This window comes from Paraplanobispora siamensis, from assembly GCF_016863175.1.
In the GTDB taxonomy this organism is placed as follows: domain Bacteria; phylum Actinomycetota; class Actinomycetes; order Streptosporangiales; family Streptosporangiaceae; genus Planobispora; species Planobispora siamensis.
Map to the genome: position 1 here is coordinate 57,672 of NZ_BOOJ01000024.1, position 56,547 is coordinate 114,218.

General features: G+C 72.5%; 53 protein-coding genes (2 of these 53 running past the window's edge). 24 read left to right on the plus strand and 29 right to left on the minus strand.

Going from position 1 to position 56,547, the window contains the following annotated elements; all coding sequences use genetic code 11:
* On the plus strand, window positions 1–159 hold the final stretch of the coding sequence (locus Psi01_RS13295) for a VOC family protein (protein WP_203873123.1). It extends 330 nt beyond the left edge of the window; 159 of the gene's 489 nt are visible here — the last part of the coding sequence; its start codon lies off the left edge, out of view; it ends in the stop codon at window positions 157–159.
* Window positions 160–310: 151 nt separating this feature from the next.
* Here Psi01_RS13295 and Psi01_RS13300 read toward each other — a convergent pair whose 3' ends face one another.
* A complete protein-coding gene (locus Psi01_RS13300) occupies window positions 311–526 on the minus strand; it encodes a hypothetical protein (RefSeq protein WP_204064300.1) in 216 nt (71 codons plus the stop codon).
* Window positions 527–652: 126 nt separating this feature from the next.
* Between Psi01_RS13300 and Psi01_RS13305 the strand changes: the two genes are divergently transcribed.
* A complete protein-coding gene (locus tag Psi01_RS13305; RefSeq protein ID WP_204064301.1) occupies window positions 653–847 on the plus strand; it encodes a DUF3046 domain-containing protein in 195 nt (64 codons plus the stop codon).
* A 50-nt stretch (window positions 848–897) separates the two neighbouring features.
* Here the strand turns inward: Psi01_RS13305 and Psi01_RS13310 are convergent, their stop codons facing one another.
* On the minus strand, window positions 898–1,173 hold the full coding sequence (locus tag Psi01_RS13310; RefSeq protein WP_204064302.1) for a hypothetical protein: 276 nt from the start codon (window positions 1,171–1,173) through the stop codon (window positions 898–900).
* 284 nt (window positions 1,174–1,457) lie between these two features.
* Between Psi01_RS13310 and recA the strand changes: the two genes are divergently transcribed.
* From recA to rny, 3 genes are all read left to right on the plus strand, one after another.
* Entirely contained in the window at window positions 1,458–2,555 is a 1,098-nt protein-coding gene (gene recA / locus Psi01_RS13315) for a recombinase RecA (RefSeq protein WP_204064303.1), read from the plus strand.
* A 14-nt stretch (window positions 2,556–2,569) separates the two neighbouring features.
* Window positions 2,570–4,039: a recombination regulator RecX gene (recX, locus tag Psi01_RS43300; RefSeq protein ID WP_239127590.1), complete on the plus strand. Its 1,470-nt coding sequence runs from the start codon at window positions 2,570–2,572 to the stop codon at window positions 4,037–4,039.
* An 889-nt stretch (window positions 4,040–4,928) separates the two neighbouring features.
* On the plus strand, window positions 4,929–6,614 hold the full coding sequence (rny, locus tag Psi01_RS13325) for a ribonuclease Y (protein WP_239127592.1): 1,686 nt from the start codon (window positions 4,929–4,931) through the stop codon (window positions 6,612–6,614).
* A 141-nt stretch (window positions 6,615–6,755) separates the two neighbouring features.
* Here rny and Psi01_RS13330 read toward each other — a convergent pair whose 3' ends face one another.
* The 5 genes from Psi01_RS13330 to Psi01_RS13350 form a co-directional block, all read right to left on the minus strand.
* Window positions 6,756–8,645, minus strand: a complete 1,890-nt coding sequence (locus Psi01_RS13330) for a S9 family peptidase (RefSeq protein ID WP_204064304.1) — start codon at window positions 8,643–8,645, stop codon at window positions 6,756–6,758.
* A 274-nt stretch (window positions 8,646–8,919) separates the two neighbouring features.
* A complete protein-coding gene (locus tag Psi01_RS13335) occupies window positions 8,920–9,807 on the minus strand; it encodes an amino acid ABC transporter permease (RefSeq protein ID WP_204064305.1) in 888 nt (295 codons plus the stop codon).
* Complete coding sequence (locus Psi01_RS13340) at window positions 9,804–10,472, minus strand: amino acid ABC transporter permease (protein ID WP_204064306.1); 669 nt, start codon at window positions 10,470–10,472, stop codon at window positions 9,804–9,806. Before Psi01_RS13340 ends, Psi01_RS13335 begins: the two co-directional genes overlap by 4 nt.
* 72 nt (window positions 10,473–10,544) lie before the next feature.
* Window positions 10,545–11,429 (minus strand): glutamate ABC transporter substrate-binding protein, encoded by an 885-nt coding sequence (locus Psi01_RS13345; protein WP_204064307.1) that lies wholly within the window; start codon window positions 11,427–11,429, stop codon window positions 10,545–10,547.
* 43 nt (window positions 11,430–11,472) lie between these two features.
* Window positions 11,473–12,228: an amino acid ABC transporter ATP-binding protein gene (locus Psi01_RS13350; protein WP_204064308.1), complete on the minus strand. Its 756-nt coding sequence runs from the start codon at window positions 12,226–12,228 to the stop codon at window positions 11,473–11,475.
* 299 nt (window positions 12,229–12,527) lie between these two features.
* Between Psi01_RS13350 and miaB the strand changes: the two genes are divergently transcribed.
* The gene (gene miaB, locus Psi01_RS13355) at window positions 12,528–14,039 is read left to right on the plus strand and encodes a tRNA (N6-isopentenyl adenosine(37)-C2)-methylthiotransferase MiaB (RefSeq protein ID WP_204064309.1); all 1,512 of its coding nucleotides are present in this window, start codon (window positions 12,528–12,530) and stop codon (window positions 14,037–14,039) included.
* Window positions 14,040–14,121: 82 nt separating this feature from the next.
* On the opposite strand, the gene Psi01_RS44095 is transcribed toward miaB, so the two are convergent.
* Complete coding sequence (locus tag Psi01_RS44095) at window positions 14,122–14,247, minus strand: hypothetical protein (protein ID WP_275424523.1); 126 nt, start codon at window positions 14,245–14,247, stop codon at window positions 14,122–14,124.
* Between the two features lie 693 nt (window positions 14,248–14,940).
* Between Psi01_RS44095 and Psi01_RS13360 the strand changes: the two genes are divergently transcribed.
* Together Psi01_RS13360 and Psi01_RS13365 are read left to right on the plus strand one after the other, a co-directional pair.
* On the plus strand, window positions 14,941–15,528 hold the full coding sequence (locus Psi01_RS13360; protein WP_204064310.1) for a hypothetical protein: 588 nt from the start codon (window positions 14,941–14,943) through the stop codon (window positions 15,526–15,528).
* Between the two features lie 116 nt (window positions 15,529–15,644).
* Complete coding sequence (locus Psi01_RS13365; protein WP_204064311.1) at window positions 15,645–16,343, plus strand: class III extradiol ring-cleavage dioxygenase family protein; 699 nt, start codon at window positions 15,645–15,647, stop codon at window positions 16,341–16,343.
* On the opposite strand, the gene Psi01_RS13370 is transcribed toward Psi01_RS13365, so the two are convergent.
* A complete protein-coding gene (locus Psi01_RS13370; protein WP_204064312.1) occupies window positions 16,298–17,227 on the minus strand; it encodes a ribonuclease Z in 930 nt (309 codons plus the stop codon). The genes Psi01_RS13365 and Psi01_RS13370 overlap by 46 nt on opposite strands.
* Window positions 17,228–17,246: 19 nt before the next feature.
* Between Psi01_RS13370 and Psi01_RS13375 the strand changes: the two genes are divergently transcribed.
* The 12 genes from Psi01_RS13375 to Psi01_RS13435 all read left to right on the plus strand — a co-directional run bounded on the left by Psi01_RS13375 (window position 17,247) and on the right by Psi01_RS13435 (window position 32,795).
* Window positions 17,247–17,759 carry a methylated-DNA--[protein]-cysteine S-methyltransferase gene (locus Psi01_RS13375; RefSeq protein WP_239127594.1) on the plus strand — a complete coding sequence of 171 codons (513 nt, stop codon included), beginning with the start codon at window positions 17,247–17,249 and terminating at the stop codon, window positions 17,757–17,759.
* 57 nt (window positions 17,760–17,816) lie between these two features.
* On the plus strand, window positions 17,817–18,746 hold the full coding sequence (gene miaA / locus Psi01_RS13380; RefSeq protein ID WP_204064314.1) for a tRNA (adenosine(37)-N6)-dimethylallyltransferase MiaA: 930 nt from the start codon (window positions 17,817–17,819) through the stop codon (window positions 18,744–18,746).
* Window positions 18,747–18,861: 115 nt separating this feature from the next.
* Window positions 18,862–19,668: a diaminopimelate epimerase gene (gene dapF / locus Psi01_RS13385; RefSeq protein WP_204064315.1), complete on the plus strand. Its 807-nt coding sequence runs from the start codon at window positions 18,862–18,864 to the stop codon at window positions 19,666–19,668.
* 75 nt (window positions 19,669–19,743) lie between these two features.
* A complete protein-coding gene (locus Psi01_RS13390; RefSeq protein WP_239127596.1) occupies window positions 19,744–20,493 on the plus strand; it encodes an SCO6745 family protein in 750 nt (249 codons plus the stop codon).
* Window positions 20,494–20,544: 51 nt separating this feature from the next.
* Window positions 20,545–22,821, plus strand: coding sequence for a tetratricopeptide repeat protein (locus Psi01_RS13395; protein ID WP_204064316.1), 2,277 nt, complete (start codon window positions 20,545–20,547; stop codon window positions 22,819–22,821).
* 201 nt (window positions 22,822–23,022) lie between these two features.
* On the plus strand, window positions 23,023–23,781 hold the full coding sequence (locus Psi01_RS13400; protein ID WP_204064317.1) for an SDR family NAD(P)-dependent oxidoreductase: 759 nt from the start codon (window positions 23,023–23,025) through the stop codon (window positions 23,779–23,781).
* A 189-nt stretch (window positions 23,782–23,970) separates the two neighbouring features.
* Window positions 23,971–24,333 (plus strand): phosphomannose isomerase type II C-terminal cupin domain, encoded by a 363-nt coding sequence (locus Psi01_RS13405; RefSeq protein ID WP_239127598.1) that lies wholly within the window; start codon window positions 23,971–23,973, stop codon window positions 24,331–24,333.
* Between the two features lie 84 nt (window positions 24,334–24,417).
* A complete protein-coding gene (locus Psi01_RS13410; protein WP_204064318.1) occupies window positions 24,418–26,901 on the plus strand; it encodes a GcvT family protein in 2,484 nt (827 codons plus the stop codon).
* Between the two features lie 55 nt (window positions 26,902–26,956).
* Entirely contained in the window at window positions 26,957–28,168 is a 1,212-nt protein-coding gene (locus Psi01_RS13415; RefSeq protein ID WP_204064319.1) for a sarcosine oxidase subunit beta family protein, read from the plus strand.
* Window positions 28,169–28,215: 47 nt separating this feature from the next.
* Window positions 28,216–28,500: a sarcosine oxidase subunit delta gene (locus tag Psi01_RS13420; protein WP_204064320.1), complete on the plus strand. Its 285-nt coding sequence runs from the start codon at window positions 28,216–28,218 to the stop codon at window positions 28,498–28,500.
* A complete protein-coding gene (locus tag Psi01_RS13425) occupies window positions 28,497–31,949 on the plus strand; it encodes a 2Fe-2S iron-sulfur cluster-binding protein (RefSeq protein WP_239127601.1) in 3,453 nt (1,150 codons plus the stop codon). Before Psi01_RS13420 ends, Psi01_RS13425 begins: the two co-directional genes overlap by 4 nt.
* A gap of 153 nt (window positions 31,950–32,102) precedes the next feature.
* Entirely contained in the window at window positions 32,103–32,795 is a 693-nt protein-coding gene (locus tag Psi01_RS13435) for an HNH endonuclease family protein (protein ID WP_239127603.1), read from the plus strand.
* 17 nt (window positions 32,796–32,812) lie between these two features.
* Here the strand turns inward: Psi01_RS13435 and Psi01_RS13440 are convergent, their stop codons facing one another.
* Genes Psi01_RS13440 through Psi01_RS13450 form a run of 3 tightly spaced genes read right to left on the minus strand, consistent with a single transcriptional unit; the run spans window position 32,813 to window position 35,170 of the window.
* Window positions 32,813–33,154, minus strand: coding sequence for a PepSY domain-containing protein (locus Psi01_RS13440; protein WP_204064322.1), 342 nt, complete (start codon window positions 33,152–33,154; stop codon window positions 32,813–32,815).
* Window positions 33,155–33,212: 58 nt separating this feature from the next.
* Window positions 33,213–34,493, minus strand: a complete 1,281-nt coding sequence (locus Psi01_RS13445; RefSeq protein WP_204064323.1) for a sensor histidine kinase — start codon at window positions 34,491–34,493, stop codon at window positions 33,213–33,215.
* Window positions 34,490–35,170 carry a response regulator transcription factor gene (locus tag Psi01_RS13450; RefSeq protein WP_204064324.1) on the minus strand — a complete coding sequence of 227 codons (681 nt, stop codon included), beginning with the start codon at window positions 35,168–35,170 and terminating at the stop codon, window positions 34,490–34,492. The genes Psi01_RS13445 and Psi01_RS13450 overlap by 4 nt, the downstream gene beginning before the upstream one ends.
* A 92-nt stretch (window positions 35,171–35,262) precedes the next feature.
* Here Psi01_RS13450 and Psi01_RS13455 point away from each other — a divergent pair, with 92 nt between their 5' ends.
* Complete coding sequence (locus Psi01_RS13455; protein ID WP_204064325.1) at window positions 35,263–35,823, plus strand: hypothetical protein; 561 nt, start codon at window positions 35,263–35,265, stop codon at window positions 35,821–35,823.
* Between the two features lie 137 nt (window positions 35,824–35,960).
* On the opposite strand, the gene Psi01_RS13460 is transcribed toward Psi01_RS13455, so the two are convergent.
* The 12 genes from Psi01_RS13460 to Psi01_RS13515 all read right to left on the minus strand — a co-directional run bounded on the left by Psi01_RS13460 (window position 35,961) and on the right by Psi01_RS13515 (window position 47,363).
* Window positions 35,961–36,287 (minus strand): PepSY domain-containing protein, encoded by a 327-nt coding sequence (locus Psi01_RS13460; protein ID WP_204064326.1) that lies wholly within the window; start codon window positions 36,285–36,287, stop codon window positions 35,961–35,963.
* A gap of 178 nt (window positions 36,288–36,465) precedes the next feature.
* Entirely contained in the window at window positions 36,466–37,563 is a 1,098-nt protein-coding gene (locus Psi01_RS13465; protein ID WP_204064327.1) for a CU044_5270 family protein, read from the minus strand.
* Window positions 37,560–38,189 (minus strand): RNA polymerase sigma factor, encoded by a 630-nt coding sequence (locus tag Psi01_RS13470; protein WP_239127604.1) that lies wholly within the window; start codon window positions 38,187–38,189, stop codon window positions 37,560–37,562. Before Psi01_RS13470 ends, Psi01_RS13465 begins: the two co-directional genes overlap by 4 nt.
* 120 nt (window positions 38,190–38,309) lie before the next feature.
* Window positions 38,310–38,825 carry a hypothetical protein gene (locus Psi01_RS13475; RefSeq protein ID WP_204064328.1) on the minus strand — a complete coding sequence of 172 codons (516 nt, stop codon included), beginning with the start codon at window positions 38,823–38,825 and terminating at the stop codon, window positions 38,310–38,312.
* On the minus strand, window positions 38,822–41,047 hold the full coding sequence (locus Psi01_RS13480; RefSeq protein ID WP_204064329.1) for a hypothetical protein: 2,226 nt from the start codon (window positions 41,045–41,047) through the stop codon (window positions 38,822–38,824). Before Psi01_RS13480 ends, Psi01_RS13475 begins: the two co-directional genes overlap by 4 nt.
* Before the next feature lie 196 nt (window positions 41,048–41,243).
* Complete coding sequence (locus Psi01_RS13485; RefSeq protein ID WP_204064330.1) at window positions 41,244–41,819, minus strand: DUF1638 domain-containing protein; 576 nt, start codon at window positions 41,817–41,819, stop codon at window positions 41,244–41,246.
* A gap of 19 nt (window positions 41,820–41,838) precedes the next feature.
* Window positions 41,839–43,737, minus strand: coding sequence for an ASKHA domain-containing protein (locus Psi01_RS13490; RefSeq protein WP_204064331.1), 1,899 nt, complete (start codon window positions 43,735–43,737; stop codon window positions 41,839–41,841).
* Window positions 43,734–44,585: a dihydropteroate synthase gene (locus Psi01_RS13495; RefSeq protein WP_204064332.1), complete on the minus strand. Its 852-nt coding sequence runs from the start codon at window positions 44,583–44,585 to the stop codon at window positions 43,734–43,736. Before Psi01_RS13495 ends, Psi01_RS13490 begins: the two co-directional genes overlap by 4 nt.
* Before the next feature lie 12 nt (window positions 44,586–44,597).
* Entirely contained in the window at window positions 44,598–45,497 is a 900-nt protein-coding gene (locus Psi01_RS13500) for a methylenetetrahydrofolate reductase (RefSeq protein ID WP_239127606.1), read from the minus strand.
* Window positions 45,494–45,934: a methylenetetrahydrofolate reductase C-terminal domain-containing protein gene (locus Psi01_RS13505; protein WP_204064333.1), complete on the minus strand. Its 441-nt coding sequence runs from the start codon at window positions 45,932–45,934 to the stop codon at window positions 45,494–45,496. Before Psi01_RS13505 ends, Psi01_RS13500 begins: the two co-directional genes overlap by 4 nt.
* On the minus strand, window positions 45,931–46,602 hold the full coding sequence (locus Psi01_RS13510) for a cobalamin B12-binding domain-containing protein (protein ID WP_204064334.1): 672 nt from the start codon (window positions 46,600–46,602) through the stop codon (window positions 45,931–45,933). Before Psi01_RS13510 ends, Psi01_RS13505 begins: the two co-directional genes overlap by 4 nt.
* A complete protein-coding gene (locus Psi01_RS13515; RefSeq protein WP_204064335.1) occupies window positions 46,599–47,363 on the minus strand; it encodes an IclR family transcriptional regulator in 765 nt (254 codons plus the stop codon). Before Psi01_RS13515 ends, Psi01_RS13510 begins: the two co-directional genes overlap by 4 nt.
* Window positions 47,364–47,471: 108 nt before the next feature.
* Here Psi01_RS13515 and Psi01_RS13520 point away from each other — a divergent pair, with 108 nt between their 5' ends.
* Window positions 47,472–48,902: a trimethylamine methyltransferase family protein gene (locus Psi01_RS13520; RefSeq protein ID WP_204064336.1), complete on the plus strand. Its 1,431-nt coding sequence runs from the start codon at window positions 47,472–47,474 to the stop codon at window positions 48,900–48,902.
* Window positions 48,903–48,998: 96 nt separating this feature from the next.
* On the opposite strand, the gene Psi01_RS13525 is transcribed toward Psi01_RS13520, so the two are convergent.
* A complete protein-coding gene (locus Psi01_RS13525; RefSeq protein WP_204064337.1) occupies window positions 48,999–49,679 on the minus strand; it encodes a hypothetical protein in 681 nt (226 codons plus the stop codon).
* 151 nt (window positions 49,680–49,830) lie between these two features.
* Between Psi01_RS13525 and Psi01_RS13530 the strand changes: the two genes are divergently transcribed.
* Together Psi01_RS13530 and Psi01_RS13535 are read left to right on the plus strand one after the other, a co-directional pair.
* Complete coding sequence (locus Psi01_RS13530; protein ID WP_204064338.1) at window positions 49,831–50,757, plus strand: SPFH domain-containing protein; 927 nt, start codon at window positions 49,831–49,833, stop codon at window positions 50,755–50,757.
* Window positions 50,758–50,888: 131 nt separating this feature from the next.
* The gene (locus Psi01_RS13535; protein WP_204064339.1) at window positions 50,889–51,668 is read left to right on the plus strand and encodes a VOC family protein; all 780 of its coding nucleotides are present in this window, start codon (window positions 50,889–50,891) and stop codon (window positions 51,666–51,668) included.
* An 80-nt stretch (window positions 51,669–51,748) separates the two neighbouring features.
* On the opposite strand, the gene Psi01_RS13540 is transcribed toward Psi01_RS13535, so the two are convergent.
* The 4 genes from Psi01_RS13540 to Psi01_RS13555 form a co-directional block, all read right to left on the minus strand.
* A complete protein-coding gene (locus Psi01_RS13540; protein ID WP_204064340.1) occupies window positions 51,749–52,510 on the minus strand; it encodes an IclR family transcriptional regulator in 762 nt (253 codons plus the stop codon).
* Window positions 52,511–52,692: 182 nt separating this feature from the next.
* Window positions 52,693–53,931, minus strand: coding sequence for a (Fe-S)-binding protein (locus Psi01_RS13545; RefSeq protein WP_204064341.1), 1,239 nt, complete (start codon window positions 53,929–53,931; stop codon window positions 52,693–52,695).
* A gap of 2 nt (window positions 53,932–53,933) precedes the next feature.
* Window positions 53,934–55,394 carry an FAD-binding oxidoreductase gene (locus Psi01_RS13550; RefSeq protein WP_239127608.1) on the minus strand — a complete coding sequence of 487 codons (1,461 nt, stop codon included), beginning with the start codon at window positions 55,392–55,394 and terminating at the stop codon, window positions 53,934–53,936.
* Window positions 55,394–56,547, minus strand: partial view of an FAD-linked oxidase C-terminal domain-containing protein gene (locus tag Psi01_RS13555; protein ID WP_204064342.1) — the 3' portion only. Its footprint extends 295 nt past the window's final position; only the last 1,154 of its 1,449 coding nucleotides appear in the window; the start codon falls outside the window, past its right edge; its stop codon occupies window positions 55,394–55,396. The genes Psi01_RS13550 and Psi01_RS13555 overlap by 1 nt, the downstream gene beginning before the upstream one ends.

A 56,547-nucleotide genomic window follows, 5' to 3' on the forward strand; every position in this document is an offset into this window, starting at 1 on the left:
CCGTCGACCTGGGAGCGGCTGCGGGGCAAGCTGGAGGCCGCGGGCGTGCCGCACCAGATCGAGAGCGGAGCCTCGATCTACTTCAGGGACCCCGACGGGGTCCGCCTGGAGCTGCTCGCCGACCCGCTCGGCGAGATGTACGGCTCCCGCGTGATCTGACGGGGTCCCCGGCGTACGCATCGCGTTCGGCCCGACACCGACCCGACTTCGATCTGATTTCGACCTGGCGGGGTCCACGGCGCGGACGCCCGCCGCGACCTGACGGGACTCCCGGTTCCCGGACGTCCCCGTCACCCCCGGGGGACGTCCCTCAGCGCCGGGACGCCCGCCGGGTGCGCGGCCTGCCCTCACGGGGCAGCTGGACCTGCGCGGCGTGCCTCTCCGCGCGTTCGGCCTTCTCCTGCTGTACGGACAGGCGCAGCTCCCGGAGGAACCTGCGGCGGCGGGCGCGGCGTTCGGCCTTCTCGGCATGGGTCAGTTTCAGCGCCGAGGCGAACAGGACGACGGTCAGGGGGAGTCTCAGCATGTCCCCGAGTCTCACCCGGGGGCCGGGGACTTACCAGGCCCAATGCCGGTCCGGCGGCGGACGGGCACGCCGGCGGGCGGGGCGTGGTGTGTCAGGAGGCCGTCCCGGAGCGCCCATACTGGAGGGATGCGCCTGTCGGATTTCTGGAAGCGGATGAAGCTGCACTTCGGTGACGACTATGCCGAGTCGTGGGCACGCGACTACGTCATCGCCGATCTGGGCAGCCGGACCGTGGTGCAGGCGCTGGCCGACGGCGAGTCGGCCAAGGATGTCTGGCACGCCGTGTGCGGTGTGGCGGACGTCGCCCCCCGGCTCCGCTGAGGGGACGCGGCCGCTGTCTCCGGCCGTGCCCACGGGAGACCGGTGGCTCCTCAGGAGACCGGGGCCTCTCCCAGCAGCTTCTCGACCGATTCGGCCGCATGGCCGGGGTCGCCGGTGCCCTCCTGGCCGTCGGGCGACCACAGGAAGAGCCAGCCGCTCTTGGCCGGGGTGGCGAAGACGATCGTCTGCCTCCCGGTGTTCGGATGCCAGACCCACAGCACGGGATCGTCGCCTCCCAGCAGGCGGCTGACCATCCCCCGATCGGGCAGCTCGGCGGCCAGGGCCTCGAGATGGGCCAGGCGCTGCTGAGTGAACGTGTCGGTCAAGTCGTCTACACCTCAGGATCGTTTTAGATCCAGGATCTCTCCAGGTCAGGCCGGTGACACCGCGTTCGACGGAATGCCCGGGAATGTCGCCCCGCAGCCGGGCGGGGCGGGCCGTACGGCTTGCGCGCCTCTGGAACCCGTGATGCGATTGAGCAACGATCGAACAGTCGTTCGGCTATATTGGACATGCCATCCCTCGTGGCGTGCTCTCCGGAAAATGTCGGTGGCACCCCGTAGCTTTCTGGCAACACCGATTCGACCCGCAACCCTCCAGGGGGCTCCCAGTGGCAGCTAACGACCGCGAGAAGGCGCTCGAGACCGCGCTCGCTCAGATCGAGCGGCAGTTCGGCAAGGGCTCCGTCATGCGCCTGGGCGACGACGCCCGCGCACCCATCGAAGTGATCCCGACCGGCGCCATCGCCCTCGATGTCGCTCTCGGCATCGGTGGGTTCCCGCGCGGCCGCATCGTCGAGATCTACGGCCCGGAGTCCTCCGGTAAGACCACCGTCGCACTGCACGCGGTGGCCAGCGCCCAGCGCCAGGGCGGCATCGCCGCGTTCATCGACGCCGAGCACGCGCTCGACCCGGAATACGCCAAGAAGCTGGGCGTCGACACCGACGCGCTGCTCGTCTCCCAGCCCGACACCGGTGAGCAGGCGCTGGAGATCGCCGACATGCTGATCCGGTCCGGCGCCATCGACCTGCTCGTCATCGACTCGGTCGCGGCCCTGGTGCCCAAGGCCGAGATCGAGGGCGAGATGGGCGACAGCCACGTGGGTCTCCAGGCCCGCCTGATGTCGCAGGCGCTGCGCAAGGTCGCCGGCGCGCTCAACAACACCGGCACCACCGCGATCTTCATCAACCAGCTCCGCGAGAAGATCGGCGTCATGTTCGGCTCGCCCGAGACCACGACCGGTGGAAAGGCGCTGAAGTTCTACGCCTCGGTCCGTCTCGACGTCCGCCGCATCGAGACGCTGAAGGACGGCACCGAGCCGGTCGGCAACCGCACCCGCGTGAAGGTCGTCAAGAACAAGATGGCCCCGCCCTTCCGTCAGGCGGACTTCGACATCCTCTACGGCGTCGGCATCTCCCGCGAGGGCGGTCTGATCGACATGGGTGTCGAGCACGGCTTCGTGCGCAAGTCCGGCGCCTGGTACACCTACGAGGGCGACCAGCTCGGCCAGGGCAAGGAGAACGCGCGTAACTTCCTGCGCAACCACCCTGACATGGCCAACGAGATCGAGAAGAAGATCAAGGAGAAGCTGGGCGTCGGCCCCCGCGTCGACGCGCCCGAGGCCGCGCTGCCGGCCGCTCCGGCCGCTCCCGCCCCCTCCGGTCGTGGCTCCAAGGCGGCCGCCACCCCCAAGCCCGGTGACGTCTGATCCGGAGCTGACCGATGACGAGGGGACCCGACTCCGGTCCGGCCGACGAGGCCGGACCGCGAGACTGGGGCGCCTGGCCCGACCCGCCAAAGGCCGGGCCTGACAGCGGAAGGCGTCGATCGAAGTCTTCCGCCACCGGGCGCGAGCCCGGCCTCCCCGGCAAGGCGGACCGACGCGAGCGGCCCCGCCGCGATCCGGCGGCGGCGTGGGAGGCCTTCATCAGCGGAGCCGGTCCTGCGACCGGCCCCGGCGCCGCTCCGAAGGACGGTCCGGCCGACCGCCCCACCGGCGGCAGGCGCCGTGGCTCCGGAGGTTCCACACGACGCAGCAAGGGTGATTCCACCGGCCCCATATGGGATGGCTTCATCAGGAAACCCACCGAGGACTCCGAGAAACCGTCCGGCCCAGACCCCGAAGAGTCCGAGCCGGACTTCGGACCGGGCCAGACGAGCTTGGACCGCTGGGGCAGTCCTGATTCCGAGGTGGATGTCTCGGAGCGGGACGGTGCGTCGGAGTTCGGTCGTGATTCGGAGACGGGCACGACGGGATGGGACCGCTGGGGCAGTCCTGATTCCGAGGTGGATGTCTCGGAGCGGGACGGTGCGTCGGAGCTTGGCCGTGGCCCTGAGACGGGTGTCACGGGGCAGGGCGGCGCGTCGGCGTTCGGCCGTGATCCTGAGGCGGGTGCGACCGGGCGAGGCGGCCGGGCGGGGTTCGGCCATGATTCGGGGACGGATGTCACGAGGCAGGACGGTGCGTCGGAGCTTGGCCGTGGCCCTGAGACGGGTGTCACGGAGCAGGGCGGCGCGTCGGCGTCCGGTCGTGATCCTGAGGCGGGTGCGACCGGGCGAGGCGGCCGGGGGAGGTCCGGTCGTCGGGGTTCCCGGAAGGGCCGGGGGGCGACGTCCGGTGGGTTCCTGCCGGATGGACCGATGGAAGGTTCTCCGGCGAGTCAGGGACCGCCGGCCGATCCGCAGGCGGTCGCGCGGGCGATCTGTCTGAGGTTGCTGACCATGGCACCGCGGACGCGCGCCCAGCTCGCCGAGGCACTGCGTAAGCGCGATGTGCCCGACGACGCCGCCGAGGCCGTGCTGGAGCGCTTCTCCGAGGTCGGCCTGATCGACGATGAGGCGTTCGCGGCGGCCTGGGTGAACTCACGTCACGCCGGGCGGGGCCTCGCCCGGCGGGCCCTGGCCGCCGAGCTGCGGCGCCGCGGGGTCGAGGAGGACACGGTCAAGGAAGCGGTCGAGCAGCTCGACCCCGAGCAGGAGGCGGAGACCGCCCGCAGGCTCGTGGAGCGCAAGCTCCCCGCGACCCGCGGTCTCGACCCCACGGTGAGAACGCGCAGGCTCGCCGGAATGCTCGCCCGCAAGGGATACGGCCCGGGTCTGGCTTTCCGCGTCATTCGCGAGGCCCTCGAAAACGAGGAAACGGAAGGCTCTGCATTTCCCGACGACCCCGATTACCCGATGGATTCGATCTGACGTTCCCGGATGGGAATTCATGATGTGAGCCGTCCCCGGCCTACATCGTGATCGCCGCTGTCCGGTCATCGCCGGTGAGAGGACGACGGCGGTGAAGTGCCGGTCCGAGCCGGGTGGGAAGAGTCGGGTCTCTACGGTGCTACGGCTCTGCGGTGCTACGGCTCTGCGGCGTCACTGGTTCTCCGGCGCCACCGACTCTATGGCGGCTCTATGCCGCTACCGGCGCCACCGCGGTCCTTCGGGCTGAGCCTGCCGCTTCTCCATATTCGATCATGCTCGGGTCCTCTGGTCTGAGCATCATCGGATATGTGCTGCCGACCGGTTCGCCGGGGCGCCGATTGTTCCTCTGGCAGCTTGTTTCTCTGAACAACGCCGACTGGCCGAGCCGGAGGGCGCGGCGGAGGGGGAACGGCGGGTGCGGTGTCATTCCTCTGCGGGAGGGCACGATGTCGCCTTCCCGCAGAGGGAGCACCGAGCACAGCGGGACACGTGCCGTTGTGAGGGCCGAGCTGGAGCGGGGTGAGCGCCGTCGTGAGAACGGGGCGGAGGGCGGCCCGTGACGAGGCGGACCGGGGATCCGCGGCTGGTGGACCGGGCGAAAAGGGACCTTACCTGAAGGCAGGAGTCAGCGGGTCTTTGCTTGCTCGTTACCACTTTGACGCTTAATCTCGACGGCAGTGAGGAGTTACTCCGCGCAGCGCGGATTGTCATAACGGTGAACTACGGACGAGCAGGCTTGGCGACGCGGACGGGCGGCTGGCAGCGAAAGGAGTCGGCGCGGCGCCGGTCCGTTTATATCTGTCCTGGTGGCGACACCGCTTGGGCTTTCGTGCCGTGCGTGTGACCCTCTCGTGCTTGATGTCGGAGACGCGAGGAGGGCGGGGCGCGCATGGAGCCAGTTGTGGTCATCGTGCTGGCGGGAGCGATGGTGGTCCTTGCCGGGGTGACGATAACCGTGCTGGTCATGCTGCTGCGCCGTACCGGAGGGCTCACCGGCAGGCCGGTCGGAGCCTCTCCTGAGCACATGGCGGAGATCCAGTCCGAGCTCGAAGAGGCCAGGCGCGAGGCGATGGACACGCGCGTCAAGGCCGAGCAGGAGGCCGCGGAGATCCTCCGGCGTTCCGAGCAGCAGGCCATGGAGGTCATGCGCCGTTCCGAGCAGGACGCCGAGGCGATGCTGCGCCGTTCCGAGGCCGCCGCCGAGAGCGCCGCTCAGATGCGCAAAGAGGTCGAGGCCGAGAGCCAGGTCCTGAAGTACGAGCTCAAGGAGCTCCGTTCCGACCTGGAGCGCAGAGAGAACCGGCTGGCCGAACGCGAGCAGCGGCTCGACGAGGAGGCCAGGCGCCAGGCTGAGCGGGCCCGCAAGCTCGCCGAGACCGAGACCGAGCTGGCCGACCGCCGAGAGGATCTCGACCGGCTCTCCCAGGAGCGCAAGGCCGTCCTGGAACGGGTGGCCGGGCTCACCAGCGCGCAGGCGAAGGCCGAGCTGGTCCGGGAGATCGAGAACCAGGCCAAGCGCGAGGCCGCGCTGATCGTGAGGGAGATCGAGACCGAGGCCCGCAAGGAGGGCGAGAAGCGGGCCACCAAGATCGTTACTCTGGCGGTCCAGCGCATGGCCGCCGAGCAGACCGCCGAGTCCGTCGTCAGCGTGCTGCACCTGCCGGGCGACGAGATGAAGGGGCGCATCATCGGCCGGGAGGGCCGCAACATCCGCGCCTTCGAGTCGACCACCGGCGTCAATCTGATCATCGACGACACCCCCGAAGCGGTGCTGCTGTCGTGCTTCGACCCGGTCCGCCGTGAGACCGCCCGGCTGACGCTGGAGAAGCTCGTCCTCGACGGGCGCATCCACCCGCAGCGCATCGAGGACGCCTACGAGCGCAGCAGGGCCGAGGTCCAGGAACTGTGCGTGCGCGCGGGCGAGGACGCCCTGGTGGAACTCGGCATCACCGACATGCATCCCGAACTGATCACCCTGCTCGGCCAGCTCCGCTACCGCACCTCCTACGGGCAGAACGTGCTGGCCCACCTCGTCGAGTCCGCGCACATCGCCGGGATCATGGCCGCCGAGCTGAAGATGGACCAGGTCCTGCTCAAGCGCTGCACGCTGCTGCACGACATCGGCAAGGCCCTGACCCACGAGGTCGAGGGCAGCCACGCCCTGATCGGTGCGGAGATCGCCCGCCGGTACGGCGAGCACGAGGACGTCGTCCACGCGATCGAGGCGCACCACAACGAGGTCGAGGTCCGCACCGTCGAAGCGGTCCTGACCCAGGCCGCCGACGCGATCAGCGGCGGCCGGCCGGGCGCGCGGCGCGAGTCGCTGGAGGCCTACGTCAAGCGGCTGGAGCGCCTGGAGGAGATCGCCCAGTCCTACGAGGGCGTGGAGAAGGTCTTCGCGATGCAGGCCGGCCGCGAGATCCGGGTCATGGTCAAGCCCGACTCCGTCGACGACATCCAGGCCTCGGTGATCGCCCGCGACGTTGCCAAGCAGGTCGAGGAGGAGCTCACCTACCCCGGCCAGATCCGCATCACCGTCGTACGGGAGTCCCGCGCCACCGAGTTCGCCCGCTGACCCGCCCGATCTCGCCGTACGGCGGCGCCGGTCACCACCGCTCCGCTGCCCGCCGTACCGGCGCCGAGAGCTGAGGGCCGGTGGGCGAGGGCCTCGTGGTGCCGGCGGCGGGGGAGGTTCCACAGGTGTGGAGGATCGGGGTCAGGTGCGGAAGATTTGCTGGTAGAAGGCCAGCTCGGCGGCCAGGGCGGCGCTGCGGGTCTCGGCGCGGCGGAAGCCGTGGGATTCGCCTTCGAAGGTGAGGTAGGTGCAGGGGACGCCGCGTTCGGCGAGGGCGTCGGCGAAGGACTGGGACTGCGCGGGGGGCACCACCGGGTCGGACAGGCCTTGGAGCAGGAGCATGGGGCAGGTCACTCCGGCGACCTGACCGAGGGGTTCGCGGGAGCCGTACAGGACGGGGTCCTGAGGGCCGACGAGCCATTCGACGTAGCGGGACTCGAAGTCGTGGGTGGTCTCGACGAACGGGCCCAGAGAGCTCACGCCGTAGTAGGACACGCCCCCGGCGAACGCGTCGGACAGCGCGCAGGCCGCCATGACGGTCCAGCCGCCGGCGCTGCCGCCGCGGATCGCGATCCGCGCCGGGTCGGCGAGCCCCTCGCCGGCCAGCCACTCGGCGGCCGCGATCACGTCCTCCACGTCGACCACGCCCCACTGGCCGCGCAGCCGGTCGCGGTAGGCGCGGCCGTAGCCGGTGGAGCCCCCGTAGTTGACGTCGATCACGCCGATGCCGCGGCTGGTGAGGAACGCCTTCTCCAGATCGAGCGCCGTCATGCTGTGACCGGTCGGGCCGCCGTGGGCGAACACGACGTACGGCGGCGGGGTGTGGGCCACGGCGTCGGGGTTCGACGGCGGGTAGACGGTCGCGTGCACCTTGCGGCCGAAACGCCCCTCGATCTCCACGGACCGGGGGACCGGCAGGTAGGCGACGTCGGGCAGCTCGCCGATGTCGCGGCGCAGCCCCTCCACCCGCCCGGTCACGGTGTCCACCCGGACGATCGAGCGGGACACCGCCGGGCCGTAGCCGATCCCGGCGAGAGTGCGGCCGTCGGCGGCCAGGACCGGGGCCCAGCCGTCGTAGGGCACGTCGAGGTCGGTCAGCGTGCCGTCCTCGGCGTCGAGCAGGGCCAGCCTCAGGTCCCCCTGCCCGTGCAGGACCGCGAGCCGCCCGTCGTCGAGCACGGCGTACGGCCGGCCGCCGAGTTGCCACAGCGGCCCGGCGAACTCCTCCTCGGCCGGGTGGAGCGCCTGGGAGGAGGTGCCGTACATCCCGATCTGGTAGAGGTTCCACCAGCCCGACCAGTCGGAGACGAGATACAGGGTGCGGTCGTCGCGCCATTGCGGGGCGAGCACGGACTCGCCGGCGCCGCCCTTGACGGTCCAGGAGTGGCCGTCGGACAGGCGGGTGATCCGCAGTTCGGTGCCGTTCCACGGCATGCGGGGGTGGTTCCAGCAGATGTAGGCCAGGTGCTCGCCGTCGGGGGAGATCGTGGGGAACGCGTAGAAGTCGTTGCCGCCGACCCGCTCGCGGGGCTCGGCGCCGCCGTGCAGCGGTATGGAGACGATCGACCGGCTGACCTTGCCGTCGTGGTGCCGCTCCTGGACGCACCAGATCTGCCCGTCGTGGAAGAGCAGGTCGGCGTAGCGCAGGCCGGCGTCCAGGTCGGGCTGCGGGGTGATCGGGCGGGGTTCGGCGCCGTCGGTCAGCAGGTAGAGCCGCTGGTCGGCCAGGTTCGCGAAGACGACGCCGTGGCCGGAGCCGTCGCCGGGGACGACCACGTAGGACCGCCCGCCGTACTCGTGCACGCGGGTCCGGGCGTTCCACGGAGCCGCGAGCAGCTCCCGCCGGGAGCCGTCGGCGCTCCGGTGCACGATCGTGGTCCGGCCGCCCTCGGCGGGGCGGTCCTCGGTCCACCAGACCTCCTCGCCCAGCACGGTCGGGAAGCCCAGGTGCAGTCCCGACCGGGCGACGTCGGAAGTGGAGATGGGCGAGGGCCAGGTGCCGTACGGCACGGCATCGCGCTCTGCGGACATGGCGTAATCCTGCCCGATAACACGCCGCGTGTCGCCGGTATGACGCTCATCGTGTGCGCGGCATCCGGAAACGGCCGCCCGGCGCCGGGGAAGCGGACGTCCGGTGCCCGGGGCGGCGGGCGGAGGCCGACCGATCCGGTGTCCGGGGACGGCGGGGCGGCCGCGGTCGGACGTCCGGGAACGGCGAGGGGCGGCCACCCGATCGGGTGACCGCCCCGGGGTTCCGGTCGACGGCCGCGGATTCCGGCTGATCCTCGGCGCCGTGGCCGCCCGGTCAGTCCACGGCGGCCACGGTGTCGCCCACCGCCACCGCCCCCGGAGGGACGATCGGCCCGGCGGTCGTCTTGCGGCTGCGGCGGCTGCGCTTCTCCAGCCAGGTGGCCAGAGCGCTGAGCACCATGTTGAGCCCGACGTAGATGACTCCGATGACGATCGCCGCGGGGATGAGGGATCCGAAGTTGACCGCAGGAATGATCTTGAAGCCGTAGTTCAGCAGGTCGACGTAGGCGATGATGTAGCCGAGCGCGGTGTCCTTGAGCAGCACGACGAGCTGGCTGACGATCGCCGGCATCATCGCGGTCACCGCCTGCGGCAGGAGGACCAGCCGCATGACCTGGTTCTTGCGCAGGCCGATGGCGTAGGCCGCCTCGGACTGACCCCTGGGCACCGCCCGCACGCCCGCACGCACGACCTCGGCCAGCACCGAGCCGTTGTAGAGGGTCAGACCGGCCACCAGGGCGATCAGCGTGTAGTCGCCGCCGCCGAGCACGCTGGGAGCCAGATAGAACAGGAAGAAGATCAGCAGCAGCAGCGGGATCGCGCGGAAGGTCTCCACGACCGCCCCGGCGGGCACCCTGATCCACCGGTGGTCCGACAGCCGGGCCAGGCCGAAGACCGCACCGAAGATCAACGCGAACACGGCGCCGAGCCCGGCGGCCTTCAGCGTCCCGAGCAGGCCGGGGATGATGTACTCGGTCCAGGTGAACGGGTCGGCGAACGGCTTCCAGATCTGGCCGTCGAACTGGCCCTTCTCGGCGAACCTGGCGTAGATGACGTAGAGCACCGCCGCGACCGCGATCGCGGCGAGCAGGGTCAGGATGTTGTTGCGCAGCCGGGCGCGCGGTCCCGGCGCGTCGAACAGGACGCTGGCCTGCCCGTTCATCGGGCCACCGCCAGGCGGTTGGCCAGCCAGCCGGTGAAGAAGCCGATCGGCAGCGTCACGATCATGAACGCGATGACGATCCCGATGAAGATCGGGATGGACACGCCGGTGTCGTCGAAGGTGTCCTTCATGACGAAGGCCGACTCCGCCAGGTATCCGGCGGCGATCGCCACCGTGGTGTTCTTGATCATCGCGATCATCACGCTTCCCAGGGGGGCGATGACGGCCCGGAAGGCCTGCGGAAGAATGATCATCCTCAGGGACTGGAAGAAGGTCAGCCCGATGGCGCGGGCCGCCTCGGCCTGACCCATCGGGACGGTGTTGATGCCCGAGCGCAGCGCCTCGCAGACGAAGGTCGCCGTGTAGAGGGACAGGCCCAGCACGACCAGCCAGAAGCTGTTGGTGCTCGGCTCCTGGGAGAAGGACACGCCGAGCGTGTCACTGAGGCCGAGTGCCGCGAAGGCCAGCACCAGGGTCAGCGGGGTGTTGCGCACGACGTTGACGTATCCGGTTCCCACCGCGCGCAGGACCGGCGTCGGCGACACCCTCATGGCCACCAGGAGCGTGCCGAGGATCATGGAGAGGACCGCGCAGACCAGCGAGATCTGCACGTTCTTCAGGAAGCCCGCCAGCAGGTCCGGCGCGTATTTGATCAGATCATTCATCGTGCTCCACCAGAGGACGGCGGCGGCCGGCGGTCCACTCCTCGGGACCGCCGGCCGCCGCGTACGGCATGATCAGGCGCAGGCCTCGAACGTCGGGACGCCGGACGGGGCGGTGACGCCCTGGGTGCCGGCGAACCACTTCTCGAACAGCTTCTGCGCGGTGCCGTCCTGGTACATCTTGGTGATGGCCGCGTTGACGGCCTCACAGGTCTTGGTGTCGCCCTTCTTCAGGCCGACGCCGTACTTCTCGTCGGTGAACGGCTGGCCCAGGATCTTGAAGCCGCCGCCGGCCTGCTTGGCGAAGCCCGCCAGGATCAGGTCGTCGGTGGTGACCGCGTCCAGGTTGCTGCCCTTGAGCTTGGCCACGCACTCGGAGTAGTTGGCCGCGCCCACGAGCTGGGCGTCGAGGTCGAGCTCGCCGTCCGGCGGCGGGTCGGTGATGCGCTTGTAGGAGTTGGATCCGGCGGCCTGGCAGATGCGCTTGCCCTCCAGGTCCTGCGGCTTGGTGATCTTGGTGTCGTCGGAGCGGACCATCACGTCCTGGTGGGCCACGATGTACGGCCCGCCGAACGTCACCTTCTCCTTGCGGCTGTCGGTGATCGAGTAGGTGGCGAAGATGATGTCCACGGTGCCGTTGGCGAGGAAGGCCTCGCGGTTGGACGACGCGGACTCCTTCCACTCGATGTCGACCTCCGCGCCGCCGGCCAGCTCCTTGACGACGTACTTGGCGACGTCGACGTCGAAGCCCTCGGGCTCGGCGCCCGTCTTCAGGCCCAGGCTCGGCTGGTCCCACTTGGTGCCGACGACCAGCTTCTTGGCGCCCTTGGCCTTGTCGACGACCGTGGTGTAGGCCGCGGTGTCGCCGCCGCCCTCGCCGCCGTCGTCACCACAGGCCGCCAGGCCCATGGTGAGTGCGCTCACGGCGGCCAGCGCCGCGCCGATACGCGATACTCGCATGTTCTGTCCTCTTCTTCTCTGGGATGACCAGCCGACCGAGAGATCAGTGCGTCAGGATCTTGGAAAGGAAGTCCTTGGCGCGATCGGTCCTGGCGTTGGTGAAGAACTCGTCGGGGGTGTTCTCCTCGACGATCTGCCCCTCCGCCATGAAGACCACGCGGTTGGCCGCCCTCCGGGCGAAGCCCATCTCGTGGGTGACGACCATCATCGTCATGCCGTCACGGGCGAGACCGATCATGACGTCGAGCACCTCCTGGACCATCTCCGGGTCCAGCGCCGAGGTCGGCTCGTCGAACAGGATCATCTTGGGGTCCATGGCCAGTGCCCGGGCGATGGCGACGCGCTGCTGCTGACCACCGGAGAGCTGCGCCGGATACTTCGACGCCTGGGCCCCGATGCCGACCCGCTCCAGCAGTTCCATGCCGCGCTGTTCGGCCTGTGCCTTGGGAACGCCGCGGACCTTGGTCGGCCCGAGGGTGACGTTCTCGAGGATCGTCTTGTGGGCGAACAGGTTGAAGGACTGGAAGACCATGCCGACCTCGGACCTCAGCCCCGCCAGGGCCTTGCCCTCCTCGGGGAGGGGCTTCCCGTCGAAGAGGATGGTTCCGCCGTCGATGGTCTCCAGCCGGTTGATCGCCCGGCAGAGAGTGGACTTGCCTCCGCCCGATGGGCCGATGACGACCAGCACCTCACCGCGCGAGATGGTCAGGTTGATGTCGCGCAGCACGTGAAGGCTGCCGAAGTGCTTGTTGACGCCTTCAAGCACGACTAGAGGAGTCGAGTCCCCGTTCTCCGTCATGGATCACAACGTAATTCTGTAAAGGGCAAGTCGCGCTAACCCTGCGGTACCGATCCGATCACGGACGGCCAACGGCTGGGTCATCGCAGGTTTCAGCCCCCGGGTGGGGTGGATGACCGGCATGAAAAGGCCTGTAAAAGTGGTATATCTCCTGGATTGTCGAAGATCGCGTAGGTAGTTGGGAAAGGTCCCGGTACGGCCCCTCCGCCCCGCGGAGGGGACCCGGGCCGATCACGCTGCGTGTGCTTCGCGGGAGCCGTACCCGGAGGTCGGCGGAGCGCCTACCCTTGTGTGTTGAGATGACTGTCACCGTGGAGAGCGCCCGCACGTACGAGGTTCGTACCTACGGGTGCCAGATGAACGTGCACGACTCCGAGCGCCTGTCGGGCCTCCTCGAGGACGCGGGCTACGTCCCGGCCGCTGAGGGGGAGACGGCCGACGTGGTCGTGTTCAACACCTGTGCCGTGCGGGAGAACGCCGACAACCGCCTCTACGGCAATCTCGGCCACCTGCGCCCGGCGAAGGTGAGCAACCCCGGCATGCAGATCGCCGTGGGCGGCTGCCTCGCGCAGAAGGACCAGGGCGAGATCGTCCGCAGGGCGCCCTGGGTCGACGTGGTCTTCGGCACGCACAACATCGGCTCGCTGCCGGTCCTCCTCGAGCGCGCCCGGATCGCGCAGGAGGCCCAGGTCGAGATCAAGGAATCCCTGGAGACCTTCCCCAGCACGCTGCCGACCAAGCGCGAGTCCGCCTACGCCGCCTGGGTGTCGATCTCCGTCGGGTGCAACAACACCTGCACGTTCTGCATCGTGCCGTCGCTGCGCGGCAAGGAGAAGGACCGCCGCCCCGGCGACATCCTCAACGAGGTGCGGACCCTGGTCGGCCAGGGCGTCCTGGAGGTCACCCTCCTGGGCCAGAACGTCAACACCTACGGCGTCGAGTTCGGCGACCGGCTGGCCTTCGGCAAGCTCCTGCGGGCCTGCGGCGAGATCGACGGCCTGGAGCGCGTGCGCTTCACCAGCCCGCACCCGGCCGCCTTCACCGACGACGTCATCGCCGCCATGGCCGAGACGCCCAACGTGATGCACCAGCTGCACATGCCGCTGCAGTCGGGCTCCGACCGGATCCTCAAGGCCATGCGCCGCTCCTACCGGGCCGAGCGCTACCTCGGCATCATCGAGCGGGTCCGGGCGGCCATGCCCGACGCGGCGATCTCCACCGACATCATCGTGGGCTTCCCCGGCGAGACCGAGGAGGACTTCCAGGGCACGCTGGAGGTGGTGCGCGCCTCGCGCTTCGCCAACGCCTTCACCTTCCAGTACTCCATCCGCCCCGGCACCCCCGCCGCCACCATGGACGGGCAGATCCCCAAGGAGGTCGTGCAGGAGCGCTACGAGCGGCTCGTCGCCCTGCAGAACGACATCTCCTGGGAGGAGAACAAGAAGCAGGTCGGCCGGACCCTCGAGGTGCTGGTGGCCGAGGGCGAGGGCCGCAAGGACGAGGCGACCCACCGCCTGTCCGGCCGCGCCCCCGACAACCGCCTGGTGCACTTCTCCCCCGGGGAGCAGTACGGGGGCGAGGGGGCGCCGCGCCCGGGTGACATGGTCACCGTCGAGGTCACCTACGCCGCGCCGCACCACCTGGTCGCCGACGGGCCCGTGCTGAAGCTCCGCCGCACCCGCGCGGGCGACGCCTGGCAGGCCCGCCAGGGCGCCCCGGCGGGCAAGGGCCCGGGCGTCATGCTCGGCATGCCCTCCATCGGCCGCCCGGCCCCGCTCGCCCAGGAGACCCCGGGCTGCTCCGCCCGCTGACCCGCCCGTCCCCGGCCGGCCCGTCCGCTGTTTCCGACCGGCCGGCCCGTCCGTGCCCGGTTCCGCGATGCGGTTCAGCGGTTCAGCGGTTCATCATGTCGCGCATGACGGCGTAGCAGTAGTCGCGGCGGATGTCGCGGAACGTCGCGCACGGGTCGGGGACGCCCGGCCGCAGGCCTCCGGATCCGGACCGCGGAGCGACCGGCATGGGACGCGGGCGGGGCAGGGGCAGGCCCCAGACCTCGGGCCTGCGCGGTGCGCCGGTTTTGCGCGGTGCGCGCCGTGCGCCGGGCCCGTCGTCCCTCCCGGACCTACGGGCCGCGCCGTTGCCCCGTCCTGACGCGTCCGCTGCGGCGGGCGGCGGGTGCGGGGAGCGATCCCGAAGACCCGGGGGTACGGCGCGCGAGAGCGGTTCGCGCCCGGGAGGGCCGGGCATCCGCAGGGTCCAGCGGAGGTCGGGGGAGTCCTGCCCGGAGGGCGAGGGGACGGGCGAGCTCCAGACGGAGCCGTGCGGCACGGGCCCGTCCCCGGCGGAATCCTCTTTCGGCGCGGGACCCCGTCCGGACGAGAGGCCCCTCTCGGCGAGCAGGTCCTGCCCGGCCGCGGAATCCCTCGCGAGGGAGGGGGCCTTCCCGGCGGGAGGGTGCTCTTCGGGCGCGGCGGAGGGGGTGAACGGGGACGGTCCGGGGTGGCCGCCCGCCGCCATGAGCAGGCCCAGACCGGTGCTGATCAGGGCGCCGAATAGGACATAGGCCCTGAAATCTCCCGCTAGCCTCTTAATGGATGACAAGTCGTGATTCCTCTGTGATTGCTATGCGAGGCATTGACTGCTGTGGCTAGTGTGGTCCGACACCCTCGGAAGCTGCGGAGGTTTCCAACGAAAACCCAGGGAGTTGTCCCTATGCACGCCCCCTCCTCTTCCGGCCGTACCGAGCCGCCGGGAGAACCCGAAATCCTCACCGGTCCCGCCGGTGACCCCTCCCCCCGGCGGAAGCCCGGCCCGGCCATGGTCGTCGCCTCCGCCCTCGTCGCCGCCGCGGTGGGCGCGGGCTCCGTCTTCGCCTTCGTCCACTTCACCGGCGACGATCGCGACCCCTCACCGGCGCCGGGAGTGTCCGGCGCCCCGCAGAACCCCGGACCGGACCAGGCGGCCGACGGCCCCGCCGAGAGCGGCGACCCCGCCGTCTCCGACCCCGACAACGTCACCTCCGGAGCCGACGGCGCCGAGGGATCGGACGGATCCGACGGGTCCGGCGACGGGAACGGCGGGAACGACGGGAACCGGGAGAGCAACGGTTCGGGCACCGACCCGGCCGAATCCGGCTCCGATTCCGGCTCCGATTCCGGCTCCGGTGACAGGACCGACTCCTCGTCCTCCGGCGGCGGGGACGACGTCAAGGCGCCGCCGCTCGAAGACGGCGCCGTCGACCCCCGCGCGGACGGCGAGCCGGGCTTCGTCCCGCCCAAGGGCCCGATCGGCGGCTACTGACGCCCCGTCCCGGCGTCTGACCGATGCTCGCCGACATCTTGCCCCGGCATCTGAGCGCCGGTCGCCGACGTCCCCTCCCGGGGCCTGGCCGGCGGGAGGGGTACTAGGCTTGCGGCGTGCTTGTCGCCGCCGCCGTGTGCCCCCATCCTCCGCTGATGGCCCCCGAGCTGGCCGGTGCCGCCGCGGGCGAGCTCGACGGGCTCCGCGCGGCCTGCGCCGCCGCGGCGGGCAGCCTGGCGGAGGCGGAGCCCGACGTGCTGGCAGTGGTCGGCGGCGCGCAGGAGGGCGGCGGTTACGGGCCGGACGCCGCGGGGAGCCTGGCGCCCTGGGGGGTGGACGTGCGCTACGGCGACGGCGCCCCCGTCCTGCCGCTCTCGCTCGTGATCGGCCGCCGGATCCTCGACGGCGGCGGCCTGACCGCCTCCGGCGGGTTCCACGCGGTGCCCTTCGGCGCCTCCCCGCAGGAGTGCGCGGAGCTGGGCGCGCGCCTGGCGGGCGCGGCCGGGCGGGTGGCCGTGCTGGTCATGGCCGACGGCTCGGCCTGCCTGACCGAGAAGTCCCCGGGCTATCTCGACCCCCGCGCGCAGCCGTACAACGCGGCGATCGTCCGCGCGCTCGGCCGGGGCGAGGTCCCCGACCTCGATCCGCGGGAGGCGGAGGAGCTCGGGGTCGCCGGCCGCGCCGCGCTGCAGGTCCTCGCCGCCGCGGCGGCGGGCGGCGGGCCGCTCGACGGCGAGATCCTCTACGACGACGCCCCCTACGGGGTGGGCTACTTCGTGGCGCGCCTGGGGACGGGCACGCGCGCCAGGTCCTGAGCGAGGACGACGTCCCCGTCGAAGGCCCGGCGGGCCTCTTCGAGGAAGCGGGGCTCCTCGGCGGCGCCGTAGCGTTCGGAGACGTGGGTCAGGACCAGGCGGCGGACCCCGCACTCCGCCGCGACCCGGCCGGCCTGGGCCGCGGTGAGGTGCCCGTACGCCTCGGCCAGCTTCGCCTCCTCCGACAGGAACGTCGACTCGATCACCAGCAGGTCCACCCCCTCGGCGAGGGCGAACACTCCGTCGCAGAGCCGGGTGTCCATGACGAAGGCGGCGCTCTGGCCGGGACGGGGCTCGCTGCAGTCCTCCAGGCGGACGACCGACCCGTCGGGCGCGGTCACCGTCCCCTCGCGCTGGAGCCGGCTGATCATGGCTCCTTCGACGCCGCGCTCCCGCAGCTCCTCGGGGATCATGCGGCGGCCGTCCGGCTCGTCGACGCGGTAGCCGTACGCCTCGACGGGATGGGAGAGCGGGCGGGCGGTGAGGGTCACCGGGCCGGCGTCGAGGGTCGTGACCTCGCCGGAGACGGGGCACTCGGAGATCACCGAGGTGTCGGCGAAGACGGAGGCGTGCCGCAGGCGGCGCCAGTAGGTCTCGCCGACGGCCGGGTAGGCGGCCCGGACCGGATGGGCGACGCCGTCCCTGGCGATGCGCTGGACGATTCCGGGCACGCCGAGGCAGTGGTCGCCGTGGAAGTGGGTGACGCAGATCCAGGTGACGTCGTGGGAGCCGACGCCCGCGTGGGTCATCTGGCGCTGGGTTCCCTCACCGGGGTCGAACAGGAAGCCCTGACCATCCCATAGCAGGAGATATCCATTGTGGTTACGGTGGCGGGTAGGGACCGCGCTGGAGGTGCCGAGGACGACGAGCTCACGAAGGGACACAGGTCCAATGCTAGGAACCGTGGCGTTCGGGAGCCTGCCGACACCCCTGGGGGAGATGACGGTGGCCGTCACCGAGGACGGGGTGGCGGGCCTGGGCTGGGGCGGCAGGCGGTGGCTCGCCGAGCGGCTGGCGGAGGAGAGCCTGTCCGAGGTGGACGACCCCGCGCGCACGGCCCCGGTGCTCGCGGAGCTGGCCGACTACTACGCCGAGCGGCTGAAGGCCTTCTCCGTCCCGGTGGACTGGCGGCTGACCACGCCGATGCAGCGCAGGGTGCTCGGCACGCTGTACGAGACGGTCCCCTACGGAGAGGTCGTGACCTACGGCGAGCTGGCCGCCCGCAGCGGGACGGGGATCCCGGCCCGGGCGATCGGGTCGATCATGGGGGCCAACCCCATCCCGGTCATCGTGCCCTGCCACCGGGTGGTCGCGAGCAACGGCCTGGGCGGGTTCAGCGGGGGGACGGGCGTGGAGTCCAAGCGCTGGCTGCTGACCCTGGAGGGATACCTGCAGCCGATGCTCGACTGGGGCTGACCCGTGCTCGACCGGGGCTGACCCGGCGGGGGTCCGCGGGCTGGGAGACTGGTCGGCGTGCCTGAGCTACCCGTCATCGCCGTCGTCGGCCCCACCGCGGCCGGCAAGTCCGACCTGGCCGTGGACCTCGCCCTCGAACTGGGCGGGGAGGTCGTCAACACCGACTCCATGCAGCTGTACCGGGGCATGGACATCGGTACGGCGAAGCTGACGACGGCCGAGCGGCGCGGCGTCCCGCACCACCTGCTGGACATCTGGGACGTGCGCAGGACCGCGAGCGTGGCCGAGTACCAGGCGCTGGTCCGGCCGCTGATGGACGACCTGCGGGCCAGGGGGGTGGTGCCGATCCTGGTGGGCGGGTCGGGCCTCTACGTGCGGGCCGCGCTCGACAACCTGGAGTTCCCCGGCACGGACCCGCAGATCCGGGCCCGCCTGGAGGGCGAGCTCGACCTGCACGGCCCGGTCCCGCTGTACAAGCGGCTCCGTGAGCTCGACCCCCGGGCGGCCGAGTCGATCCTGCCCGGCAACGGCCGCAGGATCGTGCGCGCGCTGGAGGTCATCGAGCTGACCGGCCGGCCGTTCTCGGCCACGATGCCCTCCTACGACGCGGTCTACGACAGCGTGCAGCTGGGCGTGGAGGTGCCCCGGGACGTGCTCGACGAGCGGATCGCCCTGCGGGTGGAGCGCATGTGGGAGGCCGGGCTGGTCCAGGAGGTGCGCGAACTGGCCGAGCAGGGCCTGGCCGAGGGCCTCACGGCCAGCCGCGCCCTGGGCTACGCGCAGGTCCTGCGCTTCCTGTCGGGGGAGTGGACCGAGCAGCAGGCCAAGGAGGAGACGATCCGCGCGACCCGCAGGTTCGTCCGCCGCCAGGAGTCCTGGTTCCGCCGCGACCCCCGCATCACCTGGCTCCCCCAGCAGGCCCCCGACCTCCTGCGACGGGCCCTGGCCGAAATCCATAACGGGACATCTGTGAGGAGGCGCCGGTGAACCAACGGAGGAACGCCCGCAGCGAAGCGAGGCCGTGACGAGGGCGGGAACCGGATCAAGCCGGCTCCGAGCCGCGACGCGTCAGCGTCGCAATCAACACGGCCATAATTGACTTATGCGCTTCGTCAAGGGTCACGGCACCGAGAACGACTTCGTCATCATTCCCGACGTGGACGGGGAGCTGGAGCTGTCCGGCGCGCTCGTGGCCGCGTTGTGCGACCGCAGGGCCGGGATCGGCGGGGACGGGGTGCTGCGCGTGGTGCGGACCAAGCTCAGCCCGGAGGTGGCCGATCAGGCGGACGAGGCCGAGTGGTTCATGGACTACCGCAACTCCGACGGCAGCGTGGCCGAGATGTGCGGCAACGGGACGCGCGTCTTCGCCCGCTATCTCGTGGACTCCGGGCTGGCCGGGGCGGGTGAGTTCGCCGTGGCGACGCGGGGTGGGATCAAGCGGGTAAGGCTGGCGGAGACCGGTGACGTGACCGTCGACATGGGCATGCCCCGGGTGCTGGGCGAGAGCAGTACGACCGTCTCGGGCAAGGAGTACGTTGGGCTCCGCGTCGACATGGGCAACCCGCACCTGGCCTGCGTCATCGGCGACCCGGTGGCCGGGCTCGACCTGACCCGGCAGCCCGGGTTCGACCCGGCGGCCTTCCCGCACGGAGTGAACGTCGAGCTGCTCAACGCGGTCGGCCCGCGCCGGGTCGTGATGCGGGTCTTCGAGCGGGGCTCGGGCGAGACGCGCTCGTGCGGCACCGGCTCGGTCGCCTCGGCCGTGGCCGCCGCGCGCCTGGCGGGCGAGACGACCGGCACCTGGGAGGTCGAGGTCCTCGGCGGCACCGTGACCGTCACCCTCGACGAGCGGACCAGCTACCTGTCCGGTCCGGCCGTCCTCGTCGCCTCGGGCGAGGTCGACCTCTGAGGCGGGTACGGCTTGCCGAAGATTGTTCTGTGGGCAATGCTGGGTTCCTCAGATAGACCGAGAGGAAGGGTCGGCATGACGGACGCACAGGCGACGGCGGCGGCGGTCAAGGGGAGAATCGGCGTTCTCGGCGGCGGGTTCATGATCTCGCGCGAGGCCAAGGCATTGTGCGAGAGCACGGGCCTCGGTGCGCGGGCGCTGTACTTCCGCGGGCGGTGCGGGGTGCTCGGGGAGGTCGACGCGGACGTGGTCCTGGCGGCCACGGTCTTCTTCCCCGCCGAGCACGTCAGGGAGAACTGGGAGGCGGGCAGGAGCCTGCCGGTCGACAAGGCGGTCGAGCTCTACGCGGGCGCCTGCCACGACTGGGGCCGGCGCAGGCTCGGCGGGTTCGACGGGGCCGCGCGCCTGGCCGAGCTGCTGGAGCCGGTGGTGGACAACGCCGACGTGCTGGGCGCCCCGATCTTCGCCGGATGGCGGAGCGTGCCGCTGCCCGGCGACGCCCCCGCCCGGCTCGCCCAGCTGATGCACCTGGTCCGCGAGCTGCGCGGCGGCCTGCACGCGGTGGCCGTGCTGGCCGCAGGCCTGTCGCCGCTGGAGGCCACGCTCCTGGCCGCGCACGACGGCACCCCGCTCGGCCGGTCCTCGGGCGAGACCATGGCGCGCTTCTTCGAGTGGCCGGAGCCGTACCCGGCGCCAGGCCCGGAGCGGGTCGCGTTGCGGGCCGAGGCCGAGGAGCTGACCGACCGGCTGATGGCCCCCGCCTTCTCGGCGCTGGACGATCGGGAGTCCGCGGAGCTGGTGGAACTCGTGGGCCGCGCGGGGTAGGAGGGCCGGGCCGTTTGGGGCATCCTCCCCGACCTGGCAGACTGGCGTGCCATGGACGTGGACATCTGGGCCTGGGTCGGAGAGACCCAGCGGCAACTGCACGAAGCCGGGAACACCGGGCTGGCGATGGCGATCGGCGACGTGCCCGCCCAGGCCCTGGAGGGCCGTTACTCCCAGCTCGACGTGATGGCGCCGGCCATCGCGCAGCAGGCGGAGAACCTGGGGCAGCCCTGGCTCGAGTTCTACGCCCGCTACTGGCACCTGGTCGGGCGGATCGGCGACCGCGCCCAGGGCGTGGTCGCCCTCGACGACGCGCGGACCCTGGTGGAGTTCGCCGGGCGCGAGGACGTGCGCGACTGCCCGGCCGCCCCGGGCGCCGTGCTGGCGCTCGCGGTGACCCAGGCCAACACCGACGGCCCGGGCTACGCGGCCGAGCGGCTGCAGGCCCTGACCGCCGCCCAGGTGGAGGTGTCCTCCCCGGCCTTCTCCGCCTTCGCCGAGCAGCGCGTCGCCGCGCTGGTCGACGCCGGCCGGTTCGAGGAGGCCGTCGCGCACGCCGAGTCCGCGGTGGCGGAGCTGGGCGCCGCGGGCCGCGAGGCGAGCTGGGAGCTGGGGGCGGCCTCCGCCCGCGCGCTGCTCACCGCCGGCCGGTCGCAGGACGCGCTCACCGCGCTGGAGGCCGCGACCGGCTTCAAGCCCGACGACCCGGTGGCCAAGGAGCGCCGCGAGGGCGTGCTGCGCGCGCTCGTGCTCGCCACCCTCAACCGCGTGCCCGAGGCCGTGGAGGCCCTGCCCGACCTCGACGTGGTCGGCGACCACCCCCGCGACTGGGTCGAGTGGGCGCGCGCCGTGCGCCTGCTCGCCGAGTCCGCGCAGATCACCAACAGCTGGCAGCTCGGCCGGGTCCTCAAGCAGTGGATCGACTACTTCGCCGTGATGGGCGCCTACCGGGCGCGGGCCCAGCTCGCTCTCATCGCCGGTGACCTGGCCGTCAGCCGCAAGGGCGTCTGGCAGGCCCGCATGCTGGCCGACCTCGCCGAGTCCACCTCGGGCGAGCTCAAGAGCGACGCCGGGATCACCGAGCGCATCGCCGCCCTGCGCGTGGCCGCCGACAACGCGACCGTGCCGGACTCCCCCGGCCCGCGGGAGGAGCTCGTCGGCTACTTCGACGCGGCCGACGGCTTCAACGCCGACCCCGAGCGCTGGGTGGGCTGGCTGGCCCCGCTGTCCGGGCAGGACATCGAGGCCACCCGCCGCCACACGACCACGCTCGGCTTCCTCGGCTACCCGGCCAGGGGCGCCGACATCTACTGGACCATGCTGGTGGACTCCGGCGACATCGCGACCGCCGACGAGCAGGACATCTCCTACCTGACCGGCCTGCTGATCGAGGCGCGTCAGGACGAGCGGCTGGAGCAGATGGCGCAGCTGCTGCCCGAAGCCCAGCGTCACCTGGCGCTCGGCCGCCTCTACCGCGCCCGGGAGCGCTGGGAGCAGGCCGCGGCCGAGGGTGAGGCGGCCGTCGCCGCGGGCGCGGGCATCGAGGCGCGCCGCCTGTGGGCCACGGCCGTCCAGCAGAGCGACGACAACGCCAGGGGCGCGTCGATCCTGCGCGAGGTCCTCGACTCCGACGAGATCGAGGCGGAGGACGTCTGGCGGATGATCACGATGGCGACCGCCGCCGAGGACTGGGAGACCGTCCGCGCCGGAGCCGCCAAGATCGGCATGCCGCTGCAGTCGAGCGAGGGGCCGATCGAGGAGGAGATGGGCCTGGTGCGCATCATCCTGCCCGCCCCCGACGGCAGCCAGCGCTCGATCGTCGGCGTGCGCACCGGCCCGGCCACGGCGCGCCTGGCCATCCCGCAGCCTCCCGGCATGGGTTACAACGCCGGTGACGTGGTCGTCTTCGACCCGGCGCTGCTGGAGCCCATCCCGGAGAGCCCGGAGGAGCAGGAGGGCTTCATCCCGCCGTTCGCGGCGGTCAGCATGCTGCGCCCCGGCGGCTACACGAGCTGGTTCTTCGACGGCGCGGCGCCCAGCGAGGCCGACTGGACCGAGTTCAACGAGGTCATGGTCGAGCGCGGCTGGCCGATGTGGGTCTACAGCGACGACAACTACACCGTGACGCACCCGACCACGGGCGAGTCGCTTCCCGGCGTGTTCGGCTGGATCGCGATCCCGCCGGAGGTCTCCCCGGTCGAGCTGGACGCGGTGCTCGACGACGCGACCGAGCGCTGGGTGCACCCGCTGGCCTGGCTCGACCTGGCCAAGAGCGTGGACATCGAGGTCGAGCGGCACGAGCGCATCACCAAGGAGTACGGCCTCTGAACGACCGGTGAGGCACGCGGCCCCGCGGTACGGCACACGCCGCCGCGGGGCCGTCCCGTTCCGCGGCACGCGCTTTCGTTCCGCGGCGCCGTACCGGTTGGTGGGGGCTCTGCCGGCGGTACGGCCGGCCGGTCGGCTCCGGCACGGCCGACCGGCTCTAGAATCTCATTCGGTATGTTCGCCGCACACAGGGAGATCCGCATGCTCGACCGATTCCGGCTGGACGGCAAGGTCGCGATCGTCACCGGCGCCTCCTCGGGCCTGGGGGTCGCCTTCGCCCGCGGGCTGGCGGAGGCCGGAGCCGACATCGTGATCGGCGCGCGCCGCAAGGACCGGCTGGAGGAGACCAGGGCGCTGGTCGAGGAGGCCGGCCGCCGGTGCGTGGCGGTGGCCACCGACGTGACCAGGCCCGAGGACTGCCAGGCGCTGGTGGACGCGGCGGTCGCGGAGCTGGGCGCGGTGGACATCCTGATCAACAACGCCGGGGTCGGCACGGCGGTGCCCGCCCTGAAGGAGACGCCCGAGCAGTTCCGGCAGGTCGTGGAGATCAACCTGCACGGCACCTACTGGATGGCGCAGGCCTGCGCCCGGGTCATGCGGCCCGGCTCCTCGATCGTCAACATCGGCAGCATCCTCGGGGAGACCACCGCCGGCCTGCCGCAGGCGGCCTACAGCGCCTCCAAGGCGGGGGTCGTCGGCCTCACCCGCGACCTGGCCCAACAGTGGACCTCGCGGCGCGGCATCCGGGTCAACTGCCTGGAGCCGGGCTTCTTCGCCTCGGAGATGACCGAGCAGTACGCCGAGGGGTACATGGCCTGGCAGCTGGAGAACCGGGTCCTGATGAAGCGCGCCGGCGACCCGGCCGAGCTGGTGGCCGCAGCCATCTTCCTGGCCAGCGACGCCGGGTCGTACGTGACCGGCGCGGTCATCCCGGTCGACGGCGGGATCCTGCTCACCTGAGCGAGCCTGGGCGCACCTGGGTGGACCTGAGTGGACCTGAATGGGCTCAGGTGAGTCCGAGCGGCCTCCATCACAAAAGTCAGGGAATCTGACTGTCAAAGTTAATAGACTGGTTGCACGAATAATGCGCATCCGTCACGCGGGGGTGCCAGAGTCTCCGGATATCCGACGGAGACTCTGGAGGCCATCTTGCTGGAAGTCGACCGGCTCGGCGCGGTTGTGCGCGACGAGCGTCCCTGGGGTGCGTTCGACCGCTACACCCTCAACGAGCCGACCACGGTGAAGATCATCACCGTCGCCCCGGGACAGCGCCTCAGCCTGCAGCGTCACGAGCACCGCGACGAGCTGTGGGTGGCCCTCGACCCCGGCCTGGTCTTCGAGATCGACGGGGTGCGCACGGAGCCGGCCGTCGGCGACCGCGTTCTCATCCGGGCAGGTCAGACTCACCGGCTCAGCTCCTCGGGCCCGGTCGCCCGCATCATGGAGATCGCCTTCGGCTACTTCGACGAGGACGACATCGAGCGGCTCGAAGACTCCTACGGCCGCTCCTGATCCCCTCTTGTTCGGTCCCGCTTCGCACCTTATGTTCGTGAATAGTCCGGTGGTTTTTCTGCATTAGGGACACCCGGAGGGTGCATGGCGGGCCGGCCTCGTGTTGTGATCATCGGTGCCGGCATCGTGGGGTGCGCCCTCGCCGACGAGCTCACCGTCCGGGGCTGGACCGGCGTCACGGTGCTCGACCAGGGACCGCTGTTCGCCACGGGCGGCTCCAGCTCCCACGCCCCCGGCCTGGTCTTCCAGACCAACCCGTCGAAGGCGATGACCGAGTTCGCCGCCTACACGGTCGCCAAGTACCGGGAGCTGTCGCTCGACGGCCGCCCCTGCTTCAACCAGGTCGGCGGCCTGGAGGTCGCCACCACCCCCGAGCGCTGGCAGGACCTGCGCCGCAAGCACGGCTGGGCCACCTCCTGGGGGATCGAGAGCGAGCTGGCCGGCCCGGAGCGCTGCGTCGAGCTGTGGCCGCTGCTCGACCCCTCGGCGGTCCTCGGCGGCTTCCACGTCCCCTCGGACGGCCTGGCGAGCGCGGTGCGCTGCGGTGAGGCCCAGGCCCGCGCGGCGATCGGGCGGGGCGCGCGCTTCCTGCCCGGCCACCGGGTGGTCGCGCTGGAGCGACGGGGCGACCGGGTCACCGGGGTGACCGCCGAGGTGGTCGCGGACCCCCGGGCGCCCCAGCGGGTCACGATCCCGGCGGACGTCGTCGTCTGCGCGGCGGGATTCTGGGGCCCGGCGATCGGGGAGCTCGCCGGGCTGACCGTGCCGCTGCTGCCCCTGGCCCACCAGTACGCCCGCTCGGGCCCGCTGCCCGCGCTGGCCGGTGACTGCGGCGAGGAGGCGGAGGCCGTACGGCCCATCCTGCGTCACCAGGACCGTGACCTGTACTTCCGCCAGCACGTCGACAGGGTCGGCGTCGGCTCCTACGCCCACCGGCCGATGCCCGTCCGGCAGGACGAGATCGCGGCGCGGGCCACGGTCATGCCGTCGGTCCAGGAGTTCACCGCGGCCGACTTCGACCCCGCCTGGCGGGACGCGGTCGCGCTGATGCCGGCCCTGGGGGAGTCCAAGCCCGTGGAGGGCATCAACGGGATCTTCTCCTTCACCCCCGACGGCTTCCCCCTGATCGGCCCGGCGCCGGGGCTGGACGGCCTCTGGATCGCCGAGGCGGTCTGGGTGACCCACTCGGCCGGGGTCGCCAGGGCGCTGGCCGAGTGGCTGGTGGACGGCCACTCCACCGTCGACCTGCACGAGTGCGAGGTCGAACGCTTCGAGCAGGTGCAGCTGGCGCCCGCCTTCGTCGAGGAGCGCGGCCGGCAGAACTTCGTCGAGGTCTACGACGTCATCCATCCCCTGCAGCCGATGGAATCGCCCCGGCCGATGCGGACCAGCCCGTTCCATCCCCGCCAGCGCGAGCTGGGCGCCTTCTTCCTGGAGGCGGCGGGCTGGGAGCGGCCGCACTGGTTCGAGGCCAACGCGGCGCTGCTGGACGATCCGGTACGGCTGGCGCCCGACGCCGAGGAGTTCGTCGGCGCGGCGGCGCGCGACGCGTGGGCTGCCCGGTACTGGTCGCCGATCGCCGCGGCCGAGGCGTGGGCCACCCGGCAGCGCGTGGCCCTGTACGACATGACGCCGCTCAAGCGCGTCGAGGTCGAGGGGCCGGGCGCCGCGGCCTTCCTGCAGCGCATGACCACCAACAACGTGGACAGGCCGCCGGGCTCGGTCACCTACACGCTGCTGCTCGACTCCGCGGGCGGGATCAGGTCCGACCTGACCGCGGCCCGGCTGGCCGAGGACCGCTTCCAGGTGGGCGCCAACGGCAACCTCGATCTCGCCTGGCTGCGGCGTCACGCCCCGCCGGGCGTGAGCGTGCGCGACGTCACCGCCGGGACGTGCTGCGTCGGCGTCTGGGGTCCCCACGCGCGCGACCTGGTGCAGCCGCTCACCGACCTCGACCTGTCGAACGAGGGCTTCCGCTACTTCACCCTCAAGTCCGGATATGTCGGTCAGGTGCCGGTGACGATGATGCGGCTGTCCTACGTCGGCGAGCTGGGCTGGGAGATCTACACCGGCGCCGACGTCGGCCTGAAGCTGTGGGACCTGCTGTGGGAGGCGGGCCGCCGGTACGGCGTCGCCGCCGGGGGCCGGGCCGCCTTCAACAGCCTGCGGCTGGAGAAGGGCTACCGGCTGTGGGGCGTGGACATGACGCCGGAGCACCGGCCGCAGGAGGCCGGGCTGGGCTGGGCCGTGCGGATGGACAAGGACTTCGTCGGCCGTCCGGCACTGGAGGCTCTCGGCGGCGAGGTGACCCGCAGGCTGGTGCCGCTGCTCACCGAGCGGGTCGTCATGGGCAAGGAGCCGGTCTTCCACCGGGGACGCGCCGCCGGCTACGTCACCAGCGCCGCCTACGCGCACACCCTCGGCCGGGCCGTCGCCTACGCCTGGCTGCCGGCCGGCGCGGCGGAGCCGGGCACTGCCGTCGAGGTGGAGTACTTCGGCGGACGGGTGCCCGCGGAGGTGGCCGCCGAACCGCTCTTCGACCCGAAGATGACCCGGATCAAGCGATAGGACCGTTCATGGAGCGAATCGAGCGGGCTGAGCGGATCGAGCGGCGGGACCGCCGGTGAGCGCGCCGGACCACCCGGATTTCCTGTGGCGCAACCCCGAGCCGCGGCGCTCGTACGACGTGGTGATCGTCGGGGGCGGCGGGCACGGTCTGGCCACCGCCTACTACCTGGCCAGGAACCACGGGATCACGAACGTCGCCGTGCTGGAGAAGGGCTGGCTGGCGGGCGGGAACATGGCCCGCAACACCACGATCATCCGCTCGAACTACCTGTGGGACGAGAGCGCCGCGATCTACGAGCACTCCCTGAAGCTGTGGGAGGGACTGTCGGAGGAGCTCGGCTACGACCTGATGTTCAGCCAGCGGGGCGTGCTCAACCTCGCCCACAGCCTGAGCGACGTGCGGGAGGGCCGGCGCCGGGTCAACGCCAACGTGCTCAACGGGGTGGACGCCGAGTGGCTGGACGCCGACGAGGTGCGCGAGTTCTGCCCGGTCCTCGACACCGGCGGGAACACCCGGCACCCGGTGCTCGGGGCGACCCTCCAGCGCCGCGGCGGCATCGCCAAGCACGACCACGTCGCCTGGGGGTACGCCCGGGGGGCCGACGCGCTCGGGGTCGACCTGATCCAGGGCTGCGAGGTCACCGGGTTCGAGATCACCGGCGGGCGGGTGCGCGCCGTACTGACCGGCGAGGGCAGGATCGCGGCCGGGACCGTCGCGCTGGCCGCGGCCGGGCACACCAGCGTGCTGGCCGGGCGGGCGGGCATCCGGCTGCCGCTGCAGTCGCATCCGCTGCAGGCGCTGGTGTCGGAGCTGCTGGAGCCGGTGCTCGACTGCGTGGTCATGTCCAACGCGGTGCACGTCTACGTCAGTCAGGCGCACAAGGGCGAGCTGGTCATGGGGGCGGGCATCGACGCCTACAACTCCTACGGCCAGCGCGGGGCCTTCCACGTCATCGAGGAGCAGATGTCCGCCGCGCTGGAACTGTTCCCGATCTTCAGCCGGGTCCGGGTGGTGCGCACCTGGGCGGGGATCGTGGACGTCTCCCCGGACGCCTCGCCGATCATCGGGACGACGCCGGTGGACGGGCTGCTGATCAACTCGGGCTGGGGGACGGGCGGGTTCAAGGCGACGCCCGGTTCGGGCTGGGTCTACGCCGACACGATCGCCTCCGGACGGCCGCACCCGCTGGCCGAGCCGTTCTCCCTCGAGCGCTTCACCACCGGGGCGCTCATCGACGAGCACGGCGCGGCGGCGGTGGCGCACTGAATGCATCCGGGGCCGGGCGGCGGGAGGGGAGAGGCGGTGGCGGGACGGTGCAGCTGATCGAGTGCCCGTGGTGCGGGCCGCGCGACGAGATCGAGTTCCGGTACGGCGGGCAGGCCGGGATCGCCTACCCGGGGGATCCCGCGGCGGCGAGCGACGAGGAGTGGGCCGAGTACGTGTTCATGCGCGACAACCCCCGGGGCTGGTTCCACGAGCGCTGGTTCCACGTCCACGGCTGCCGGACGTGGTTCTCGATCCGGCGGCACACCGTCACCCACGAGATCGAGCGGACGCCCGGGAGCCCCGGAGCCCGCGACGCCGGGGACCCGCGGTGAGGCGGGAGTCCGGGGGCCGGATCGACCGCTCCCGCGTGCTGCGCTTCACCTTCGACGGGCGTGAGCTGACCGGCCACCCGGGTGACACGCTGGCCTCGGCGCTGCTGGCCTGCGGGGTCCGGATCGTCGGCCGGAGCGTCGATCTCGGCCGCCCCCGGGGGATCTTCACCGCCGGGGTGGAGGAGCCGAACGCGCTGGTCAGGGTGGGAGACGAGCCCATGGTCGCGGCGACGGCCGTGGAACTGCGGGAGGGCATGCGAGCGTGGAGCCTGCGGGGCAAGGGCCGCCTCGACCCCGCGGCGGCGGCCGGGGACGCCCGGCACGACAAGGCGTACCTGCACTGCGACGTGCTCGTGGTCGGCGGCGGCCCGGCCGGGCTGGCGGCGGCGCTGGCGGCCGGCGAGACGGGGGCCCGCGTGGTCCTGCTCGACGGCGGGCCGGAGTTCGGCGGCGACCTGCTGAGCTGCCGGACCCTCCTGGACGGCGCCCCGGCCGAGGAGTGGATCTCCTCCGTCACGGCCCGCCTCGCCGCTTTCCCCGAGGTCCGCCTCCTGCCCAGGACCACCGCGATCGGCTATCACGACCACAACTACGTCGTCGCCGTGGAGGAACGCGACGCCAACCGCGCCGCCGGAGACGAGGGCGGGCAGGGGGGCGGCGGAGGCGGCGGGACCCTCGGCGGGCGGCGGCTGTGGCACTTCCGGGCCGGGCAGATCGTGCTGGCGACCGGGGCCCACGAGCGCTCGGTGGCCTTCCCGGGCAACGACCGCCCCGGCGTCATGCTGGCCTCGGCCGCGCGGACCTACGTCAACCGGTACGGCGTGCTGCCCGGGAGGCGGGCGGTGGTCTTCACCTGCACCGACTCCGGGCACGAGGCCGCCCGCGACCTGGCCGCCGCCGGGGTGGAGATCGCGGAGATCGTGGACCCGCGCCGGGACGGGGCCGTGGTCACCGGCACGCTCGCCGACGGCGAGGGGATCCTCACCGGGGTCGTGATCGGCGGCCGGGAGGTCGCCTGCGACCTGCTGGCGGTGTCGGGCGGCTGGAACCCGGCGGTCCACCTGTTCAGCCAGTCACGGGGACGGCTCCGCTTCGACGACGCCCTCCAGGCGTTCGTCCCGGAGGTGTCCGCGCAGGCCGAGCGGTCGGCCGGGGCGTGCAGGGGAGAGTACGGCGCCGCCGCAGCCGTCGCCGACGGCTTCGCCGCCGGAGCCCGCGCCGCCGAGGCCGCGGGCCTGCCCGCCCGCTGGCAGGACGGGACCACCGGCCCGGGCGGGAACGGGGGCGGCGACCCCCTGCGCGTCCCCGAGTGCGACGAGCCCGCCCAGCGGTCCCCGGCCGCGCTGTGGGCCGTACCCGCGGGAGACGACGGCGACCGGGAGTCCTTCGTCGACCTGCAGCGGGACGTGACGGTGGCCGACCTCGGCCGGGCCGCCGGGACGGGGATGCGGTCGGTGGAGCACGTCAAGCGCTACACCACCGCGGGGACCGGGGCCGACCAGGGCAAGACGTCGGGGGCGGTGACCGTGGGGGTGGTGGCGGGCCTGCTCGGGGCCTCGCCCGGGCAGGTGGGGACGACCACGTTCCGCCCGCCGTACACGCCGGTGGCCTTCGGGGTGCTCGCGGGACGGGACCGGGGCCGGCTCTCGGACCCGGTGCGGATCACCGCCATGCACGACCGGCACGTCGCCCGCGGCGCGTTCTTCGAGAACGTCGGCCAGTGGAAGCGGGCCCGCCACTATCCGGCGGACGGCGAGTCCATGGAGCGGGCCGTCGAGCGGGAGCGCCGGGCGGCGCGGACCGGGGTGGCGGCGATGGACGCCTCCACGCTCGGGAAGATCGAGGTCAGGGGGCGGGACGCGGGGGAGTTCCTCGACCGGATCTACACCAACGTGTTCTCCTCGCTGCCGGTCGGCTCCTGCCGGTACGGCCTGATGTGCGGCGCCGACGGCATGGTCCTGGACGACGGGGTGACCACCCGGCTGGCCGGCGACCGCTACCTGATGACCACCACCACCGGCAACGCCGCCACCGTGCTCGACTGGCTGGAGGAGTGGCACCAGACCGAGTGGCCGCACCTGGAGGTGTCGTTCACCTCGGTGACCGACCACTGGGCCGTCGTGGCGGTCGTCGGCCCCGGGGCGAGGCCGGTCGCCGAGACGCTGGTCCCCGGCGTCGACTTCGACGACTTCCCGTTCATGACCTACCGCGAGAGTGCTCCGGCCAGGGTCTTCCGGATCAGCTTCTCGGGGGAGCTGGCCTACGAGATCAACGTGCCGTGGTGGTACGGCGCGGCGCTGTGGGAGGCCGCGCTGGAGCTGGGGGCGGTGCCGTACGGGACGGAGACCATGCACGTGCTCCGGGCCGAGAAGGGCTTCGCGATCGTCGGGCAGGAGACCGACGGGACCGTGACCCCCCAGGACCTCGGGATGTCCTGGATCGTCTCCGGCCGCAAGCCGGACTTCGTCGGAAAGCGTTCCCACAGCCGCCCCGACACCGCGGGCCCCGGCCGCAAGCGACTCGTCGGCCTCGTCCCCGCCCGCCTGCCGGAGGCCGGTGTCCCCGCAACGCCGGATGAGCCCCCTGGCTCCGGCACGCCCGGAGCGCCGGAGGCGGCTGGAGAGCCCGGCGAGTCCGGGGCGGCCGGTGACGGCGAGGGGACGCCGACGGAGGGAGTGCTGACGGAGGGGGTGCTGACCGAGGGGGTGCTGACCGAGGGAGTGCTGACCGAGGGGGCCCAGATCGTCGCGGCCCCCGGCGACCGGCGGATGCTCGGTCACCTCACCTCCGCCTATCCCGGCGTCGCGCTGGCCATGGTCAGGGACGCCGAGGCGGGCGACCGGCTCGTCGCCTTCGACGGCCGGGAGATCCCGGTCACCGTGGTGGACCCGGTCTTCCACGACCCGGGCAACACCCGCCGCGACGGGATCCCGGACGCGGTACGCCCTCTCCCGGCCGCGGCGGATCCGGAGGTGACGCAGTGGTGGCGTCCCGAGCGGGCGGTGAGCCCGCTGGCCGGGTTCGCCGAACGCTTCGCCGCCGCGGGCACCGCCGGGGTGACGATCCGGGAGATCCCCTTCCTCCGGATGCGAGAGGTCCGGGGCGAGGCGCCCAAGGAGGGGCTGCGGCTCGGGCCCGGCTGGTGGCTGACCGTGGAGGACCCGCAGACCGGAGCGGGAGCTCCGGCGGTCGATGACGGGGTGGACGTGTCGGCGCAGCGGGCGGTCGTCGAGCTGGCGGGGCCGCGGGTCCGGGACGTGCTGATGACCGGCTGCCCGATCGACCTGCACCCGGCGGTGTTCGAGGTCGGGGCGCACACCCAGACCCTGCTGGCCCGGGCCCAGATCGTCCTGCACCGCGCCGGGCCGGACGTCTACCGGGTCCTCGTGAGGTCCTCCTTCGCGGGGTACCTCGCCGAATGGCTGCTGGACGCGCTGGAAGGGCTGTGACCGCCGCGGTGGCGAACCACGGTCACCCCGGTGGATCACGACGGTGAGCTGGGGTGGAAGATGAGACGCGGCTTTTACGGGTGGCACTGGTTGATTGGGTAAATTCGCCGTTTCCGGGTAGCCAAATCCATGAGAGGCGGTGGGAACGTGCAGGTGAAACGGGGTAAAGTGCTGGCCGCTGCGGCGGTCGTGCTCGCGCTGGCGGGCGGACCGGTGGGCTGCGGAACCTCCTTGGACTCGCTGGGCGACTCCTCCGGCGGATCCTCCGGCGACGACACGGGCGGCACCTCGGCCGCCGAGGCGCTCAAGGACCTGGAGAAGCTCCCGGTCAAGGGCCGGGCGCCGCGGACCGGCTTCGACCGCGACGAGTTCGGGCCCGCGTGGGCGGACGTCGACCACAACGGGTGCGACACCCGCAACGACATCCTCAAGCGGGACCTGAAGGACGAGACCTTCAAGAAGGGCACCCACGACTGCATCGTGCTCACCGGCACGCTGGAGGACCCCTACAGCGGCAAGACCATCGAGTTCGAGCGCGGCCAGGACACCAGCATGAAGGTGCAGATCGACCACCTGGTGGCGCTGTCGGACGCCTGGCAGAAGGGCGCCCAGCAGATCAGCGCCGCCGAGCGCAGGGAACTGGCCAACGACCCGCTGAACCTGCTGGCCGTGGACGGCCCGCTGAACGGCCAGAAGAGCGACGCCGACGCGGCGACGTGGTTGCCGCCGCGCCGGGCCTACCGGTGTCCTTACGTCGCACGCCAGATCAAGGTGAAGCTCAAGTACGAGCTCTGGGTGACCTCAGCGGAGAAGTCCGCGATGGAGCGGGTGCTGAAGGCCTGCTGACCCGGCGGGCGCGCGGATCAGTCGTCGTACTCCTTCTTGAACTTGATGACCTTGCCGGTCTTGAGCGAGACGTAGACGTCGTACTCCCAGCCGCCCCGGTGCAGCTCCACCTTGCAGACCCGGTGGCCGTGCTCCCACTCCCGCTCGACCTCGCTGACCCGGGCGCCGGGGACGCGCTTCTTGGCGATCTTCACGGCCTTCGAGCACGAGATGCCCGCGGCGGGGGCCGCGGCCGAGGCCTGAGCGCCGGCCGGAGCGGCGGCGGCCGCGCTCCCGGCGAAGGCGATGCCGCTTCCGGCGGCGAGGAGGGTGACGGTTCCGGCGAGGGCGATCTTGGCGATCACGGTGTTCTTTCTCATGGCCCCAGGTTCTCCGGACCGGCGATAGGGCCGCGCTAAGCGATCGTTAAGAGCAGTTTCACCCTCTTCCGCCCGGGGATCCGCCCTGGACCCCGCCCAGGAACAGGGTCACGCTCGCACCACCCGCGGGGGAGGCGCCCAGTGTGAGCGCGCCGCCCGACGACTCGGCGGTACGGCGCGCGATGTCCAGGCCGAGCCCGGTCGATCCGGCCCCGCTCTCGCCGCGCTCCAGCGGGGCGGTCGTGGCGAACCCGGGCCCGGCGTCGGTGACGGTCAGCGTCGCGCCGCCCGGGACGGGTGCCAGCCGTACGCCGAAACCGACGCCCTCGTCGGTGTGCGCGAACACGTTGCCGAGCAGGGCGTCCAGGCAGGCGGCGAGGTCGTCGGCGGAGGCGGCGACGGGCAGCAGGCCCGGAGGCAGCTCCAGGTCCATGGCCCGGCCCTGGTCCTCGGCGAGCACCGACCAGAACGCCACCCGGTCCCGGACCACCGCCACCGCCTCGCACTCCTGCCGCTCCTGGGACCGCCGCCGGGCCTCATTGATCACCGAGGTGACGGCCCGTTCCAGCGCGTCGACCCGGGCCTCGATCCGGGCCGCCTCCTGCGGGTCGGTCAAGGACTCGGCCTCCAGCCGCAGCCCGGTGAGCGGCGTGCGGAGCCGGTGGGACAGGTCGGCCGCGTTCTCCCGCTCCTCGGCGAGCAGCCCGGTGATGCGCTCGGCCAGGTGGTTGAGCGCCAGGCCGACCGCCTGCACCTCGGGCGGGCCGCCGGGCGTGGTCCTGGCGGCCATGTCGCCGGCGGCCAGCCGGTGCGAGACCTTCGCCAGCGAGGAGATCGGCCGGATCACCGCGCGGGCCAGCCGGTCGGCCACCAGGATGCCCAGGCCGATCAACGCCAGCCCGAGCACCAGCAGCCCCGCCTGCACCTGGGTGACGCCCCTGGTCAGCTCGTCGTCGCTGAGGAGGACCCGGACCACCGCCGTGCCGCCGGGCGCCCCCTGGACCGCGACCAGGATCTCCCGGCCACCGGGCACGGCCGCGGTGACGCTGCGCCCGCGCGCGGCCAGCTCGACCGCGGCGGACCTCTCGGCGGGGGCGCCGACGACCCTGCCGTCGCCGAGGAAGACCGTGGTCGGATGCGCGGCCCGCTCCGCGGTGAGCCTCAGGGTCTCGACGTCCACCGCGCCGACGGCGACCGCCACCGACTCGGCCTCGCCGCTCGCCCGGTCCACGGCGCCGCTCTCGGCGGACGTGCGGACCAGCAGGGCGAGGGGGACCAGCAGGGCGACGAGGACGAGGGAGGTGGTCGCCGCGACCAGCAGGGCCAGCCAGCGCCTCACGACGGTTCGGCCAGCCGGACGCCCACGCCGCGCACCGTGTGCAGGTAGCGGGGCGCGGCGGAGGTCTCGCCGAGCTTGCGGCGCAGCCACGACAGGTGGACGTCGACGGTCTTGTCCGCTCCGCCGTACGGCACCTGCCAGACGTGGGTGAGCAGCTCGCGCTTGGTGACCACCTCGCCGGGCCTGGCCGCCAGGTAGTGGAGCAGGTCGAACTCCCGGGGGCTCAGGTCCAGGGCGGCGCCGTCCAGCGTCGCCTCCCGGGTGCGCGGGTCCACCCGCAGGCCGCCGACGGTCACCGAGCTGTCCGCGCGGTTCTCGCCGGAACGGCGCAGCACCGCGCGGATGCGGGCGTCGAGCTGGGCGGCGCTGAACGGTTTGACCACGTAGTCGTCGGCCCCGGCGTCCAGCAGTTTGACCATCTCCGCGTCGCCGTCCCTGGCGGTCGCGACGATGACCGGGACGTGGCTGACCGCGCGGAGCATGCGCAGCAGGTCCAGCCCGTCCATGTCGGGCAGGCCCAGGTCCAGCACGATGAGATCGGGGCGTTCCTCGACGGCCAGGCGCAGGCCGTCCAGAGCGGTGGGGGCGGAGGAGACGGCGTGGCCGCGGTCGCGCAGCCCCCGGGTGAGGGAGGTGCGGATCGCGGCGTCGTCCTCGATGAGCAGCACGTTCGACATTTGCCGTCACGTTAGCCGGGCTCGACCCATGCTCAAAGCACGTTATCGGCCCCTTAACCGCGTCTTAGCATCGAAGGTGGCAAGGTGGACGCGTGCGCAGGCGATTCCCTCTTGTCGTGGCCGGGTGGCTGGCCACCGGCGTTCTCGCTACCGGAGCGGGGGCGGCGATGATCACCGTTCTGGGTGAGCCGCTGACGGCCTCCGCGCACCGGCCGCTGTCCTCCGCCGAGATCGAGGAGGCGCTGGCCCGCACCACCCCGGTCGCGGCCGCCCCGCCCGTGACCCGCGCCCCCGCGTCCACCGATGCTCCCGCGTCCACCGGTGCCCCGACGCCCGGTGCCACGCCGGCCGGGACGCCGGATCCCATGCCGACCGGGACGTCCACGCCGTCTCCCGCCACCTCGTCCCCCGCCGCGAAGCCCGCCGGCCGGAGCGGAGTGATCAGGACGGCGGGCGGGAGCGTGATCGCCCGGTGCTCCGACGGCCTGGTCACGCTCCGCTCGTGGAGTCCCGCCCAGGGCTTCCAGGTGGACGACGTGGAACGCGGCCCCGCCGTACGGGCCCGCGTGGAGTTCGAGGCGGACGAGACCGACGTCAAGATCGAGGTGCGCTGCTCGGCCGACGGCTCGCCCGTCCACCGGTTCCACGACTGAGACCGCACGCGTCCCGGACCGGGACCGGCTCCACGAGGCCGGTCTCACGGGACCGGTCTTGCGGGACCTGTTTCACGGGACCTGTTCACGGGACCGGTCTCGCGGGCCGGGCGGAGCCGTGAGCGCCCGCCCGGGACTCACCGGTTGAGGTTGATCTTGAGCCTGACGACGTTCCCGCTCGCGGCCGAGACGTAGAAGTCGTACTTCCAGGCGCCGTCCACGACCTGCACCCACCAGGTCCACAGGCCCTGCTCCCACACGCGCTCGGTCCTGACGACCCGCCCGTCCGGGACGTACCCCCTGACGATCTCGACGGCCTGGCGGGCGGTGATCTCCGCCGCCGCGGCGGGTGCGGGCCGGACGGCGGAGCCGGCCGTGGCGGGGACGGCGCCCCCGGCGAGCAGGAGCGCGGCCGCCCCCGCGGCGGCGAGGGCGGCCCTGGTGATCATGCGGATCTGTCTCATGGTCCGAGCTTTCCCGAGCGTCGGAGCGGTCCTGTCCAGCCCCCGCTAAAAACAGGGTCACGTTCCGCCGTCCGGGGCCCGGTGCCGTCCCGGGTCTGCCGCTGTGATCCGGAGTTGTCCTGGAATGGCCGGTGCGGCCCGGACCCGGGCCGCACCGGCCATTCCGGCCCCGTCAGCCTCAGCCGCAGCCGGAGGCGTCGTCGTCGGGGACCGCGGGCGCCTCGTCGGCCACGGTGACCGACAGCTGCGCGGTGGAGGCGACCAGGCTCCCCTTCGGGGACTCGGCCCGCTTCTCGTCCACCACGATCCCGCGCTCGCCCAGCAGCTCGTAGGTCTCCGGGTCGAAGACGAGATCCTCCCTGATCCCGTCGGGCCCCACCCGGCCCACTCCGATGCCCCGGCGGCCCGCCGCGTCCTCGGCGTCCTGGACCGCGTCGACCCCGGGGATCGTCGCGGCCGCCTCGAACAGCGCGGCCCGCTGCGCGGCGGGCATGTAGTTCTCCCGCAGCAGGTCGCCCACCCGGGTCCAGGCGGCCTCGTCCTCATCGCCCTTGGAACCGCCGTCCCGGGCGCTCTCGTACAGGTGGGCGCGCATGCCCCCGGCGTCGGCGGGCAGTCGCTTCAGCGCCGCGTGGTCGGTGCGGAGACGGGCCGGGAGAGGATCGCAGACCGGCAGCCTGAGCATCTCCACCTTCCCGGCCTCGTCGTCGGCCTCCTCCGGGATCGGCCAGCCGGGGTAGGCCTTCGGCTGCAGGTACTCGATTCTCAGCGAGCCCTCCCTGCTCCCGTCGGCCGACTGCCAGATCACCCGCTTGGTGCGGTAGAGGTAACGGGTCTCCGGGGCGGTCTCACCCGTCTCCGTGTTGACGGACTTCCCGCTGAAGGCGCCGTACATCGTCTCCGACTCGACCTTGACGAACTGGTCGTCCCGCGGCTCCAGCTCCGCCTTGACCGCCTTGGCGGCCCGGCCGAGCACCTCGGTCGCGGACACCGGAGCGAGCTTCGGCAGCGCCACCACGACCTTCCCCGCGGGTTCCCGCCCCGGTCCCGGCTCCGTCCCCGGACCGGTGAGCAGCGCGGGGACGGTCGCCGCGACCGCCACCGCCAGCGCCCCGGCCAGGAGCATCGCCGGAGGCCTGCGCCACAGGGGCCGCGACGGGCCGCGCGTGGCGGCCGCCGCGACCAGCCCCCGCCGGGCCGCGGCCTTCGCCTCGGGGGCGTACGGCGGCGCGTCCGGGCGGGCGCGCGCCACCAGCTGGATCTCGTCCTCGTTCATGCGTGCGACTCCAGGGAACGGCGGATCTTGGTTCGGGTCCGGGACAGCCGGGAGCGCACGGTCCCGATCGGGATGCCGAGCGCCTCGGCGGCCTCCTCGTAGGTCAGCTCGGCCCAGGCGACCAGCAGCAGCAGGTCCCGTTCGGCGGAGCTGAGCCCGGCCAGGGCGGCGGCCAGCGCGGGGCGCAGCCCGTCGGCGGTCACCCGCTCCGCGCTGCGCTCCTCGAAGTCGGCCGCCCGCTCGGGAGCCTGCCGGGCCAGGGCCTTGAGCCTGCGCGTCTCGGCCCTGCGGTGGCCGGAGATCAGCTTCGAGGCGATGCCGTACAGCCAGGGCCGGGCGTCGGAGCGGGTCAGGTCGTAGCGGGTGCGCTTGCGGAACGCCACCAGGAACGTCTCGGCCGTCACGTCGTCGGCCGCGGTGACGTCGTCCAGGCGCCGGGCCGCGTACCGGTGGATCTCGTCGGCGTGCCGGTCGAACAGCCCGGCGAACCTGTCGGGGTCGGCCAGCGACTCCTCGATCAGCGCCGCGTCGGAGGCCAGAGTGGCGACCAGGGCGGACAGCGGAGCGGAGGGCGCGATAGGGGGCGCGGCAGGCGTCGCGGCCCGGTCGGGGAACGCCAGCGTCACCACCTGTTTCGTCCAGTCATCAGAGGGTCCTTGTCTGAGAGCGCGGACGCGCTCACACCCTCTACTCCGCCGCTGGACGCCGTACGGTTCCCCGGCTCGGCGGACGACTCGACGGACGGCTCAACGGACCTCGACGACCAGGGGCGGCGAGGTGACGCGGAACCGGGGCACCTGGCTGACGAGGGCCAGGACCTCGGGGACGTCCGTCTGGTTGATGCGGCCGAGCCACTGCTCCGGGGCGCTGCTCTGCGTGTCGAGAGTCAGAGTGTAGACGTAGGACCCGGGTGCCTCGGGCACGAAGGTCTCGAAGGTGGCCAGCGACCGGGACGCGCAGGGATCGAAGGGCTCTCCCGGAGCCAGGCGGACGAAGTCGGAGACCCGCAGCGCGGCGACGAGCGGGTCTTCGGCGGCGGGCGGCGCGGCGACGATCTGGCCGCCCAGGGAGACCGCGGGGCGATAGCGGGGATAGCGGCTGCCGTCCTCCGAGCCGTCCAGGACGCCGACGAGCAGGAGCTCGGTCGTGCCGACGACGGAGACGCTGACGGGGACCGGTTTCCCGGCGGGGTGCGGCCCGCCGGGAGCGGTCAGCTCTATATGGATCACGATGGCTTTCTTCTCGGTGTCGTGGCCGGTCACTTCTTCTTCTGCGCCGGCCTCTCCTTCGTCTCGGAGGCGAGCGCGGCCTTGGTGCGTTCGGCCTGGCGGCGGATCTGCTCCAGCACCGAGGGGCGCAGCTGCTTGCCCTCGAAGGTGCGGACCATCTTGTCGATCGTCCCGGTCGCCTGCTCCAGGTCGCCCTGCTTGGCCTGGGCGCCGGCCAGGCGGCGCATCACCATGTTCAGCGTGATGTTGTCGACGCCCTCGCCCCGCGCCGAGGCGTCGGCCACCAGGGTGAGCTGCTGGATGCTCTCCTTGGTGTCGGGCTGGCGGATCGTCAGCTCGTTGTCGGCGGTGAGGTTCTTGAACTCCCGCTCCGCGTTGACGCCCCGGACCATGCGGGCGTACACCGCCAGCGGGTGCTTGCCGTGCTTGTCGATGACCTCCTGCAGCGCCGCGTTGCCCGAGGCCAGCGCGGGGGAGTCGGAGCCGAGCAGGGTCAGGAGCTTGCCGCTCTCCTCGCCCATCATCAGCTCGGCGACCTCCTGGTCGGCCTGGGTGACGGGGTAGCGGACCCGGATCCTGCACACGGGGGAGACGATCCTGGAGCCGTCGGAGGCCAGGTACTGGGCCCGGACGCGGTACTCGCCGGGCTGCTGGAAGTAGTGCCCGTCGGCGCCGTGGCCGATGTAGGCGCTGCGGTAGATCGCCGGGTTGTCCTGGTCCAGCCGGACCACGGCCGCGTCGTCCGAGCAGTGGCGCAGCATCGGCCGGTAGAGCACGGTCCGGCCGGACGGCTGGGTGACGGCGACGTGCGTGAAGTCGGTGTCCGGGTGCAGGTGGGAGTGGGTGTTGCGGCCGCGCAGGTCGGTGGTGGAGAGCTTGAGCTCCACCACCACCGGCTCGCCGAAGGCGAAGGCCTCCTTGGCCCGCACCTCCAGGGCCAGGCCGGACTGGTCCTCGACCGGTTCGTCGAACAGCTCGGGGGCGATCTCGGCGGCGCCGGTCCCGAAGGCGTTCGCCCCCATGATCACGTCGCGGTAGTTGGCGTGGCGCAGGTGGACCAGCTCGCTGTCGGTGAACTGGAACGGGAATGCCGCCCAGTAGGCCGCCTCCCCGCCCGCCCCGGACAGGGGCTGGTAGTTCTGGACGTAGTTCATCCAGCTCAGGTCCCCGAAGCCGCCGTTGGGGCCGAGCGGCTGCGGCGGGACGGCCAGGTTCTTCTGCCAGGAGTGCAGCAGGTTGAAGGCGTGGCCGATCTCGTGCACGTAGGTGCGCAGCTGGGCGCGCTGGGCCTGCGGGGTGTTGCCCTGGATGGCGTTGTAGAAGACCGCCGCGCCCTGGCGCTGGCAGGCGTCGTTGTAGTCGAACATGATCCCGCGGTAGCCGCCGGTGTGCGCGCTGGCGACCAGCATCCACAACCGCCACTGCGCCACGTTGGCGAAGCCGCTGAAGTGCTGCACCATCGCGTTGTGCAGCTCGGCGTCGTTCCAGAGCAGGTCGGGCCCGGCCGCCGAGGTGGCGACGATGTTGGAGAAACCGGACATCTGCAGTTCGATGCCCGCCTCGGCGTAGGACTTCACGACCGTGAGCACGCGGGACGGGCTGGTCGGCGGCTGGGGCAGCGCGGAGGTGTCGTAGGAGACGAACGGCACGGCCCCGGTCACCGAGTCCTGCTCCAGGACCACGCTGCGGAAGTACGGCGAGACGAACGGGCAGACGTAACCGGCGCCGGGCTGGCCGGAGGCGGTGAGGAACTGCACCGTGGCGTCGCCCTGCGGCTGCGCGGTCGTCCGGCGCGGAACGGTCACGCGCACGACCGGGGCGCCGGCGTTGAAGGTGAAGCTCCCCGTCCCCTGGAGCACGACCTGCGCGGCCGTGACGGTGACCGTCGGGAAGTGCACGATGAAGGAGCCGAAGTAGGAGGTCGTGCCCCCGCTGGTGGAGAAGAAGTCGGCGCTGACCCGGTTCTGCGGGCGGACGCCGTCGACGTCCACCCGGAGTTCGAGCTGGTAGCCCTGTCCTCCGCTGCGGTACCTACCGCGGGTCAGCTGGAACTGCACGTCCCGCTGGAGGCCGGGTGTCTCCTGCGGGCCCGGGGTCTCCTGCCGGAGGCCCGGTTCCTGCCGGAGACCGGACGCCTCCCGCTGCTCGGCAACCCTCCCGTCGGACGGGACGACCTCCTGCAGACGGTGTTCGAGGTCGGCCACGCCGGACAGGGACGCCGATGTCCCCTGGGTGGGGTCGGATGGAGCAGACATGTGATCTCTCCAGTCGCTCTCGTCGGATTTCGGGCATGACGGTTCCGCCGGGGATCCTCGGGCCCACGAATGCTCGACGGCATGCCGCCAACGGTCTGGCCGCACAGACTCGCGGTAGAGATAGTTCGGACACTTCTCCTCGCCCCCGGACCTGTCAATGGGGCGGCGGGAATGTGACCCGGCGGCCAGGTCGGCCTCACCTTCCGGGAGACAGGAGCTCCTCCAGCCCGTGCTCCAGGGCCGCGTCGCCGACCTTCCGGACGACGAGGGGCAGGCGCAGGATCCCGGCCGCCCGTACGGCCTGCGCGCGCAGGGCCGGGCCCGGGCGCTGGGCCAGCCAGACGACGCGGCGGTAGTGGGCGAAGTAGGCGTCGCGGAGCTCGGGGAAGCGGTCCAGGCCGAGCTCGACCACGACCGACCGGTGGAAGGTGCGCACCAGATAGTCGGTCAGGAAGTACGTCCCCGGCTCCTCCTCGGTCATCTCGCGCGCCCGCCGTCCCGCGAAGACGTCGTAGCAGTGCTCCCCGCGCAGCCGTGCCAGGCCGTGCCGCCGGCACACCTCGTCCAGGGCCCCGTAGGTCCCGCAGTCGGCGTAGGCCACCGCCAGCCGCCGGTGCCTGCCCTTCACCTCCCCGACCACCGCCTCGACCTCGGCGGCGATGGCGGCGGGCCGGTTGTGCAGCAGCGGAGGGAGCGGATACACCTCCACCGCCCACCCCCGCCGATGCGCGATGTCCCGCACATGCCCCGCCAGCGCCCCGCACGCCACCACCCCCGCACCCTCCCGGGGATCAGCGGCCGGCGGGGAAGGACAGCAGGTCGACGAAGCGGTCGTTGAAGTCGGGGCGGTCGGAGAGTTCGACATAGCGGATCTCCTCGAGGAGGGCCAGGGCACCGGCCCGCTCCTGGACGGACAGCAGGGCGAGCTTGGCGCCCTCTCCGGCGACGTTGCCCGCGCTGACGATCCGGGGCAGGGCCAGCTCCGGGACCAGGCCGATCCGGACGGCCGAGGCCGGGGACAGGTAGGAGCCGAAGGACCCGGCCAGCAGGACCTGCTGGACCTCGTGCTCTCCGGCCCCGTACTCCTCCAGCAGCAGCCGCCACCCCGTCGAGATAGCGGCCTTGGCGAACTGCAGCTCGCGCACGTCCCGCTGGGAGAGGTAGACGTCCCCGGCCAGGACGAAGACGCGCTCGCCGCCGACCGCGGTCAGCCGCCCGGCCAGCTCCGGCGCCAGCCGTACGGCCTCCTGTTCGGGCACGAAGCGGCCCGAGCGGTCGAGCAGGCCCACGCGCAGCAGCTCGGCCACCGCGTCCACCAGCCCCGACCCGCACAATCCCACCGGCTCGACGTCGCCGATCACACCCAGCTCCACCGAGGGCGCCAGCCGCACGGTCTCGATCGCCCCGGCCGAGGCGCGCATGCCGCAGCGGATCTGGGCACCCTCGAAGGCCGGTCCCGCCGGGGCGGCGGTGGCCAGCAGGCGGTCGGCGTCGCCGAGCACGATCTCGCAGTTGGTGCCCACGTCGACGAACAACCGCAGCCGCCGGTCCCGGTCCATGCCGGCGGCCAGGACCCCGGCCACGATGTCGCCGCCGACGTAGGCCCCCAGCGCGGGCAGCACCACGGCCCGCGCCCGGGGGTGGAAGCGCAGTCCCAGATCCGAGGCGAGCAGGGCCGGCAGGGCGCGCGTGGCCATGATGAACGGCGCCACCCCCAGCGGCTCGGGGTCGATGCCGAGGGCGAGGTGGACCATGGTCGCGTTCCCGGCCAGCGCCACCTCGTAGACGTTCTCGGGGGAGACCTCCCCCTCCTTGCACACCTCCCGGGCGAGCTGGTCGAGCGTCTCGCGCGCCGCGTCCCGCAGCCGGTCCAGCGCCGACGGGTCCAGCATCGTCGCGCTGATGCGGGAGATCACGTCCGCCCCGGAGGGCTGCTGCAGGTTGAGCATCGACCGCACCGCCACCGGCGTCCCGGTCGCCAGGTCCAGCAGCGTCGCCACGACCGTCGTGGTGCCCAGGTCGAAGGCGACGCCGTAGCGCGACCCGGTGGTGTCCCCGGGCTCCACGTCGATCAGCGCGTCGTCCACGACCACGGCCGTGACCTTGAAGTCCGACGCCCGCATGACCCTCCCCGCGGCCCGTACGGCGTGCAGGTCCGGCACCGGCTCCAGGTCGTCCAGGGCGGCCAGCAGCCGCTCCAGGTCGGGCGTCTGGTCGGAGAGCGTGGGCTCGGTCAGTTCGACGTAGCGCTTCTGCACGGCGGGGCGGAGGATGACCTGCCGCCCGACCCCCACGGTCGCCGCCTTCGGCCGGGTGGAGAGCGCGGGGATCTCCACCTCCAGGTCCGAGACGGCCCGGGCGAGGCAGGCCAGCCGCCACCCCTCGCGCAGCTGCTCCGGTGTGAAGGCCCGCGGGTCCAGCCGGGAGACCGGGACCGGACCGGTCCCGTCGGCGTCGTCGGTTCCCTCGGCGCTGTGGACGATTCTGACCTTGCACTTGCGGCAGGTCCCGTGCCCGCCGCACGTCGAGTCGACGGCGACGCCGTTCCAGCTGGCCGCCTCGAACACGCTCACCCCCGGCGGCACGCTCACCTCCCGGGGCGGCCGGCCGTCGGGCAGCAGGCGCAGCCGTACCCGCCCGGACCCGCTCTCCCGGCCCGGGTCCCGTTCCGCCGGGGGAGCGCCGCTCATGCCTGCCGGGCCCGGTAGGCCGCGATCCAGCCGGCGCCCCACGGGTCGTTGCCGAGCAGCAGGTCGGCGGCGCGGGCGGCGGTGACGCACTCGGGGGCCAGGGCGTTCATGATGGCGCTGGTCAGCCCGGCCGCGGCGGCCATCGCCAGGAAGGCGGAGCCCAGTGCGTGCCGGTCGGGCAGGCCGAAGGAGACGTTGGAGGCGCCCAGGCACATGTTGAGCCCGTAGGTGTCGCGGATCGCGCGGATGGTCTCCAGCGTCACGTTCACCGCGTCGGTGTCGGCGCCGACGGTCATCGCCAGCGGGTCGATGACGATGTCCTCGATCGGGATGCCGTACTCCTCGGTGGCCACCCGGACGATCTTCCCGGTGATCTCCAGGCGCTGTTCGGCGGTCTCCGGGATGCCGGTCTCGTCGTTGGCCAGCGCGATCACCGCCGCGCCGTACCGCTTGACCAGCGGCAGGATCTCGGCGAGCCGGTCGTCCTCGCCGGTCACCGAGTTGACCAGCGCCTTGCCCTCGTAGACCTCCAGCCCCGCCGCCAGCGCCTCGACCACCGAGGAGTCGATGCACAGCGGCAGGTCGGTGTGCTCCTGGACGAGCTTGACCACCGAGGAGAGCAGCTCCGCCTCGTCGGTCAGCGGCACGCCCGCGTTGACGTCGAGCACGTGGGCCCCGGCCGCGACCTGCCGCTCCACGTCGACCACCACCTGGGACAGGTCGCCCGCGCGCAGCGCCTCGGCGAACTTCGCGCGCCCGGTCGGGTTGATCCGCTCGCCGATGACGCAGAACGGCCGGTCGTGACCGACGATCACTTCCCGGGTCCGGGATCTCAGGACGGTGTGCACGGCGGCGACCTCCTAGGCGGTCAGGCGGCGGGATATGCGCAGGTCGGAAAGGAGCCGGGGAACGGCGTCGCCGCCGCGGAAGTCGACCAGGTGCAGGCCGCGCACGCCGGGCAGGCTGAGCGCGTGCCCGGCCTGTGCGAGGGCGAGCTCGTAGGCGGCCCGCGACGGGTCGGCGGCCTTCTCCACCCGGTCGATCGTCTCGGCCGGCACCGAGATGCCGGGCACCTTCTCGTTCATGAACCGCAGCCCGCCGGCCCCTTTGACCAGGCAGATCGTCGGGAGGAAGGCCGCGCGCGAGGTCAGCCCGGCCCGCGCCGCGCCCGCCATGAACGCCGCCAGCCGGTCGGGGTGGTAGCAGATCTGCAACTGGAGGAAGCGGGCCCCGGCGCGGATCTTCTTGGCCGCCCGGTCCACCCGGTGGGAGTACGGCGGGGCGCCCGGGTTCTCCACCGCCCCCACCAGCAGCTCCGGCGCCGGGTCGATCGCCCGGCCGGACAGGTAGCGGCCCTCGGCGAGCGCGCAGGCCACCCTGATCAGTTGCGGTCCGTCGAGGTCGAACACGCGTCGGGCCTGCGGCTCGTCCCCGGCCGTGACGTCGTCGCCGGTCAGGCAGCACACGGCCCGCACGCCGTGCAGCGCGGCGCCCACGATGTCGGCCTGCAGCGCCAGGCGGTTCTTGTCCCGGCAGGCCACCTGCATGATCGGCTCCAGGCCGAGCCCGCGCAGGGCCACCGCGACCGCGACGTTGCTGGCGTGCGCGTGGGCGGCGGTGTTGTCGGTGACGTTGACCGCGTCGGCCCAGCCGCGCAGCCGGTCGGCGTGCCGTACGAGCGCGGCCATGTCGGTGTCCACCACCGGGAACTCGGCCGTGACGACCGGCCCTCCCGACCGCACGAGCTCGTCGAACCTCACGGCTGCCAGCCCGGGGGAGTACGGCGGTCGCGGCCGGTCAGCAGGTTGATCCAGGACGAGGAGCCGGCCAGGCGGTTGTCCACCGGGGGACGCAGGTCGGTGAAGTGCCCGCGCCACGGCAGCCGCCGCGAGCGCTCGAACGCCCGCAGCCAGACGCAGCGCATCGAGGGGTCGACCTCGCACCGGCCGTCCTCGCGCACCCCGCCGCACGGCCCGTTGCGCAGTGTCTTGGGGCAGGTCATCGGGCAGGTCATGCCGGTGGAGTGCAGCACACACTGGCCGCACATCCGGCAGTCGAACACCGGTCCCTTGACCGCGTGCTCCACCGCTGCGACCGCCCGGTGGCCCGCCGTACCCGGACTCGTGACGGGATCCGGGCTCGTGACGGGATCCGGGCTCGTGACGGGGCCCGGACTCGTGACGGGGCCCTGGCTCATGACGGGGTCCCGGCCGTGGCGCGGCGCCGGGCCAGCAGCTCCTTGGCGCGGCGGACGGCGGTGGAGGCGTCGGCCGCGTAGCCGTCCGCGCCGACCGCGTCGGCGTACTCCTGCGTGACCGGCGCCCCGCCGACCATGACGATCACCTCGTCGCGCAGCCCGGCCTTCTCCAGCGCGTTGATGTTCGCCTTGAACATCGGCATCGTCGTGGTGAGGAAGGCGGAGAAGCCGACGATGTCGGGCCGGTGCTCGCGGATGGCCGCCACGAACTTCTCCGGCGCCACCTGGACGCCCAGGTCGATCACCTCGAACCCGGCGCCCTCCAGCATGATGTTCACCAGGTTCTTGCCGATGTCGTGCACGTCGCCCTTGACCGTCCCCATCAGGAACCTGCCCAGCGACGTCGCGCCCGTCTGGGCCAGCAGCGGGCGCAGCACCTCCATCGCGCCCGCCATCGCCCGCCCGGCGATCAGCATCTCCGGCACGAAGAAGTCGCCGCGCTCGAACCGGGCGCCCACCTCCTCCAGGGAGGGGATCAGCGCGTCGAACAGCATCGTCTCGGGGGACAGCCCGGTGGCCAGCCCCTGCTCGGTCAGGTCCAGGACGGCGGGGGCGTCGCCGACGAGGGTCCGGTCGTAGAGGCCCTGCAGGATCTCTTGCTCGTTCAACGGGGGGCTCCTAACACCTCGGAGAGTGCGCCGGCCTCGCCGGCCAGGAGTTCGCCGATCTCGGTGACGCGGTCCGGGACGAGCCGCACCGAGGGACCGGAGACCGACAACGCCGCGATGACCGCCCCGTCCCTGCCCCGCACGGCGGCGGCCACGGCGATCAGTCCGGGTTCCAGTTCCTCGCGGGCCACGCCGTACCCGAGCCGCCGGATCTCGGCCAGTTCCCGGCCCAGCTCCCGGCGGTCGGTGACGGTCCGCGGGGTGCGGCGTTCCAGCGGGCCGCGCGGCAGCTCGGCCGCGCCGTGGGCGAGGAAGACCTTGCCCAGGGCCGAGCAGTGCAGCGGCACGCGCAGCCCCACCCAGTTCGTCGCGCCGAGCAGGTAGCTGCTGTCGACCTGGGCGATCTGCTCCACCGCGCCGCCGCTGAGCACGGCCAGGTTGACGGTCTCGCCGGTCTTGCCGCCGATGCGCTCCAGGTACGGCTGGGCGGTGGCGGCCAGGTCGGCGCTGCCGGAGCGGCTGGCGTAGCGGGCCAGGACGGGTCCCGGGCGGAAGGCCCCGTCGCGGTCGCGCTGGAGCAGGCCGTGCCGTTCCAGGGCCGACAGCAGGCGGGAGGTGGTGCTCTTGGGAAGCCCGGACTCGGTGAGCAGGGCGGTGAACGGCTGGGGCCGCCCGGCCTCGACGACGCGCACCAGCAGCCGCGCCGCCCGGTCGACCGCCTGCGTGCCCGGCGCGTTCGTCCTGCTGTCGTCCCCGCTCACCACGGCACCGGCGTCCTCTCCGGGAGTTCCATATTGTGGAACCTTGGTTCCACTTCTTGAGCGTAAGATCGGACTCAGATTCGGGTCAAGAGGTCCGGAGGAGCGGCCGTGTTCCTGAACCAGATGCCCCGCTACGAGATCCTGTCCGCCGACGCGATGGCCACCCTCGACCGCGGCTGGCGCCGCATCGTCTCCGAGATCGGGGTCGAGTTCATGTCCCCCCGGGCACTGGAGCTGTTCCGCAAGGCCGGGATGAAGGTCGAGGAGAACAACGTCTTCTTCGACCCGGAGTTCGTCCTCGAACAGGTCGCCAAGGCGCCCCGCGAGTTCGACGTCCGGGCCCGCAACCCCGCCAACGACGTGCACATCGGCGGCGACCACATGGCCTTCGGCGCGGTGTACGGCTCGCCGTTCGTGCGCGAGGGCGAGGTGCGCCGCGACGCGACGCTCGACGACTTCCACCGCTTCTGCAAGCTCTCGCAGGTCTTCGGCGAGATGGACTCCGCGGGAGGCGTCGTCTGCGAGCCGAACGACGCGCCGCTCGACTCGCGCCACCTCGACATGGTCTACGCGCTCCAGACGCTGACCGACAAGATCTACATGGGCAACGTGGTCTCCGGGCCGAACGCGGCCGACACCATCGCGATGACCCGCATCCTGCTCGGCGACATCGAGACGACCCCGGCCACCATCTCCCTGATCAACTGCAACTCGCCGCTGCGCTGGGACGACCGCATGCTGGACGCCCAGTTCGAGTACTCCGCGGCCGGCCAGCCGGTCGTCCTGACCCCGTTCCTGCTGATGGGCGCCATGTCCCCGGTGTCGATCCCGGCCACGCTGGTCCAGCAGATCGCCGAGGCGCTCACCGGGATCGCCCTGTCCCAGCTCATCCGCCCCGGCTGCCCGGTGATCTTCGGCTCGTTCCTGTCGAACATCGACATGCAGTCGGGCTCGCCCTGCTTCGGCACCCCCGAGTCGGCGGTCGGCCTGTTCTGCACCGGCCAGATCGCCCGCCACTTCGGCCTGCCCTGGCGCTCGGGCGGCGCGCTGACCTCCTCGCAGACGGCCGACGCCCAGGCCGGCTACGAGGCGCTGATGACGATGCTGCCCACCTTCCTGGCGGGCGCCAACTGGGTCATGCACACCGCGGGCTGGCTGGAGGGCGGCCTGGTCAGCGGCTTCGAGAAGTTCGTCGTGGACATCGAGATCCTGCGCATGCTCCAGCACGAGTTCACCCCGATGGAGATCACCGAGGAGTCGCTGGCCTTCGACGCCCACGTCGAGGTCGGCCACGGCGGCCACTTCCTCGGCGCCGCGCACACCATGGAGCGGTTCCGGACCTGCTTCTACCGGCCGCTGCTGTCGTCGTCGGACAACTACGAGCGCTGGGTACGGCGCGGCGCCATGGACGCGGCGGACAGGGCGGGGGAGATCTACCGGGCCAAGCTGGAGGAGTACGAGCGCCCTCCCCTGGACGACGCGGTCCGCGAGGAGCTGCAGGACTACGTCGCCCGCCGCCGCCGCGAGCTGGGCGACTGAGGACCGGCCCGGCGCCGCGCCGCCCGGGTGCGGCGCCGGGGAGGCGAGGCCCTGCCGCGCCATGCCGGCCGGGTACGGCACCGGGGAGGCGAGGCCCTACCGCGGCGTTCCGGCCGGGAGCGGGACCCGGAAGCCGTTGTGGTCCCTGAGCACCCCGCCGCAGGCCCCGGCGATCGCGACCGCCAGCCGCTCGGCGCTCTCGGCGACCGCCGGGGTGACCGGGCCGCGCGCCACCGACACCTCGTAGTCCATCTCGCCGTCCTCGCCGCCGCAGAAGGAGATCTCCAGGGGGCTGTGGCCGCACGCCAGCAGGGTGAGGTCGATGCCCGGGATCCGGCGGGGGCGCGAGCCGGGCAGCAGCTCGGCCAGCCGCTCGGCGGGCAGCGCCCGGCCGGTGACGGCGAACAGGTCGGGCGAGCGGCCGGAGGGATGCGGGAAGGCCAGGCCGTCCAGCCGCTCGGCCAGCCCTGCCACGATCGCCGTGACGTCCGCCTCGGCGTCGGCGTCCACGAGGTCGGCGACGTAGGCCACCGGCCAGCCCACCGGGAGCCTGGCCGCCAGCGCCAGTTCGCGGTCCACCGCGATCGGGCCGCGGAGCCGTACGGCCCCGCCGACGACCACGGCCCTGCCCCGCGCCACCGCGTGCGGGCTGTGCAGCCGGACCGTCTCCAGGACGGCCCGGGGGGTGACGGAACCGGGCAGCAGCAGTGCGGGGCCGCGCCGCAGCCGCCGAGCGAGCAGAAAGTCGAGCACTCCCATGGCCGGGGAGCCTGCCATGCCGCACTTGTGAACGACTGAAACCCGAGTTACGGATGGGTCGCATCGGACGGCGCATCCGATGCCCGAACGTGTCCGGCGCCGCGTCGTGGTCCTGCGGGCCCCGCCACTAGGATCCGCCTTCGGTAAAGCGGACGTAAAGGAAGTGACGATGAACGCACAGAGAGCCGGTGGCAGGCGGCTGCTGCTCAAGGGGTTCCTGCTGGCCGTCGGCGCGGTGGTGGTGCTGGGGTTCGTCCTGAGCGGGTGCACCCGGGTGAGCACCCAGCCCGACGAGGTCGTCCTGCACTACGCGGGCGGGACCTTCGAGGCCATCAAGTTCGAGAAGTGCATCAACCCCTCCAGCGGCGCCACCCTGCTCGGGCCCGGCGACACCGGCTACTCCTACCCGTTCGGCCAGCGGACCTTCGACTTCACCGGGGCCGACGAGGCCGAGTCCAAGCCGCTGACGGTGGTCAGCAAGGACAACGTGGAGATGCGGGTCTCGGGAGTGGCGACCTTCACGCTGAACACCGACTGCAAGACGCTCCAGCAGTTCCACGAGAAGATCGGGCTGAAGTTCCGCGCCTACCACGAGGACGGCGAGTCCGAGGGGTGGCGCAGGATGCTCGGCATCTACATGCGGGTGCCCCTGGACCGGGCCCTGGACGCGGCCTCCCAGGAGTTCGAGTGGCGCGGGCTGTTCAACGACCCGAAGGTGAAGCAGGCCTGGGAGGCCCGGGTCGGCACCCTGGCCAGGGAGTTCATCAAGGAGACCGCCGGGGCGAGCTACTTCTGCGGCCAGAACTACGCCGGCAGCGGCGACTGCGGTGACATCTCCCTGACCATCCAGAAGCCGGAGCCCCCGGAGGCGCTGGTCAGCGCGCTGGCCGCCGAGCAGGCCGCCAAGGCGGAGAACGTCGCCCAGGCCCAGCGCAACGCCAAGGTCCGCACCGAGCTGGAGTCCATCAGGGACCTGGTGAAGGTGCTCGGCCCCGACGGCGCGGTGCTCTGGCAGGCCATCCAGAAGGGCCAGGTCACGGTGGTCCCGGTCCCGCAGGGCAGCGGCCTGAACATCAACCCGCCCGCGCGCCAGTAGCCCCGCCGGGGAGGTGACGCTCCGTCGATATCGAAAACCTTTGCGAATCGTCTGGATCGGCTCCGCCGTCCCGTGAAAGGATGTCGGCTGGCTGTCAAAGGACGATCACTCTCGCGTCGACGGAGACGACGATGACAGAACGCACCGGATATCCGGACGGAATCCCCTGCTGGGTCGAGCTCACCACCCCCGACACGGTCGCGGCCTCGGTCTTCTACGGCGACCTGCTCGGCTGGAGCTGCGAGGACCTGAGCGAGCAGACGGGGCGCTACATGATGTGCTCGGTGAACGGCAGGCCGGTCGCGGCGCTCACGCTGCAGACGGACCCGTCGGCGGAATCGGGCTGGAACGTCTACCTGGCCACCTCCGACGTCGAGGTCACGGCGGCCAAGGTCGAGGCCAACGGCGGCAAGCTGCTCACGCCGCCGACCGCCGAGCCGGGCTTCGGGCACTACGCCGTGGCCGCCGACCCGACGGGGGCCACGTTCGGGCTCTGGCAGGCCGACCCGTTCATCGGCTCGCAGCTGCACTCCGAGCCCGGAGCGATGTGCTGGCACGAGATCAACACCGTCGACGGCCGGGCGGCCGACGCCTTCTACCGGGCGCTGTTCGGCTACGAGCAGGAGCAGATCGGTGACGGGGCCGGCTTCGACTACACCGTGTGGCAGCTGGACGGCGAGCAGGTCTGCGGGCGGCTGAAGATGACCGACGAGTGGGCGGGCGTCGCACCCCACTGGATGACCTACTTCGCCGTGGCCGACTGCGACGCCGCCGCGAGCCGGGTGCCGGAGCTCGGCGGCGAGCTGGCCCACGGCCCCTTCGACTCGGCCTACGGCCGGATGGCGGTCGTCGGCGACCCCTTCCGTGCGCCCTTCACCCTCTGCCGTCTCCCGGACGACCAGCAGGACTGACCGGTCCGCCCGCCGTACGGGCGGGAGCCGCGGGACCGGTCGGCGCGCCGGTTCCGGGAGCACGTCGGCCCCGAGGCCGGTCACCGTCCGCCGGGGCCGAGGGCGCCGCCCAGCTCGGCGCCGAAGTCGTGAGCGATCTTCCGCATGCCCGCGGCCAGCTCCTCCCGGTCGAGCGCGTCGATGCGCTCGGCCGGACCGGAGACCGACATCGCCGCCACCATCCGCGCGCCGTCGCGCACGCCCACGGCCAGGCAGTGCACGCCGAGTTCCTCCTCGCCCAGGTCCAGCGCGTAACCGCGGTCGCGCACCCGCTCCAGCTCGGCGAGCATGCCCGCGAGGTCGGTGATGGTGTTGGCGGTCCGCCGGGGCATCCCGGTCCGCCCGACCAGCGAGGCCACCTCGGTGTCGGGCCGGTCGGCCAGCAGGACCTTGCCGACCGCCGTGCTGTGCGGCAGCACCCGCCTGCCGACCTCGGCGAACATGCGCAGCCGCCGGGGCGAGGGCACCTGGGCGACATAGACGATGAAGTCACCCTCCAGCACCGCCATGTTCGCCGTCTCCCCGGACAGCTCGACCATCCGCTGCAGGTACGGCTGCGCCCACACGCCGACCATCCGCTCGGCCACCCCGCCGAGCCGTACCAGCGCCCCGCCCAGCGCGTAACGCCGGTCCGACTCCTGGCGCACGTACCCCCGGTCGAGCAGGGTGCGCAGCAACCGGTGGATCGTCCCGTACGGCAGCCCCGTCGCGGCGGCCAGCTCCGAGATCCCGGCCTCACCGCCGTGCGCGGCCAGGGCCTCCAGCAGATCCAGCGCCCGGTCCACAGACTGGACTGTGCTCATGGCGCTCGCCCTGCTCGCGCGGGCCGGGCGCTCGGGAGCCGGTGGCCGCCCTCCTCGCTCGCCCGCTCGTTCCTCGCTTTTTCGCTCGTCGGTTGGCTCACCGGCGCGCCCGGCCGTGCTCATGGCGCTCGCCCTGCTCGCGCGGGCCGGGCGCTCGCTCTGCCCGGACGTGGGTTCGGCGCTCATGCGATCCTTTCCGTGCCGCGCAGGGAGGCGTCCAGTACCTGGGCGGTGTGGGCGACCGGGATCGGGGCCGTGCCGGAGCGGCGGATGGCCGAGGTGATCTGCATGGTGCATCCGGGGTTGGCCGACACCAGCAGGTCGGCTCCGGTGGCGAGCACCCTCTCGGCCTTGCGCTCGCCCAGCTCGCGGGCGGCCTCGGGCTGGAAGAGGTTGTAGGTTCCCGCGGAGCCGCAGCAGATCGCCGACTCGGCGATCTCCCGGAGTTCGAGGCCGGGGATGGCGGTCAGCAGCGCGCGCGGCTGGGACCGTACTCCCTGGGCGTGCGCCAGGTGGCAGGCGTCGTGGTAGGCGACCGTGAGGGGCAGCGGGTGCCGCCTGGCCACCGGGCCGAGCTCGACGAGATACTCCGCCAGGTCCACCGTGCGGATCGCCCGGGCCCGCTCGGCCCACTCCCCGTCGAGGATCTCGGCGTACTCCTTCATGGTCGAGCCGCACCCGGCCGCGTTGACCACGACCGTGTCCACGCCCGCCCGCTCGAAGGCGGCGACGGTGCGCCGGGCGAAGCGCGCGGCCTGCTCCGGGCGGCCGGAGTGCAGCGACAGCGCCCCGCAGCATCCCTGCGAGGGCGGGATCACCACCTCGCACCCCTCCATCGCGAGCACCCGGGCGGTGGCCGCGTTGACCCGGGGGAAGAACTCCCCCTGCACGCAGCCGGTGAGCATGCCGACCACGGCCCTGCGCCGGCCGACCGCCCGGACCCTGCGCGGCAACCGGGGCCGTCCCGCGGTCTCGGGGGCGAGGTCGGCCATCGCGGCCAGCGAGGGGTTGATCCGCTCCAGCCTCGGGGCGATCCGGCGCCGCAGCCCCGCGCTGAGCCGCAGCGGCAGCCGCATCGCCCGCAGCCGCCGGGGATAGGGGAACAGCTGGAAGACCAGCTCCCGCAGCGCCCGGTCGTCGGGCTCCCTGACGTGCTCACGCTCCACCTCGGCCCGGGTCTGCTCGATGAGCCTGTCGTACCGCACGCCCGAGGGGCAGGCCGTCACGCACGCCATGCAACCGAGGCAGGCGTCGAAGTGCCCGGCCATCTCGTCGGTCAGCGGAGTGCCCTCGACGTGCTGCTTCATCAGGTGGATCCGGCCGCGCGGGGAGTCCATCTCCTCGCCCCACAGGACGTAGGTCGGGCAGGTCGGCAGGCAGAAGCCGCAGTGCACGCAGTCGTTGATCAGCTCGGGGTCCACTGTCAGATGCCTCCAGCCAGCCGGCCGGGGGACATCCTCCGGTCCGGGTCGAACCGTTCCTTGACCCGCCGCATCAGCGGCAGCGTCCCCACCGGGCCCCAGCGGTCCACCTGCGGGGCGGGCTCATGAGGGGCGGCGAGCACTGTCAGCCTGCCGCCGAGCGGGCCGGACTCCTCGCGTACGGCCGAGACGAACCCCGCCAGCTCCGCTCCGCCGGTCTCCGGCGGGAGCGCGATCCGCAGGACCGCCGAGGCCAGCGAGCCGCGCACCCGGGCGGGCAGCCCGCGCCGGGCCACCGCTCGCAGCGCGCCGTCCACCCCCGAGGGCGGGACCCGCAGCTCCAGCAGCACCTCCTCGCCCGGCAGGACTCCCCACCAGTCGGGGGCCTTGTCCCCTTCGGCGACGCCGTACGAGCCCACCGGCCACTCACCGGACTCACCGGTGGTCCCGGGCCTGCCGGTCATCCCGCCGAGCAGATCCCGTACGGCCGCCGCCCGCCCCTCGGTCGCGGCGCCCTCCACCAGCGCGGACACCGTCAGCACCCCGGAGGGCGCGAGCCAGTCCAGCTCGACCGCGCTCGGCTCGGCCTGCGAGGCCGCGAGCGCCACGCCGACGGCTCCCGGGCTCACAGGAAAGCCGGAGCCTTCGACCGTCCCCGGACCCATCGGTGATCCGGAGCCCTCGGAGCCGGTCGCGGCCGTCCGGGGCGCGGGCAGTTCGGCGGTGATCCAGCGGCGCGCCGGGGCGATCGGGTGCAGGCGGAAGACGGCCTCGGTGATGATCCCGAGCGTGCCGTACGAGCCGGTGAACAGCTTGCCGAGGTCGTAGCCCGCGACGTTCTTGACGACCTTCCCGCCGGATCTGGCCACCGTGCCGTCGGCGAGCACGACCGTGACGCCGATCAGCAGGTCGCGGGCGGTGCCGTACCGGAGCCTGCGCGGCCCGGCGACCGCGGTGGCGAGCACGCCGCCGACGGTGGCGCCGCCGAGGGGGACGTCGAGGGCGAGCTCCTGGCCCCTGGCGGCCAGCGTCTCGGCCAGGGACTCCGTCGTCACGCCCGCCTGCACCCGTACGACGAGGTCCCCGGAGGCGTGCTCCAGGATCTCGTTCAGGCAGCAGGTGTCGACCAGCAGGTCGCAGCGCTCGGGCGGGTTCCCCCAGTGCAGCCGGGTGCCGCCGCCCACCGGTACCACGGCCAGGTCGTGCCCGGCCGAGACCCGCATCAGCGCCGCGACCTCCTCGGTGCTCTCCGGCAGCGCCACCCAGCGGGGCATGACCCCGGCCACGGCGTCACCGGAACCGGCCTCCCGGATCGTCACCCCGGTCGCCCGCAGCGCCTCCTTCGCGCTGAGCCCGCCCATTGCCCCGCCCGCGCCGGGTCCGCGCAGCACCTCTTCCGCGCCGGGTCCGCGCAGCACCTCTTCCGCGCCGGGCCGGGGGGTGTTCTCGTGCGGGACGTCCATCAGAACTGCTCCGCCCGGCCGGACTCGACCAGCGGGTGGACTCCCTTACGCACACCGGGAACCTCGCCGCACAGGCGCGGGGTGGGGAAGACCTTGCCCGGGTTGGACAGGCCGCGGGGGTCGAAGGCGCAGCGGACCAGTTGCATGGTGTCCAGATCGTCGTCGGTGAACATCTTCGGCATATATCGGGACTTGTCTACACCAACACCGTGCTCACCGGTGATGGACCCGCCATGCTCGATGCACAGGTCGAGGATCCGGCCCGAGACCAGCTCGGCCCGCTCGCCCGCGCCCGGTTCGGCGTCGTCGAACAGCACCAGCGGGTGCAGGTTCCCGTCCCCGGCGTGGAAGACGTTGGCCACCCGGATGCCGTGCTCGGCCGAGAGCCGGTCGATGCTCGCCAGCACCTGCGGCAGCGCGGTCCTGGGCACCACCCCGTCCTGCACGATGTAGGCCGGGCTGATCCGGCCCACGGCGGCGAACGCCGACTTGCGGCCCCTCCAGATCGCCGCCCGCTCCTCGGGCTCGGCCGCGGTCCGCAGCTCGAACGCGCCGCTGTCCCGGCAGACCCGCTCCACCTCGGCGAACTGGCGCCGCACCTCGGCCTCGGGCCCGTCCAGCTCCACGATGAGCACCGCCCCCGCGCCCGCGGGGTAGCCGCAGGCCACCGCCGCCTCGGCCGCCGCGATCGCCAGGGCGTCCATCATCTCGATCGCGGCCGGGACGATCCCGCCGCCGATGATCGCCGAGACGGCCTGCCCGCCCTGCTCGATGTTCTCGAACGCCGCCAGCAGCGTCGTGACGGCCTGCGGCGCCCGCGAGAGCCGTACGGTGACCTTGGTGGTGATCCCGAGCGTGCCCTCCGAGCCGACGAAGGCGCCCAGCAGGTCGTAGCCGGGGTCGTCGGCGTCGAGGGTGACGACGTCGCCGTCGGGGGTGACGATCTCCAGGGCGAGCACGTGGTTGACCGTGAAGCCGTACTTCAGGCAGTGCGCGCCGCCGGAGTTCTCCGCGACGTTGCCGCCGATGGTGCACACCTGCTGGCTGGAGGGGTCGGGCGCGTAGTAGTAACCGTGCTCGCGGACCGCCTCGGTGATCGCCAGGTTGGTCACCCCCGGCTCCACCACGGCCCGCCGGTTCTCCAGGTCGACCT

Excerpts from the sequence above, each read along its gene's own strand:
- Psi01_RS13300 (WP_204064300.1), bottom strand. The coding sequence starts at position 526 with ATGCTGAGACTCCCCCTGACCGTCGTCCTGTTCGCCTCGGCGCTGAAA.
- dapF (WP_204064315.1), top strand. The coding sequence starts at position 18,862 with ATGCGCTTCGTCAAGGGTCACGGCACCGAGAACGACTTCGTCATCATT.
- rny (WP_239127592.1), top strand. The coding sequence starts at position 4,929 with ATGGAGCCAGTTGTGGTCATCGTGCTGGCGGGAGCGATGGTGGTCCTT.
- Psi01_RS13350 (WP_204064308.1), bottom strand. The coding sequence starts at position 12,228 with ATGACGGAGAACGGGGACTCGACTCCTCTAGTCGTGCTTGAAGGCGTC.
- Psi01_RS13345 (WP_204064307.1), bottom strand. The coding sequence starts at position 11,429 with ATGCGAGTATCGCGTATCGGCGCGGCGCTGGCCGCCGTGAGCGCACTC.
- Psi01_RS13335 (WP_204064305.1), bottom strand. The coding sequence starts at position 9,807 with ATGAACGGGCAGGCCAGCGTCCTGTTCGACGCGCCGGGACCGCGCGCC.
- Psi01_RS13330 (WP_204064304.1), bottom strand. The coding sequence starts at position 8,645 with ATGTCCGCAGAGCGCGATGCCGTGCCGTACGGCACCTGGCCCTCGCCC.
- Psi01_RS13490 (WP_204064331.1), bottom strand. The coding sequence starts at position 43,737 with ATGAGCGGCGCTCCCCCGGCGGAACGGGACCCGGGCCGGGAGAGCGGG.
- Psi01_RS13305 (WP_204064301.1), top strand. The coding sequence starts at position 653 with ATGCGCCTGTCGGATTTCTGGAAGCGGATGAAGCTGCACTTCGGTGAC.
- miaB (WP_204064309.1), top strand. The coding sequence starts at position 12,528 with ATGACTGTCACCGTGGAGAGCGCCCGCACGTACGAGGTTCGTACCTAC.
- Psi01_RS13440 (WP_204064322.1), bottom strand. The coding sequence starts at position 33,154 with ATGAGAAAGAACACCGTGATCGCCAAGATCGCCCTCGCCGGAACCGTC.
- Psi01_RS44095 (WP_275424523.1), bottom strand. The coding sequence starts at position 14,247 with ATGCCGGTCGCTCCGCGGTCCGGATCCGGAGGCCTGCGGCCGGGCGTC.
- Psi01_RS13390 (WP_239127596.1), top strand. The coding sequence starts at position 19,744 with ATGACGGACGCACAGGCGACGGCGGCGGCGGTCAAGGGGAGAATCGGC.
- Psi01_RS13465 (WP_204064327.1), bottom strand. The coding sequence starts at position 37,563 with ATGAACGAGGACGAGATCCAGCTGGTGGCGCGCGCCCGCCCGGACGCG.
- Psi01_RS13450 (WP_204064324.1), bottom strand. The coding sequence starts at position 35,170 with ATGTCGAACGTGCTGCTCATCGAGGACGACGCCGCGATCCGCACCTCC.
- Psi01_RS13530 (WP_204064338.1), top strand. The coding sequence starts at position 49,831 with ATGAACGCACAGAGAGCCGGTGGCAGGCGGCTGCTGCTCAAGGGGTTC.
- recX (WP_239127590.1), top strand. The coding sequence starts at position 2,570 with ATGACGAGGGGACCCGACTCCGGTCCGGCCGACGAGGCCGGACCGCGA.
- Psi01_RS13480 (WP_204064329.1), bottom strand. The coding sequence starts at position 41,047 with ATGTCTGCTCCATCCGACCCCACCCAGGGGACATCGGCGTCCCTGTCC.
- Psi01_RS13410 (WP_204064318.1), top strand. The coding sequence starts at position 24,418 with ATGGCGGGCCGGCCTCGTGTTGTGATCATCGGTGCCGGCATCGTGGGG.
- Psi01_RS13535 (WP_204064339.1), top strand. The coding sequence starts at position 50,889 with ATGACAGAACGCACCGGATATCCGGACGGAATCCCCTGCTGGGTCGAG.
- Psi01_RS13360 (WP_204064310.1), top strand. The coding sequence starts at position 14,941 with ATGCACGCCCCCTCCTCTTCCGGCCGTACCGAGCCGCCGGGAGAACCC.
- Psi01_RS13505 (WP_204064333.1), bottom strand. The coding sequence starts at position 45,934 with ATGAGCCAGGGCCCCGTCACGAGTCCGGGCCCCGTCACGAGCCCGGAT.
- Psi01_RS13460 (WP_204064326.1), bottom strand. The coding sequence starts at position 36,287 with ATGAGACAGATCCGCATGATCACCAGGGCCGCCCTCGCCGCCGCGGGG.
- Psi01_RS13400 (WP_204064317.1), top strand. The coding sequence starts at position 23,023 with ATGCTCGACCGATTCCGGCTGGACGGCAAGGTCGCGATCGTCACCGGC.
- Psi01_RS13540 (WP_204064340.1), bottom strand. The coding sequence starts at position 52,510 with ATGAGCACAGTCCAGTCTGTGGACCGGGCGCTGGATCTGCTGGAGGCC.
- Psi01_RS13340 (WP_204064306.1), bottom strand. The coding sequence starts at position 10,472 with ATGAATGATCTGATCAAATACGCGCCGGACCTGCTGGCGGGCTTCCTG.
- Psi01_RS13525 (WP_204064337.1), bottom strand. The coding sequence starts at position 49,679 with ATGGCAGGCTCCCCGGCCATGGGAGTGCTCGACTTTCTGCTCGCTCGG.
- Psi01_RS13395 (WP_204064316.1), top strand. The coding sequence starts at position 20,545 with ATGGACGTGGACATCTGGGCCTGGGTCGGAGAGACCCAGCGGCAACTG.
- Psi01_RS13550 (WP_239127608.1), bottom strand. The coding sequence starts at position 55,394 with ATGGACGTCCCGCACGAGAACACCCCCCGGCCCGGCGCGGAAGAGGTG.